At 59.4% G+C, this 55938-nt stretch carries 51 protein-coding genes, 2 tRNA genes and 2 pseudogenes (1 of these 55 only partly in view); 25 read left to right on the forward strand and 30 right to left on the reverse strand.

Annotated features, from left to right (window positions below; translation table 11 throughout):
* Nucleotides 1-226: 226 nt before the first annotated feature.
* Genes CKW21_RS04915 through CKW21_RS04925 form a run of 3 tightly spaced genes read left to right on the forward strand, consistent with a single transcriptional unit; the run spans nt 227 to nt 3792 of the window.
* Nucleotides 227-886, forward strand: coding sequence for a paraquat-inducible protein A (locus tag CKW21_RS04915; RefSeq protein ID WP_095192895.1), 660 nt, complete (start codon nt 227-229; stop codon nt 884-886).
* On the forward strand, nt 873-1496 hold the full coding sequence (locus CKW21_RS04920; RefSeq protein WP_095192896.1) for a paraquat-inducible protein A: 624 nt from the start codon (nt 873-875) through the stop codon (nt 1494-1496). Before CKW21_RS04915 ends, CKW21_RS04920 begins: the two co-directional genes overlap by 14 nt.
* A complete protein-coding gene (locus CKW21_RS04925) occupies nt 1489-3792 on the forward strand; it encodes a PqiB family protein (RefSeq protein ID WP_095192897.1) in 2304 nt (767 codons plus the stop codon). Before CKW21_RS04920 ends, CKW21_RS04925 begins: the two co-directional genes overlap by 8 nt.
* Before the next feature lie 221 nt (nt 3793-4013).
* Here CKW21_RS04925 and mksF read toward each other — a convergent pair whose 3' ends face one another.
* Genes mksF through mksB form a run of 3 tightly spaced genes read right to left on the reverse strand, consistent with a single transcriptional unit; the run spans nt 4014 to nt 8828 of the window.
* Complete coding sequence (mksF, locus tag CKW21_RS04930; protein WP_095192898.1) at nt 4014-6854, reverse strand: Mks condensin complex protein MksF; 2841 nt, start codon at nt 6852-6854, stop codon at nt 4014-4016.
* The gene (gene mksE / locus CKW21_RS04935; RefSeq protein WP_095192899.1) at nt 6851-7558 is read right to left on the reverse strand and encodes an Mks condensin complex protein MksE; all 708 of its coding nucleotides are present in this window, start codon (nt 7556-7558) and stop codon (nt 6851-6853) included. The genes mksF and mksE overlap by 4 nt, the downstream gene beginning before the upstream one ends.
* Nucleotides 7548-8828 carry an Mks condensin complex protein MksB gene (gene mksB / locus CKW21_RS04940; protein WP_170948629.1) on the reverse strand — a complete coding sequence of 427 codons (1281 nt, stop codon included), beginning with the start codon at nt 8826-8828 and terminating at the stop codon, nt 7548-7550. The genes mksE and mksB overlap by 11 nt, the downstream gene beginning before the upstream one ends.
* Nucleotides 8829-9034: 206 nt before the next feature.
* Here mksB and CKW21_RS04945 point away from each other — a divergent pair, with 206 nt between their 5' ends.
* Together CKW21_RS04945 and rimI are read left to right on the forward strand one after the other, a co-directional pair.
* Nucleotides 9035-9781, forward strand: coding sequence for an energy transducer TonB (locus CKW21_RS04945; RefSeq protein WP_095192901.1), 747 nt, complete (start codon nt 9035-9037; stop codon nt 9779-9781).
* The gene (gene rimI, locus CKW21_RS04950; protein WP_007978046.1) at nt 9774-10226 is read left to right on the forward strand and encodes a ribosomal protein S18-alanine N-acetyltransferase; all 453 of its coding nucleotides are present in this window, start codon (nt 9774-9776) and stop codon (nt 10224-10226) included. Before CKW21_RS04945 ends, rimI begins: the two co-directional genes overlap by 8 nt.
* Before the next feature lie 109 nt (nt 10227-10335).
* On the opposite strand, the gene CKW21_RS04955 is transcribed toward rimI, so the two are convergent.
* A complete protein-coding gene (locus CKW21_RS04955) occupies nt 10336-10716 on the reverse strand; it encodes a serine kinase/phosphatase (protein ID WP_095192902.1) in 381 nt (126 codons plus the stop codon).
* A gap of 140 nt (nt 10717-10856) precedes the next feature.
* Here CKW21_RS04955 and can point away from each other — a divergent pair, with 140 nt between their 5' ends.
* Nucleotides 10857-11501, forward strand: coding sequence for a carbonate dehydratase (can, locus tag CKW21_RS04960; RefSeq protein ID WP_095192903.1), 645 nt, complete (start codon nt 10857-10859; stop codon nt 11499-11501).
* 90 nt (nt 11502-11591) lie between these two features.
* Here the strand turns inward: can and CKW21_RS04965 are convergent, their stop codons facing one another.
* The 4 genes from CKW21_RS04965 to CKW21_RS04980 form a co-directional block, all read right to left on the reverse strand.
* Nucleotides 11592-12107: an SET domain-containing protein-lysine N-methyltransferase gene (locus CKW21_RS04965; RefSeq protein WP_095192904.1), complete on the reverse strand. Its 516-nt coding sequence runs from the start codon at nt 12105-12107 to the stop codon at nt 11592-11594.
* A gap of 142 nt (nt 12108-12249) precedes the next feature.
* A complete protein-coding gene (locus CKW21_RS04970) occupies nt 12250-13422 on the reverse strand; it encodes a hypothetical protein (RefSeq protein WP_095192905.1) in 1173 nt (390 codons plus the stop codon).
* Between the two features lie 148 nt (nt 13423-13570).
* Entirely contained in the window at nt 13571-13891 is a 321-nt protein-coding gene (locus tag CKW21_RS04975) for a hypothetical protein (protein WP_095192906.1), read from the reverse strand.
* A gap of 227 nt (nt 13892-14118) precedes the next feature.
* Nucleotides 14119-15537 (reverse strand): short-chain fatty acid transporter, encoded by a 1419-nt coding sequence (locus CKW21_RS04980; protein WP_095192907.1) that lies wholly within the window; start codon nt 15535-15537, stop codon nt 14119-14121.
* Nucleotides 15538-15739: 202 nt separating this feature from the next.
* On the opposite strand from CKW21_RS04980, the gene CKW21_RS04985 reads away from it, so the two are divergent.
* The 5 genes and pseudogenes from CKW21_RS04985 to ddlA all read left to right on the forward strand — a co-directional run bounded on the left by CKW21_RS04985 (nt 15740) and on the right by ddlA (nt 20431).
* The gene (locus CKW21_RS04985; RefSeq protein WP_095192908.1) at nt 15740-17053 is read left to right on the forward strand and encodes an MFS transporter; all 1314 of its coding nucleotides are present in this window, start codon (nt 15740-15742) and stop codon (nt 17051-17053) included.
* Between the two features lie 218 nt (nt 17054-17271).
* Nucleotides 17272-17958: pseudogene (locus CKW21_RS32195) on the forward strand (PAS domain-containing protein); the annotation flags it as partial.
* A 102-nt stretch (nt 17959-18060) separates the two neighbouring features.
* Nucleotides 18061-18498 (forward strand): annotated as a pseudogene (locus tag CKW21_RS32200) (methyl-accepting chemotaxis protein); the annotation flags it as partial.
* Nucleotides 18499-18689: 191 nt separating this feature from the next.
* Nucleotides 18690-19289 (forward strand): flavin reductase family protein, encoded by a 600-nt coding sequence (locus tag CKW21_RS04995; RefSeq protein WP_095192910.1) that lies wholly within the window; start codon nt 18690-18692, stop codon nt 19287-19289.
* A gap of 47 nt (nt 19290-19336) precedes the next feature.
* Nucleotides 19337-20431: a D-alanine--D-alanine ligase gene (ddlA, locus tag CKW21_RS05000; protein ID WP_095192911.1), complete on the forward strand. Its 1095-nt coding sequence runs from the start codon at nt 19337-19339 to the stop codon at nt 20429-20431.
* Between the two features lie 65 nt (nt 20432-20496).
* Here ddlA and ggt read toward each other — a convergent pair whose 3' ends face one another.
* Nucleotides 20497-22338, reverse strand: coding sequence for a gamma-glutamyltransferase (ggt, locus tag CKW21_RS05005; protein ID WP_095192912.1), 1842 nt, complete (start codon nt 22336-22338; stop codon nt 20497-20499).
* A gap of 165 nt (nt 22339-22503) precedes the next feature.
* Between ggt and CKW21_RS05010 the strand changes: the two genes are divergently transcribed.
* Nucleotides 22504-23613 carry a DUF2817 domain-containing protein gene (locus CKW21_RS05010; protein WP_095192913.1) on the forward strand — a complete coding sequence of 370 codons (1110 nt, stop codon included), beginning with the start codon at nt 22504-22506 and terminating at the stop codon, nt 23611-23613.
* Nucleotides 23614-23789: 176 nt separating this feature from the next.
* Here CKW21_RS05010 and CKW21_RS05015 read toward each other — a convergent pair.
* Together CKW21_RS05015 and CKW21_RS05020 are read right to left on the reverse strand one after the other, a co-directional pair.
* Nucleotides 23790-23866, reverse strand: a tRNA-Met gene (locus CKW21_RS05015).
* A gap of 116 nt (nt 23867-23982) precedes the next feature.
* Nucleotides 23983-26325 carry a methyl-accepting chemotaxis protein gene (locus CKW21_RS05020; RefSeq protein WP_371917505.1) on the reverse strand — a complete coding sequence of 781 codons (2343 nt, stop codon included), beginning with the start codon at nt 26323-26325 and terminating at the stop codon, nt 23983-23985.
* A 45-nt stretch (nt 26326-26370) separates the two neighbouring features.
* Between CKW21_RS05020 and CKW21_RS05025 the strand changes: the two genes are divergently transcribed.
* Nucleotides 26371-27588 carry an MFS transporter gene (locus CKW21_RS05025; RefSeq protein WP_095192915.1) on the forward strand — a complete coding sequence of 406 codons (1218 nt, stop codon included), beginning with the start codon at nt 26371-26373 and terminating at the stop codon, nt 27586-27588.
* A gap of 200 nt (nt 27589-27788) precedes the next feature.
* On the opposite strand, the gene ychF is transcribed toward CKW21_RS05025, so the two are convergent.
* From ychF to CKW21_RS05065, 8 genes are all read right to left on the reverse strand, one after another.
* Entirely contained in the window at nt 27789-28889 is a 1101-nt protein-coding gene (gene ychF / locus CKW21_RS05030) for a redox-regulated ATPase YchF (protein WP_095192916.1), read from the reverse strand.
* 22 nt (nt 28890-28911) lie between these two features.
* A complete protein-coding gene (gene pth, locus CKW21_RS05035) occupies nt 28912-29496 on the reverse strand; it encodes an aminoacyl-tRNA hydrolase (RefSeq protein ID WP_095192917.1) in 585 nt (194 codons plus the stop codon).
* A 169-nt stretch (nt 29497-29665) separates the two neighbouring features.
* Complete coding sequence (locus CKW21_RS05040) at nt 29666-30265, reverse strand: 50S ribosomal protein L25/general stress protein Ctc (RefSeq protein ID WP_095192918.1); 600 nt, start codon at nt 30263-30265, stop codon at nt 29666-29668.
* Nucleotides 30266-30406: 141 nt separating this feature from the next.
* Nucleotides 30407-31348: a ribose-phosphate pyrophosphokinase gene (locus tag CKW21_RS05045; protein ID WP_003171603.1), complete on the reverse strand. Its 942-nt coding sequence runs from the start codon at nt 31346-31348 to the stop codon at nt 30407-30409.
* A 47-nt stretch (nt 31349-31395) separates the two neighbouring features.
* Nucleotides 31396-31470: transfer RNA gene (locus tag CKW21_RS05050), tRNA-Gln, on the reverse strand.
* 36 nt (nt 31471-31506) lie between these two features.
* Complete coding sequence (gene ispE / locus CKW21_RS05055; protein ID WP_095192919.1) at nt 31507-32358, reverse strand: 4-(cytidine 5'-diphospho)-2-C-methyl-D-erythritol kinase; 852 nt, start codon at nt 32356-32358, stop codon at nt 31507-31509.
* A gap of 1 nt (nt 32359) precedes the next feature.
* Nucleotides 32360-32977: a lipoprotein insertase outer membrane protein LolB gene (lolB, locus tag CKW21_RS05060; RefSeq protein ID WP_095192920.1), complete on the reverse strand. Its 618-nt coding sequence runs from the start codon at nt 32975-32977 to the stop codon at nt 32360-32362.
* Between the two features lie 4 nt (nt 32978-32981).
* Nucleotides 32982-34706 (reverse strand): tetratricopeptide repeat protein, encoded by a 1725-nt coding sequence (locus CKW21_RS05065; RefSeq protein WP_095192921.1) that lies wholly within the window; start codon nt 34704-34706, stop codon nt 32982-32984.
* A gap of 235 nt (nt 34707-34941) precedes the next feature.
* On the opposite strand from CKW21_RS05065, the gene hemA reads away from it, so the two are divergent.
* The 6 genes from hemA to CKW21_RS05095 all read left to right on the forward strand — a co-directional run bounded on the left by hemA (nt 34942) and on the right by CKW21_RS05095 (nt 40311).
* The gene (gene hemA / locus CKW21_RS05070) at nt 34942-36231 is read left to right on the forward strand and encodes a glutamyl-tRNA reductase (RefSeq protein WP_095192922.1); all 1290 of its coding nucleotides are present in this window, start codon (nt 34942-34944) and stop codon (nt 36229-36231) included.
* Nucleotides 36228-37310, forward strand: coding sequence for a peptide chain release factor 1 (gene prfA, locus CKW21_RS05075; protein ID WP_095192923.1), 1083 nt, complete (start codon nt 36228-36230; stop codon nt 37308-37310). The genes hemA and prfA overlap by 4 nt, the downstream gene beginning before the upstream one ends.
* Nucleotides 37311-38141: a peptide chain release factor N(5)-glutamine methyltransferase gene (prmC, locus tag CKW21_RS05080; RefSeq protein WP_095192924.1), complete on the forward strand. Its 831-nt coding sequence runs from the start codon at nt 37311-37313 to the stop codon at nt 38139-38141. It begins immediately after the preceding gene.
* Nucleotides 38135-38890 (forward strand): molybdopterin-synthase adenylyltransferase MoeB, encoded by a 756-nt coding sequence (locus CKW21_RS05085; protein WP_095192925.1) that lies wholly within the window; start codon nt 38135-38137, stop codon nt 38888-38890. Before prmC ends, CKW21_RS05085 begins: the two co-directional genes overlap by 7 nt.
* A complete protein-coding gene (gene murI, locus CKW21_RS05090; RefSeq protein ID WP_095192926.1) occupies nt 38883-39674 on the forward strand; it encodes a glutamate racemase in 792 nt (263 codons plus the stop codon). Before CKW21_RS05085 ends, murI begins: the two co-directional genes overlap by 8 nt.
* Before the next feature lie 118 nt (nt 39675-39792).
* Nucleotides 39793-40311: an acyloxyacyl hydrolase gene (locus CKW21_RS05095; protein WP_095192927.1), complete on the forward strand. Its 519-nt coding sequence runs from the start codon at nt 39793-39795 to the stop codon at nt 40309-40311.
* Nucleotides 40312-40441: 130 nt separating this feature from the next.
* Here CKW21_RS05095 and CKW21_RS05100 read toward each other — a convergent pair whose 3' ends face one another.
* From CKW21_RS05100 to CKW21_RS05125, 6 genes are all read right to left on the reverse strand, one after another.
* The gene (locus CKW21_RS05100) at nt 40442-40747 is read right to left on the reverse strand and encodes a YkgJ family cysteine cluster protein (RefSeq protein ID WP_095192928.1); all 306 of its coding nucleotides are present in this window, start codon (nt 40745-40747) and stop codon (nt 40442-40444) included.
* 106 nt (nt 40748-40853) lie between these two features.
* Nucleotides 40854-41630, reverse strand: coding sequence for an SDR family oxidoreductase (locus tag CKW21_RS05105; protein ID WP_095192929.1), 777 nt, complete (start codon nt 41628-41630; stop codon nt 40854-40856).
* A 42-nt stretch (nt 41631-41672) separates the two neighbouring features.
* Complete coding sequence (gene phrB, locus CKW21_RS05110) at nt 41673-43118, reverse strand: deoxyribodipyrimidine photo-lyase (RefSeq protein WP_095192930.1); 1446 nt, start codon at nt 43116-43118, stop codon at nt 41673-41675.
* Nucleotides 43119-43129: 11 nt separating this feature from the next.
* Entirely contained in the window at nt 43130-44071 is a 942-nt protein-coding gene (locus tag CKW21_RS05115; RefSeq protein WP_095192931.1) for a MerR family transcriptional regulator, read from the reverse strand.
* On the reverse strand, nt 44071-45030 hold the full coding sequence (locus CKW21_RS05120) for a DUF523 and DUF1722 domain-containing protein (RefSeq protein WP_095192932.1): 960 nt from the start codon (nt 45028-45030) through the stop codon (nt 44071-44073). Before CKW21_RS05120 ends, CKW21_RS05115 begins: the two co-directional genes overlap by 1 nt.
* Nucleotides 45031-45228: 198 nt before the next feature.
* A complete protein-coding gene (locus CKW21_RS05125; protein ID WP_095192933.1) occupies nt 45229-46215 on the reverse strand; it encodes an NAD(P)/FAD-dependent oxidoreductase in 987 nt (328 codons plus the stop codon).
* A 197-nt stretch (nt 46216-46412) separates the two neighbouring features.
* On the opposite strand from CKW21_RS05125, the gene CKW21_RS05130 reads away from it, so the two are divergent.
* Nucleotides 46413-47315 (forward strand): TIGR01777 family oxidoreductase, encoded by a 903-nt coding sequence (locus tag CKW21_RS05130; RefSeq protein WP_095192934.1) that lies wholly within the window; start codon nt 46413-46415, stop codon nt 47313-47315.
* Nucleotides 47316-47328: 13 nt separating this feature from the next.
* Nucleotides 47329-48351: a ferrochelatase gene (hemH, locus tag CKW21_RS05135; RefSeq protein ID WP_095192935.1), complete on the forward strand. Its 1023-nt coding sequence runs from the start codon at nt 47329-47331 to the stop codon at nt 48349-48351.
* Between the two features lie 140 nt (nt 48352-48491).
* Here hemH and CKW21_RS05140 read toward each other — a convergent pair whose 3' ends face one another.
* A complete protein-coding gene (locus tag CKW21_RS05140; protein ID WP_095192936.1) occupies nt 48492-49766 on the reverse strand; it encodes a uracil-xanthine permease family protein in 1275 nt (424 codons plus the stop codon).
* 2 nt (nt 49767-49768) lie between these two features.
* Nucleotides 49769-50407 (reverse strand): uracil phosphoribosyltransferase, encoded by a 639-nt coding sequence (upp, locus tag CKW21_RS05145; RefSeq protein ID WP_008060213.1) that lies wholly within the window; start codon nt 50405-50407, stop codon nt 49769-49771.
* Between the two features lie 163 nt (nt 50408-50570).
* Here upp and CKW21_RS05150 point away from each other — a divergent pair, with 163 nt between their 5' ends.
* From CKW21_RS05150 to CKW21_RS05160, 3 genes are all read left to right on the forward strand, one after another.
* The gene (locus tag CKW21_RS05150; protein WP_095192937.1) at nt 50571-51128 is read left to right on the forward strand and encodes a hypoxanthine-guanine phosphoribosyltransferase; all 558 of its coding nucleotides are present in this window, start codon (nt 50571-50573) and stop codon (nt 51126-51128) included.
* 168 nt (nt 51129-51296) lie between these two features.
* Nucleotides 51297-51782, forward strand: a complete 486-nt coding sequence (locus tag CKW21_RS05155) for a hypothetical protein (RefSeq protein WP_095192938.1) — start codon at nt 51297-51299, stop codon at nt 51780-51782.
* Nucleotides 51783-51844: 62 nt separating this feature from the next.
* Nucleotides 51845-52132 carry a PA4642 family protein gene (locus CKW21_RS05160; protein ID WP_095192939.1) on the forward strand — a complete coding sequence of 96 codons (288 nt, stop codon included), beginning with the start codon at nt 51845-51847 and terminating at the stop codon, nt 52130-52132.
* A 208-nt stretch (nt 52133-52340) separates the two neighbouring features.
* Here CKW21_RS05160 and mqo read toward each other — a convergent pair whose 3' ends face one another.
* Together mqo and CKW21_RS05170 are read right to left on the reverse strand one after the other, a co-directional pair.
* Entirely contained in the window at nt 52341-53849 is a 1509-nt protein-coding gene (gene mqo, locus CKW21_RS05165) for a malate dehydrogenase (quinone) (RefSeq protein ID WP_095192940.1), read from the reverse strand.
* Between the two features lie 738 nt (nt 53850-54587).
* Nucleotides 54588-54821 carry a hypothetical protein gene (locus CKW21_RS05170; protein ID WP_095192941.1) on the reverse strand — a complete coding sequence of 78 codons (234 nt, stop codon included), beginning with the start codon at nt 54819-54821 and terminating at the stop codon, nt 54588-54590.
* Nucleotides 54822-55026: 205 nt separating this feature from the next.
* Between CKW21_RS05170 and CKW21_RS05175 the strand changes: the two genes are divergently transcribed.
* Nucleotides 55027-55611, forward strand: a complete 585-nt coding sequence (locus CKW21_RS05175) for a YajG family lipoprotein (RefSeq protein ID WP_095192942.1) — start codon at nt 55027-55029, stop codon at nt 55609-55611.
* Between the two features lie 186 nt (nt 55612-55797).
* Here the strand turns inward: CKW21_RS05175 and CKW21_RS05180 are convergent, their stop codons facing one another.
* Nucleotides 55798-55938 carry the 3' portion of a hypothetical protein gene (locus CKW21_RS05180; protein ID WP_095192943.1) on the reverse strand. It continues 66 nt past the right edge of the window, so 141 of the gene's 207 nt are visible here — the last part of the coding sequence; the start codon falls outside the window, past its right edge — the gene reads right to left on this strand; the stop codon is at nt 55798-55800.

Genomic DNA, 55938 nt, shown 5'->3' on the forward strand with positions numbered 1-55938 from the left:
TCCCGAACTCAGAAGTGAAACGATGCATCGCCGATGGTAGTGTGGGGTTTCCCCATGTGAGAGTAGGTCATCGTCAAGATTAAATTCCGAAACCCCTATCTGCGTATGCAGGTAGGGGTTTTGTTTTGCGTGCAAGAAAAGCACGGTTGCCCGCGCACAAATTTGCACAGTTATTTTCTATTCGGGACACTAGAATAGGTCCAACTATTTCGGAGCCAGAGCCTTTATGCCAGATCCGGTTGACGCCTCCGGGCTGTCAGAATTACCGCTGGACGATTTGGTGGCATGTCATGAGTGCGACTTGCTGATGCGCAAGCCCGAGCTCGCCCATGGCGAGAAAGCGCTGTGCCCGCGCTGCGGTTACGAGCTTTACGCCCATCGATACAACGTCGTGCAGCGCAGTCTCGCCTTGGTGATTGCGGCACTTTTGTTATTCGTCCCGGCGAACTTTTTACCCATCATGCAGCTCAATCTACTCGGGCAGTCATCGCAAGATACTGTCTGGAGCGGTGTTGTCGGCCTTTTCAACACGGACATGCAAGGCGTTTCCGTGATTGTGTTCCTGTGCAGCATGGGCATTCCGCTGCTCAAGTTGCTTTGCCAACTGGTCGTCCTGCTGAGTATCCGTTTCGATATTGGACGCAGCTACGGCTTGCTGCTCTACCGTATTTATCACCATTTACGAGACTGGGGGATGCTCGAGGTTTACCTCATGGGCGTACTGGTGGCGATCGTCAAATTGGCAGATATGGCGGCCATGACCGTAGGTCTCGGGCTGGCTTGCTTCATCGGTTTGTTATTGGTTCAGGTCTGGTTGGAGGTCGTGATGTCGCCTCACCAGATCTGGCAGGCACTGTCAGGAGAGGATGCCCATGCGGGCGATTGATGCAGGTATTCTGATTTGCGCGGAATGCCATGAATTGAACAGGCAGGAAGCTGATACCGACGAGCAGACCTGTACTCGTTGCGGTGCGCTGGTTCATGCCCGGCGCCCGAACAGTCTGGTGCGCACTTGGGCATTGCTGATTACCGCGGCAATTCTCTACATACCGGCCAATGTATTACCCATCATGACGGTGAGTTCTCTGGGCAAAGGCGATCCCAGCACCATCATGTCCGGTGTAATTCAACTGGTTCAACACGGCATGATTCCCATTGCCGCTGTGGTGTTTATTGCCAGCATCCTGGTGCCTACCTTCAAACTGGTAGGTATCGCTCTGCTGCTGTACTCCGTCCAGCGCCACCAGCCACTCTCGGCTCGGCAGCGCATCTGGATGTATCGCTTTATCGAGTTCATCGGTCGTTGGTCGATGCTCGATATCTTTGTGATCGCCATCCTGGTGGCGGTCGTGAATTTTGGACGGCTTGCCAGTGTCGAGGCGGATCTCGGCGCTATCGCGTTTGCCAGTGTGGTGATTCTGACAATGCTTGCCGCAGTAACTTTCGATCCCCGACTGATTTGGGATAACACGGAGTCGGACGACGACCATGACTGATTTGCCTGTAGCGAAAACCCGACCGGCCTCCAACTGGTCTGCGATCTGGGTATTGCCCCTGATCGCCTTGATCATCGGCGGCTGGCTTGGCTGGCGTGCCTATACTGAAACCGGCATCGAGATTCAGGTGCGCTTCGAAAGCGGTGAAGGCATCCAGGCCAACAAGACTGAAGTGGTCTACAAAGGCATGTCGGTCGGCAAGGTGAAGACACTCAAGCTCGATGATGAAGGCAGCTCCAAAGGTGTGATCGCCACTGTCGAGATGAACAAGGACGTGGAGCAATACCTGCGTACGAGCACGCGCTTCTGGCTGGTCAAGCCGAGCGTGACCCTGGCCGGGATTACGGGTTTGGAGACGCTGGTTTCGGGCAACTACGTCGCGATCAGCCCGGGTGAGGGTGAGCCTACCCGCAAGTTCAAGGCGCTGGCTGAAGAGCCGCCGCTATCCGATGCGCAGCCGGGTCTGCACCTGACAATCAAGGCCGATCGATTGGGTTCGCTGAATCGCGGCAGTCCGGTGTTCTACAAGCAAATCAAGGTCGGTCAGATTAAAAGCTTTGTGCTGTCCGAGGACCAGAGCACCGTTGAGCTCAAGGTTTTCATCGAGCCGACTTATGCCAAGCTGGTGCGTAAACACACGCGTTTCTGGAACGCCAGCGGTATCAGCATCGACGCCAATCTGTCCGGTGTGAAAGTCCGTAGCGAGTCTCTGGCGAGCATCGTTGCCGGCGGTATTGCCTTCGCCACACCGGAAAACCGCAAGGACAGTCCACCCACCGACCCGAGCCTGCCATTCCGTCTTTACGAAGACTTCGATGCGGCTGCGGCCGGGATCAAGGTGAAGGTCAAACTCAGTGACTTCGAAGGCCTGCAGGCCGGTCGGACACCGGTCATGTACAAAGGTATCCAGGTCGGCACGCTCAAGGCGCTCAAGGTCGATCCGGATCTATCCACCGCCAGTGCCGAATTGACGCTGGACCCGTTGGCCGAGGACTACCTGGTCGACGGCACTCAGTTCTGGGTAGTCAAACCTTCGATCTCCCTTGCCGGCATTACCGGCCTTGAGGCGTTGGTCAAAGGCAATTACATCGCCGTGCGTCCCGGAGACAAAGGTGCTGCGCCGCAACGTGAGTTCGTGGCACGGCCAAAAGCGCCGCCGCTGGATCTACGTTCGCCGGGCCTGCACCTGGTGCTGTTCACCGAAAACCTCGGCTCGCTGGAAGTCGGCAGTCCGGTTCTCTACAAACAGGTCAAGGTGGGGTCGGTTCAGAGCTATCAGTTTTCGCGCAAGAAAAACCAATTGGTCATCGGTGTTCACATCGAGAAGGAATACGAAAATCTGGTCAACGCGTCGACCCGGTTCTGGAACGCCAGCGGCATAACGCTGACGGGCGGGCTGACCGGCGGGATTCAAGTCAAGAGTGAGTCGTTGCAGAGCCTGATGGCCGGCGGCATTGCCTTCGAAACACCGGAGGCCAAGGCGCCGTTGCAGAGGCGCATACCACGGTTCCGGTTGTTCGCCAGCCATGAAGACGCCACGCAAAAAGGCGCGGTGATCACGCTGAAGGTTGACCGTGCCGATGGCCTGCGCGTCGGGACACCAATCCGCTACAAAGGGCTGGATGTCGGCAAGGTCGAAGACGTCGACCTCAGCGATGATCTGCAATCTGTACTGCTGACTGCACGCATCACTGAAGTGCCTGAACGTATTGCGCGGGTCGGAAGCGAATTCTGGGTGGTCAAACCGGAGCTGGGACTGATCAAAACGTCGAATCTGGAGACGTTGGTGACAGGGCAGTACATCGAAGTACAGCCTGCACTGAAGAACCTTGGCCCGCAGAAAAACTTTGTCGCACTGGCAACTCCCCCCGAGACCGCCAAGGCCGAAGCCGGGCTGAGTCTTGTCTTGAGTGCTGCCCGTCGTGGTTCTTTGAAGGCCGGAGTGCCGGTAACGTATCGTGAGATCACGGTGGGCAAGGTGACCGGGTATGAACTGGGGCAGACCGCGGATCGGGTGTTGATCCACATTCTGATCGAACCGAAATATGCGCCGTTGGTGCGTAGCGGTACCCGCTTCTGGAATACCAGTGGTTTTGATTTTGATGTCGGTCTGTTCAAAGGCGCGACGATGCGTACTGAGTCGCTGGAAACCATGATTCAGGGGGGCGTCGCGTTTGCCACTCCGGACGGCGAACGCATGGGCGGTGCAGCGCAGCCGGAGCAGACATTCCCGCTGTTCGATAAGTTTGAAGAGGAATGGCTGACCTGGGCGCCGAAGATTTCCCTCGGTAAATAGCAGGGTTTGATAGGTTGCCTGTAATGACGCCTTCGCGGACAAACCCACTCCCAAAGGGTTTTCGGTTGCTCACAGATTCTATGTAAGCTGCAATCTCCTGTGGGAGCGGGCTCGCCCGCGAAGGGGCCGTCAAACACAAAGAAAAGCTAAAAGAACCCCCACAAAAAAGGCCGCGATCCCTATCGGATCGCGGCCTTTTTGTTGCCATCAGTTAAAGCAAATCAAACCGCATCCAGCTCCGGCTCATCCGCTTCGACATTGACCGCCGCCTTCACCTGATCGTGACGGCGAATGTACTTCCAGTCCGCTTCGTCGATATAGATGCCGGCCGGGCCGCTGCCGCCTTCCAGGTCGATGGCGACACTGGCGCAGACTTGCGGCTTCACACTGGCCAGGATCGGCACGAAGCCCAGTTGCAGACTGGTTTCCAGCAGCGCTGCCTGGTTCTTCTCGTCGATGTCCGCTGCCTCGTCGAGGTAGTACGGCAAGCGCACACGCCCGGCCAGGTCACGATCCATCAAGTGCAGCAACAGATACATGTTGGTCAGCGCCTTGATGGTCATGGTGGTGCCGTTGGACGCGGCGCCGTCGATATCGGTGTGGATCACCGGCTGACCGTTGACCTTGGTGATCTCGAACGCCAGTTCGAACAAGTCCTTGAGGCCGAGCTGGTTGTGGTTGGCGGCTACCAGCCGTGCCAGGTATTCCTTGGCTTCTTCGTTCTTGTTGTCCTGTTCCGCGCTCTGGCTCAGGTCGAACACCGACAGCGTCTCGCCTTCTTCGTACTGGCCGGCGCTGTGGATGATCTGGTCGATGTGCTTGAGCGCTTCCTTGTTAGGCGCGAGCACGATGCGGAAGCTTTGCAGGTTGGAGACCTGGCGCTTGTTGATCTCGCGGTTGAACAGCGCCAGTTGATGCTCGAGGCTATCGTAGTCGCTGCGAATATTACGCAGCGTCCGCGCGATGTCGGTCACGGCTGCACGGCGGGCCTTGCCCAGGGTCAGGGCTTCATCGGTGCGGTGCGCGTAAGCGTTGATCAGCAGTTGCAGGCGACGCTCCATATCGTCTTCGCTGTCGAATTTGGCTACGCCCTTGAGGCGAACCTGTGCGTACAGCGCTTCGATCTGGCCGTCGGCACGCAGCAGGCCTTGCCAGCTGTCCTGATAGTCGTTGAGCAGCGGCAGCAGGTTGTCCATGGAATCGTCGACCGGGTCCATGAATGGCGTGCCGAATGGCAGGTCCGCCGGGAGCAATTGACGGCGGCGCAAGGCATCGTCGAGGGTGCGTTGCTTGGCTTCCATGTCGGCGATCTGCCGGCCGACCAGTTGCAGCTTGGCCGACAGTTGCTGGACGCGCTCGGTGAAGGCGTCGCTGGAGCGCTTCAATTCGTCCTGCGCGGCTTCCATTTGCGCCAGCTGTTCCAGCTTGTCGCCTTCCTCGGCGCTCAAGGTCTGAGCGCGACGGAAGTCTTCCAGCGCCTTCTGCGCATCCAGCACTTGCTGGTACAGCGCTTCAGTCTGGGTCTTGCTCGCGGCGCGGTCGGCGGCTACGGCTTGCTGGGTTTTCAGTTGCTTGAGTTCTTTGTCCAGACGCTCTTTCTGATCGCGCAGTGCCGCACGGTCGGCCAAGGCTTGCAGGGCTGGCGGCTCGATGTGCGAGAGGTCGATCGACAGGCCCGGCACTTCGAAGCGCTCGCCTTTGAAACCGTCGAGAATCAGCTCCACGGATTTGACCCAGTCGCCGTTGTCATCCAGCGCAATCCCGTGCTCACCCAGGGGCAGGCTGAACAGCGCGCTGTTGAACAGACGCATCAGACGCTCGACATCCTGCTGCGAAAACTCTTCGCGCAAACGGGCATAACTGTTGTTGTCGGCGTGATCGAGTTGCTGCTTGACCGACTTCAGGCGTTTTTCCAGATCCCGCAGGCGCTCTTCCAGGTCTTCGGCGCTGAACTGACGGGATTGCGCCAACGCACCGGCCAATTCGTCGTGAGCATCCTTGGCCGCGAGCAGTTGCTGTTCCAGCACCTTGACGTCATCGACCAGGGCAAAGCGATGCTTGAGTACCGACAATTCCCCGAGCCAGCGCTGGATGCCGCTGATTTCCCGCTCCAGACGCATCAGTTCCTGGGTGCCGCCACGCTGGTCGTTTTGCAGGTCATCCTGCTCGCGACGGTAGTGCTCGGCCTGGATAGTCAGCTCTTCCTTGCGTGCACTGGCGTAGTCCGACCAGGTGCCGAGCAGGGAGTCGAGCAGCGGAGACAGCCGATGCAGTTTGCCGCGCAGCACATCGCGTTGCTTCACGCCGTTGGCCAGGGCTTCGACCAAGGGGCCGGCGGCGACCAGCGAGTTGTAGTCCTGTTCCATGCGTCGTACATCGCGGAAGGCTTCTTCGCACGCAGCGATGTAATCCACGCTGCCGGAACGCAGGCTGTGCTCGAAGGCATCGAGGAACAGCTGCTTGAGCTTGGCCGCGGTGATTTCGCGCATGTGCAGCAGGTTGATGAACAGTGCGCGGAAGGTTTTCAGGCTCTGTTCGCTGGTGGAGCGCAGCGGGATCAGGGTCAGGTCCAGCGGGATCGAAGTGTGACCGCCGACCAGCAGGCGACGCAGTTCGTCCGGCTTGAGCTCGTAGGCTTTCAGGCCTTCGCGCTCGAGGTTGGTGAACAGTTCTTTCTGGCGCAGACAGGTATCGTTCTTCTGGTAATGGGCCAGGTCCAGCTTGCCGGCGTAGGCAAAGAACTGGTGACCGAAACCGCCGCCAGGGCCGCGGCCGACCACGCCAATCACATGCGGGCCGTGGGGTAGCGAGACTTCCACCAGGATGTAACTGGTGTCCGACGCGAAGTAGAAGCGCCGGGATTGTTCCAGGCTGTACTTGCCGAAACTCATGTCGGACATACGCGCCAGGATCGGGAACTGCAGCGCGTTGATCGATGCGGATTTACCGAGGTTGTTCGCGCCGTAAACCGACAGCGGCTCTTCCAGCGGAAACAGGCCGAGGCTGTAGCCGGCGGTGTTCAAGAGGGCAAAGCGGCGGATGCCGTAGCGTTCCTTGCTCATGCGTCGAGCTCCTGTTCTTCGGCAATGGCACGGGCCAGAGCGTCTTCTTCGCTTTCGCTTTCGCCTTCGAATTCGCTCAGATCAAGCGGATCGTCGGTCTGCAGCAGTTTTTCGTCACTGTCTTCGTCGATCAGCACCGGTGCCGGCAATGGCAGCACGCTGTGCAGGCTGGCGGCCAGGTCGCGGTCCTGCTGAACCGACAGGCAGACGTCGAGGAAACGGTGCATCGGCGGCAGAAAGCGGTAGACGCCGTTTTCTTCGCTGGCAAAACCGAGTTGGGTCATGCGGCGCATGATTTTTTCTTCCAGCTCGTCCTGGGTCTGCACTTCGGCCTGGATAAACAGGTCGCGGTACTTTTCCAGCAGCGACGGCAATTCATCGCGACCGAGGCTGCCACCGTCGAGCACGGCGATCGGGTCTCGGCCCTGGTCGGCCAGGTGTTCGACGAGAATGAAGGTGAACAGCGCCAGGCGCTGCGCAGTCTTGTTCACCGCCGCGGCGGCGAGGTCCGGCACGAAGTAGTAGAAACCACGGGTGTCGCACACCAGTTCAAATCCCAGGGCTTTGAACAGCGTGCGGTACTGGTCTTGAAAGTTCGACAGTTGTGCGTACAGCTCCGGATCGCGGCGGCTGACGTGGTAACCCTTGAACAGCTCGCGAAAGATCGGTGCCAGTTGGGACAGTTCGGATAGATCAAGATGCATGTGGAGTGCTCGCGGAATTCTCGGAGGCATCATCGCCGGCCGAGAGCAGGGCGAAGGAGCGCAGGCTGACCTGGTGCTCGTGTGTGTAGTAATCGCGGCGTTCCAGGCGTTCGCGCTTGAAGCGTTTTTCCCGGGACAGGCGCGAGAACCAGTACAGCAATTCGTCGGTGGCGCCGTCCGGCTCCTGCTCCAGCAGCCAGGTCATCAGGTCCGGCATCGGCAGGGCGTCTTCGCAACGGTCGAGCATCTCCCGGACCGTGCGTGGCGCACGGGGTACGTCGCCGCCCTTGTGCGTCTTGTGGGCCTTGGGGAACCGCGCGGGTTTCGGTTCGAAACGGGCCAAGGCGTAAACGTAGGCCTCGACCTGACTGGCGCTGCCGAGAAAGGTGCTCTGAGGGCGGGTGAACATCGGCATGGCTGCTTGTGGCACAGCGTCGATGCCTTTGCGACGAATCATCGACAGGGCCAGCGCGGCGCCACGGGTCACGGCGTTGTGTCGGCGCGCTTCTTCACGCAGCGGCAGCAGCAGTTCACGGGCGTGACGCAGGGTCAGCTGGGCGCTGGTCTGCATTTCGAGAATGCGTGCGTGGGTGCGCAGCAGCATGTCGTCGTCGACCAGATGGCCGAGGCGTTGCTGTTCGGTGAGCATCTTCAACAGGACGTTTTCGACCTTGCGCACACCTTGTTCGAAAGCGCCGTCGGCATTCACCAGCTGGATCATTGGCTCGACGTATTCGTCCCAGGTTGCCAGCACTTCTGCATAACGCTGGCGCAACGGGATCTGTCGGTCGCTGGTCTTGGCTCGCTCGGCGACGGCCACCAGGGCCTGTTCATCATTGGCGAGTTTTTTCAGTACGTCGCGCACGCGCATGTCGAGCAGGCGCAATTGGCGAGCCAGGTCGTTGCCATCGCGGATGTCGAAGGCGTCCTGGATGTAACCGGCCAGGCGTTCGAGATGGCGCAGGTAGGCTTCGATTTCCAGGCACAGACCCAGGCGGTGTTCACGGCGCAGGTAAGCAAGAAAGTCGTGAATCTGCGCGTTGAGCTCGAAACGGTTCGGGCTTTTTGCCACGGGAACCAGGATGTCGAGGCGAATCCACACGTCCAGCAGGCTGGTGATGTCCTGCGGCGTGCTGTCCAGTTGCTGGGCGGCCAACTGTGAACGCAATTCGTTGAGGCTCAGGGTGCCCTGGTCGAAGTGCTCGCACAGTGGCTCCAGAAGTGCCCAGTGTTCAGCGAGGGCGCGCAAGACGCGCTTGGGTTCGATCATCGGAATGGCCGGCTGGTTGGCGATTAAAAGCCGCGATTGTACTGCATCGCGGGCGATGCGATTCACTCTCGGGACGGGCTGTTAGTTTTCTATCGATCAACAGCGGGCGATCTTGAGCGAAGGGCGGTAGAATCTCCGCACTTTAGTTATCCACAAGTGGCTGACCTTTGCTTATCGAGTCCCGTCGCCGCGCCTATCTGAGCGCCATGCAGGTGGTCAACTGGCTGCCGCGCACCGAATTGCCCTTTGCTGCGCCGTCGCGGCCCGAATTGCTGGAGCCGCTTGAACCATTGGTCGTCGCCCCGCAAGCACCAGCCCCTGTGGCCTATGCTCCCGTGGAACCTGTGGTCAAACCGGCCGAACGGGTGAAAATCGAGGTGCCGCGGCCGTCGTTGGCGAGTACGCGCACCGGGGCAAAACCGGTGGAAGAGGTCGAAGAAGCACCGGTCGTCGCCAAGGTCGCACCCGTACCACCACCGCGTTTCGCCCTGCAATTGCTGCGTGCCGGGCGCTGCCTGCTACTGGTGGAGTTACCCACAGGCGAAGCCTTCCAGAGTCGCGATCCTGCGTATCTGCTGCTCAAGGACATGCTGCGCGCCGCCGGTCTGCCGGACAGCCCGCAGATTGTCGGCGAACCGGTGCGCTGGCCGCTGCTGGTGCGAGGCACCATGGATCAAGGTCCGGAAGCCGCTCGCGACTTCGTGCAGGGATTTCTCTCGGCCCGCCTGGAAGAGGCACCGTGCGTCTGCCTGTGGCTGATCGGCCTGCCGGCGGTGCGCTTTGCCGGTGAGGCGAACGCCGAATCCTACAACCGCGAACTTCAGGTCGAAGGCCTGGGTTCGGTCTGGGCCCTGCCGGGCCTGGAATCATTAATGGAAGAGCCACAGCGTAAGGCTGATGTCTGGCAAGCCATGCGTCGGCTGATGGCGCGCTGGAAAGAATCGAATGAGTGATGCTGTATCGTTCCGCCCGATGACCGAGGCGGACCTGGAAACCGTACTGAAAATCGAATACGCCGCTTATAGCCACCCGTGGACACGCGGGATTTTTCTCGATGGCTTGGGCAAGTACCAGATCTGGCTGATGTTTGAAGGTCAGCAGCAGGTCGGTCACGGCGTGGTGCAGATCATTCTCGACGAAGCCCATTTGCTGAACATCACCGTCAAACCGGAAAACCAGGGACGTGGCCTGGGTTTGACGCTGCTGGAGCATTTGATGTCGATTGCCTACAAGGCTGACGCCCGGGAGTGTTTTCTGGAGGTGCGCGACAGCAACACAGCGGCGTTCAAGTTGTATGAGCGCTATGGCTTCAATGAGATCGGTCGGCGGCGAGATTACTACCCGGCGGTGGGTGGGCGTGAAGATGCGGTGGTCATGGCCTGCACCTTGGTCGATTAAGCTCTAAAAGCTTCGCGGGCAAGCCTCGCTCCTACAGGACTTATTCGGACACGACGAAACCTCGTAGGAACGAGGCTTGCCCGCGAAGGCGTCTTCACTGGTGACACTCTCAACGCTTTCTGTCGAGCGGATCACGCCGCGCCAGCTCGGCTTCGTCCAATCCCTTGCCACCTCCGATGTCCTCTTCATCGACAATGCTCAAATCCCAATCAGCCTGATTGTCTGAACCGGGTTCATGAGCATCCCGGGCGCCGTCTTCCCGAATCAGGGTTTCCGGGCTCATATCGTCATCAGTGGGTTCATGGTCGTCTACACGTACGCGTCGGCGCCGCATCTGTTGCTCGCGCTCCCTGTCCGTCAGTTCGTCACCGATTTTGGCGCCGGGTTCTTCCTCATCGAAATCCAGCTCGTGCACCGAACCCATGCGGTCTTCGTTATCATCAATGGGCTCCGGTTGCACCGCATCGTACGGACGTCGTGAATCAGTCATGGCCAATCCTCATACTGTGGGCCTTACTACAGTTGACTCACTGGACACATGAGAATTCCAGGGAAAACACCTGCGATCTTTCCGTGACCCCGACGGGCGGTTGTCTGTCAAAGCAGCAAATCATTCTTGAGGCTCCCAGCATGCACGACTTACAAGACCTGATTGATAACAACGAGCGTTGGGCTGACGCGATCACCAAGGAAGATCCGGACTTTTTTGCCAAGCTGGCCCGCCAACAGACGCCGGAGTACCTGTGGATCGGCTGTTCCGATGCGCGAGTGCCGGCCAACGAAATCGTCGGCATGCTGCCGGGCGACCTGTTCGTACACCGCAATGTGGCCAACGTGGTGCTGCACACTGACCTTAACTGCCTGTCAGTGATCCAGTACGCGGTCGACGTGCTCAAGGTCAAACACATCCTCGTCACTGGCCACTATGGCTGTGGCGGCGTGCGCGCCTCGATGCAGGATCGCCAGTTCGGGCTGATTGACGGCTGGCTGCGTTCGATTCGAGACCTTTACTACGAGAAGCGCGAAGAGCTCGCGCAATTGGCCACCGAAGAGGAGCAGGTCGATCGCCTCTGTGAGCTCAACGTGATCCAGCAAGTGGCTAACGTCGGCCACACCAGCATTGTGCAAAACGCCTGGCATCGCGGGCAGAGCTTGTCGATCCACGGCTGCATTTACGGAATCAAGGATGGCCGCTGGAAGAGCTTGAACACCACGATCAGCGGCTTCGAACAATTACCGCCGCAGTATCGCCTGCGTCCGTTCGAGCCACTGTAAAACCCGTAGGCGCCTGGCTTGCTCGCGATAGGGGCCGGACGTTCACTGCAAGGGTGATTGTAAGTCTGCCATCACGAGCAAGCGTTGCTCCTACGGCCGGCGCCAGTGTTGTAAAAAACGCTGGCCGTCGGCATTCGGCATTTCACCATAGCCTGTTATCCAGCCCCGGCAGTTGTGCGAGCCACAGCGACAGGCGAACTGACGAAGCAGATTTTCTTCGCTGACGGTGTAGTCCATTGTCAGCCGGTCGCCTTTCTGGATGTCCTGCAACGCCCATACCCACAGATCGGTCAGTTCAAGATAGACATTGGGATTGCAGGAGTGTCGCAGCAGTCCGCAGAAACGTGGGTCGTAGACGTGCACGCCGGGAGACAGTTGTCGGGTATGTTGGCAGGGATAGGGCAGCAAATGTCCCGACACCCGACAGATTCGGCTCATGCGGGGAAACTCGCGTAACGCCACAATGGCCACTGACTTGCCTGTGTTGTTTTTGAGAATTTCGAAGTCGGCGAGTGAGGGGAATCCGAGCTCGGGGGGAATCTCGGGAAAGGGGTAGACACCCGCAGGTGGTGGTGCAAGAGGCTTGCGCCATGCATTGGCTTTCATAACGATCCTTGTCGGTTGAGTGCCGTGACGTCCATCCGCTGACGATCCTGTCAGCGCTGCAACATGGATACAGTGCAAGCCTCTCGCAGATAACGCGGGCGGTCTACTGTCATTACTGACAGGTCGACCACCGCTCATCGGTTTACAGCGGCGGAGCGGGCTTCGCAGTGGCAGGCGCTGGCGCCTTGAGTTGTTTGAGCTGGGGCGCGATTGTCGCTGAGGCACACTTGGCCACGGCCTGTGCGGTCGTCAGGCTGCGGATCGAGGTGTAGAACAGTTCGCAGGTTTTTTCTTTCTGGGCCACTTGCCAGGTCTGGGTGCAACTTCTGAGTTCAATGTCGGGATTGCTGTCCGGCTGGCTACCCATCGCGGCCTGCCAGCACGCGGCACTCAAATCCTGGCCCATGACTTTCAGGCCCGCCACATCAGCCTTGGCCTTGGCGTCGGTGCCGGTGTAGTTGTCGGGGTCTGCGGCATACCAGATATAACTCGGGTGATTGGCACCCAGCACTGGCACCTTCACCCCATCGACGGGGCTGATGGTGGCCAGGCTCAGCACGTTCACGGTCGGCCCGTATTGCTGCTTGATCCAGTTACGCACCGGTGTCCCGAATGCGACCATCGGCAATGCCTCGCCACTGGCGGTCTTGCTGACATTCTTGACCATGGTGGTCTGGTAATCCTTGAAGTAGTCGTAGACCCCTTCCAGGTCCTTGCCGGCGTTGGACGGCGCAGCAATGGGAGCGATGTCGATGATGGTCTGGAACCCCGGCGTCTGCTCGGCGGGGATGCCGTTCAGGGTCAGCAGCGAGGCCCAACGATCGGTCGTGGCAGACCTCAGGTAGTCCTGGGCCTGAGTCAACGAATAGTCTGGCGGGAAGTGCAGCAATTCGACGCTTCTGCGGTTTTCCAGCGCCATGCCCAACGGCAGGAAAAAGTACCAGCTATAGGCCCATTTTCCGTCGGCATTCAGTTTGCTGGCGCCGTTATAGGCCAGATCGCCAGCATCGAGCAGTGCGGTCAACGGTTTTTCATAGCTTCTGGGTACCCCGATGATTTCAGCGAAAAGCTGGCCGTTATCGGTTTTGACCTGGACCTTCGCCTCGCTGTAGCCATCGCGCTGAACGCTTTGAGTCAGGTAATGCTCGACGGTTTGCTCCAGCGTCCAGTTGCGAAAGCAAATCACGTTGCAGTTGTTGGGGTAGGCAAACAGGCGGGTGACGCGTTCGGTGCTGCCCAGTTTCAGGCCGATGTCGGCATGGGCGGCGGCACTCAGGGTAAGTGCCGCGAGGGTGAGTCCTGCGAGTTTGAACATGCTCAGATCCTTTTCAGCGCGATTCCAAAATGGGGGCACTTCATACTGGATTAGCACAATCGCGTAGAAAAGCAGTGATCGAGGATTTTTCGAGGGAAAGAAATCCAGCTCGCGAAAAGTATTCGCGAGCTGGCACTCGGTCAGTTGATCACAGAAGGCGCAGCGCCAATTGGCTGCCGGCGCGCAAGTATTCCACTTGAGCCGCCACAGCATCCTTGACGATGGCCTCACCCGTATCGGTCAGTTTGGCTTTTTTGGCATCGATAATGGCGGTCTGCATTAATTGAATGGCGACATCCATTGCTTTTTGGAAGGCGGTTACATTGTTGTGCAGGCCGAACGCCTGGATAACGGCGTCCATGCGGCGATCGGCATCGTCTCGCAACGTTCTGTATTCAACCACTGAGACGTTGCCGTCCTGATAAATGTCATTGATCAGCTCTTCCAGTGTTTTGGATATCGGTGTCATCGGATGTTCCTCGGGGTTATGTGATCGGTCATCCGGGACAGGTTACTTCGGGACACGGGCAGGAGAAGTCGGGGCTTGCCTATCAATCGAGTGGGACAACACCACAGGTAACGTAAGAAGGGTGAATGCAGCTTGTCGGTTTTGCTTGTGCTCGGGGCCAGGAATGAGCGCTGCCGGATCCCCGATGGGCTTGATCGAGGATCCGGCAAGTCAACGAAACCTGGTTTCTACGGCATCACCGGCGCCGTATACACCAGCGTCGTACCCAATGCCCACAGCAACACCAGCACCAACGGCGTGTGCACCAGCAACTGCACGAACGAGAATCCGATCAGGTCCCGCGCCTTCAACCCCAGCACGCCCAGCAGCGGCAGCATGTAGAACGGGTTGATCAGGTTGGGCAGGGCTTCGGCGGCGTTGTAGATCTGCACGGCCCAGCCGAGGTGGTAGTTCAGGTCATTGGCCACCTGCATCACGTACGGCGCTTCGATGATCCACTTGCCGCCGCCGGAGGGGATGAAGAAGCCAAGAATTGCCGAATACACACCCATCAGCACCGCATAGGTGTCGTGGGAGGCGATGCTGACGAAAAAGGTCGAGATGTGGTGGGCCAGGGTCTGCGCGTCGGTACCTTTGACCGTGGTCATCAACGCAGCGATCGAGCCGTACAACGGGAACTGGATCAGCACGCCCGTGGTGGTCGGCACCGCACGCGCCACAGCATCGAGGAAGCTGCGCGGGCGCCAGTGCAGCAGGGCACCGAGCATGATGAACAGGAAGTTGTAAGTGTTCAGGCCGGAAATCGCGCTGATCGCCGGTTTGGTCGAGAACTCGTGGAACAGCCATCCGGCGGCCAGCAGCACCAGGAGGATCGTCAGCAATGGACTGTGCTCCAGCCATTCGCCCGGACGGGTGCGCGGTTGCAGGGGGGGCAGGTTGAAACTCGGGTCGACACCGCATGCCTTGGCGTCACGTGCCGAGTGCGCGCCTGGGGCGGTGGCGTAGGCAATGATCAGCGAAATGACCATCAGTGCCAGCAACATCACACCGGACTGCCAGAGAAAGATCGTCTGGGTGAATGGAATCACCCCGGTGATCGACAGAATCGACGGTGGCAGGCTCGCCGGGTTGGCCTGCAATTGTGCCGCAGACGACGACAGGCCCAGAGCCCATACCGCGCCGAGCCCGAGGTAAGCTGCGGCACCGGCGGCGCGGTAGTCCATTTTCAGATCGGTACGGCGGGCGAGGGCACGCACCAGCAGGCCGCCGAAAACCAGTGACAGCCCCCAGTTAAGCAGCGATGCGACCATGGAAATCAAGGCGACCCAGGCCACGGCGGAGCGGCCGTTTTTCGGCAGCTTCGCCAGCCGGTCAATCAGCTTCACCGCCGGTGGTGAACTGGCGACCACGTACCCGCCAATCACCACGAAAGCCATCTGCATGGTGAAGGGGATCAGGCTCCAGAAACCGTCGCCAAACGCCATGGCGGCGTCGGTGGGTTTGGCGCCCATGACCATGGTGGCCACGGCGACGATAATCACCGCCAGGGCGGCAAACACCCAAGAGTCGGGGAACCAGCGTTCGGCAAAGCTTGAGCAGCGCAGGGCAAAGCGGGCGGAGCGGCTATCTTCGATATCAGCGGCCACGGGAGTACCTCGGATTTTTATGTTTGTTGTGGTCTTCGGGGCGGCAGGACGGCCCGTCTGGACAGGCGCTAACAGTAAAACAAGCGGAGGTTTTTTGCGGGGCTGTTTTGCGGCAATGGGACTTTGGTCTAACGGGTTGTCCACAGGCGCATTTGCGTAGACCATGGGCGCCTTGGTTTTTGCCTGTGCCAGAGTTCTTTCCATGACTGTCATTATCGATTCGCGCCCGGTGCCGTTCAGCCGCTCGGACTACAAGACCCTCGGCCTTGCGGCGCTCGGCGGGGCGCTGGAAATCTACGATTTCATCATTTTCGTATTTTTCGCGCTGACCTTGAGCCAACTGTTCTTTCCGCCGGAAATGCCCGAGTGGCTGAGGTTGCTGCAAAGCTTCGGGATCTTTGTCACCGGTTACCTGGCGCGCCCTCTGGGCGGAATCCTGATGGCGCATTTCGCTGACCGGCTGGGACGCAAGAAGGTGTTCAGCCTGAGCATTCTGATGATGGCGCTGCCGTGTCTGCTGATCGGGATCATGCCGACTTACGCGCAGATCGGCTATTTCGCACCGTTGTTGCTGTTGCTGCTGCGAGTCTTGCAGGGGGCGGCGGTGGGCGGTGAAGTGCCGAGCGCCTGGGTATTCGTTGCCGAGCATGCGCCGGTTGGCCATCGCGGTTACGCCTTGGGCTTCCTGCAGGCGGGATTGACCTTTGGCTATTTGCTCGGCGCCTTGACGGCGACGTTCCTGGCCCAGGCCTTCACCCCGACGGAAATCCTCGATTACGCCTGGCGCCTCCCGTTCCTGCTGGGCGGCGTGTTCGGCGTGATCGGCGTCTGGCTGCGCCGCTGGCTCAGCGAAACCCCGGTGTTCATGGCCATGCAGTCCCGGCGCGAAGAGAAGGTCGAGCTGCCGCTGCGCGCGGTTCTGCGCGAGCATCGGCTGGCCATGTTGCCGGCGATGATACTGACCTGCGTGCTGACCTCGGCGGTGGTGGTGTTCGTGGTCATCACCCCGACCATGATGCAGAAAACCTTCGGCATGACCGCCAGCCACACGTTCGCCTTGAGCGCCTTGGGCATCGTATTCCTGAACATCGGTTGCGTGCTTGCCGGGTTACTGGTCGACCGCATCGGCGCCTGGCGCACCGTCATGCTCTATAGCCTGCTGCTGCCGCTGGGCATTGGCGTGCTCTACACCTGTTTGATCAGCGGTGGTAACTGGATCGGTCTGGCCTACGCGGTCGCCGGCCTCTGTTGCGGAGTGGTCGGTGCGGTGCCGTCAGTGATGGTCAGCCTGTTCCCGGCGCGGATTCGTGTTTCAGGCATTTCCTTTACCTACAACATTGCTTACGCCGCTTGGGCGAGCATCACGCCGTTGCTGTTGATCGGTCTGATGCCGTGGAGCCCATGGATCTGTGTGATTTTCTGCGCGGTGATGGGCGCGGTCGGCGTGAGCAGTGCAGTGTATTTCGGCGCGCGGATGCCCAGGGTGTCCAGTTGTTCGACTGCTGGCGCCATGTGAGCAACAGTGGCGGCTGGTACGCCGTAACTATTTTTGTAGGACAAAGCTGAAGCGCTCTTCAGAAACGACTCACAGTGCCGATGGCTAGGCTGCATATCGCTTTCTTTCCCAGTCCATCGGTGCGTCCCATGTTCAATAAACGCTTGAAGCAGGAGCTGTCGGCTCTCCGTGAAGAACTCTCCAGCCTTCAGCAAGTGAAGGAAAGCCTGGAAAGCGAGATGCTCGTGCTGACTCTCGATCCTGATGGGCGGGTGCAGTCGGTCAACCAGAACTTTCTCAGTGAGATGCACTACAAGAGCAACGAGCTGATCGGACGACACATCGAAGACATCGTTCCGGATCATGTGAAAACCGACGAATTCCAGCAGCGCTTCAAAACTGCAATGAACCGTGGCGAACACTTCGCCGGTGCCGTGCGCCTGTTGCGCGGGACGGGTCAGGAAGCGTGGTTGCGTTCGATCCTGCAGCCCGTGCGCTCGGCAGATGGCCGGATCAAGCATTTCTCGATTTTCTCCAGCGACCTGACCCGCACCATCGAAGCCTCCCGTGAACATGAAAACCTGATCGGTGCGTTGGTGCGTTCGACCGCAGTGATCGAGTTCGACCTCAATGGCAACGTGTTGACAGCCAACGACCGGTTTCTCTCCGGCATGGGTTACGGCCTGGCGCAGATCAAAGGCAAGCATCACCGTACCTTCTGCCTGCCGGAGGAGTACAACAGTTCGGAATACCAGAATTTCTGGCGTCGCCTGAATGCGGGTGAGTACGTGGCAGGCCGGTTCAAGCGTATCGACAGCCATGGTCGTACGGTTTGGCTGGAGGCGTCCTACAACCCAGTGGTCGATGCCAACAACAAACTCTACAAAGTAGTGAAGTTCGCCACAGTGATTACCGATCAGGTCAATCAGGAACAAGCCGTCGCCGACGCCGCGAACATTGCCTACAGCACGTCGCAGCAAACTGACCAGAGCGCCCAGCGTGGCAACGCCGTGGTGACGCAGGCGGTGGACGTGATGCGTGATCTGGCCAAGCATATGCAAACCGCTGGCGACGGTATCGAAGCCCTGAACGAACAGTCGCTGGTGATCGGCACCATCGTCAAAACCATCAGCGGCATCGCCGAACAAACCAACCTGCTGGCGCTCAATGCCGCTATCGAAGCCGCGCGCGCCGGTGAGCAAGGGCGAGGTTTTGCGGTGGTGGCGGACGAGGTTCGGCAACTGGCCTCGCGCACCAGCCAGGCCACCGATGAGATTGTGCTGGTGGTGCGTCAAAACCAGGACATGGCCCGCAACGCCGTGGCCCTGATGACCGACGGCAAGCTTCAGGCGGAACAGGGGCTGGCGCTGGCAGCAGAAGCGGGCACGGTGATTGTCGAGATCCAGGACGGCGCCCAGAAAGTCGTGAATGCGGTAGGACAGTTCGCCAATCAGTTGTCGACTTGAGTCAGCGCTGCATTTCCCTGTAGGAGCGATGCTTGCTCGCGAAGATCGTCTGGTCAGCGCGAGCATTCAAGCAGCACGCGTTGTCGTTGACGTCCATCGTCGGAACGCCGCCCGGAGCAAGCATCGCTCCTACAGGTTTTTTGGGTTTTTATGCCGCTACAATCGGCTTTTTTCCCAAGGAGCAGACATCCATGAGCGTTTCCCACCGCCGCCCGGTCCCTTTGCCCAAGGCTTATCGTTTGCTCAACCACGGGCCAACCGTGCTGGTCAGCGCAGCTCATGGAGGGGAGCGCAATATCATGGCGGCGGCCTGGGCCATGCCGCTGGATTTCGAACCACCGAAAATCGCCGTGGTGCTGGACAAGTCCACCTGGACCCGCCGATTGCTGGAGGCCTCGGGCACCTTCGTGCTGAACGTTCCCTGCGCCGCACAGGCCGATATCGTGCAAACAGTCGGTTCGACGTCCGGTCTGGAGCTGACTCGGGATCAGGGACGTGACAAGTTCCAGACCTATGCCTTGCAGACCTTCAATGCCGACTTGATCGACGCGCCGATGCTCGATGGCTGCGTCGCCTGGCTGGAATGCCGACTGCTGCCGGAGCCGGATAACCATCAACAATATGATCTGTTCCTGGCCGAAGTGATTGCCGCTCAGGCCGACGAGCGCGTGTTCAGTGACGGGCGGTGGCACTTCGAAGGGCAAGACGCGTTGCGCACCTTGCACCATGTGGCGGGTGGGCACTTTTTGACCATTGGCGAGCCGGTGGACGGCAAGACGATGCAACCGTAAGGTGGCGAAGACGAGAGCCGTTTGCACAATCACATCGAGGTTTGGCAATGAGTAAATTGCGTGTAGGCATTATCTTTGGCGGCCGCTCGGCAGAGCATGAAGTGTCGCTGCAGTCGGCGAAAAATATCGTCGATGCCCTGGATCGTTCGCGTTTCGAACCGGTGTTGATCGGCATCGACAAACAGGGGCATTGGCACCTCAACGACCCTTCGAACTTCCTTCTGAACCAGGAAAATCCGGCCTTGATTGCCCTCAATCAATCGAACCGCGAATTGGCGGTCGTACCGGGCAAGGCAAGTCAGCAGCTGGTGGAAACTTCCAGTCAGGAGCTGTTGGGACACGTCGATGTGATTTTCCCGATTGTCCACGGCACCCTGGGTGAGGACGGTTGCCTGCAAGGTCTGCTGCGTATGGCTGATCTACCATTTGTCGGTTCCGATGTGCTGGGTTCGGCAGTGTGCATGGACAAGGACATCAGCAAGCGCCTGCTAAGGGACGCCGGACTGGCCGTCACGCCGTTCGTTACCCTGACCCGCACCACCGCAGCGCGCAGCCGATTCGATGAGGTAGTGGGCAAATTAGGCCTGCCACTGTTCGTCAAACCGGCAAACCAGGGCTCATCCGTTGGCGTGAGCAAGGTCACCGACGAAGCCGAATACACGGCGGCGGTCGCACTGGCACTGGGCTTTGATGAAAAAGTGCTGGTCGAGTCAGCCGTCAGTGGCCGCGAGATCGAATGTGCTGTGCTCGGCAATGACGACGCCATCGCCAGCGGTTGCGGCGAGATCGTGGTGCATGGCGGGTTCTATTCCTACGACAGCAAGTACATCGACGACAAGGCCGCTGAGGTGGTGGTCCCGGCCAATATCAGCGCAGAGGCCAGCGAGCGCATCCGTGCCATGGCCGTCGAGGCGTTTCAGGTGCTGGGATGCTCCGGGCTGGCGCGGGTCGATGTGTTTCTGACCGACAACGGCGAAGTGCTGATCAACGAAATCAATTCGCTGCCGGGCTTCACCCGCATCAGCATGTACCCGAAACTGTGGCAAGCCACTGGAATGACCTACAGTGAATTGGTCACACGGTTGATCGAACTGGCCTTGGAAAAACATCAGGCTCGACGGACGCTGAAAATCAGTCGTTAAAGGCTGTGTGATTTCGGGTTATTGATAAGAGGGCTTGCCACGCTGCAAGCCCTTACATTGACCGCTCAATCCCCCAACGCTTCACCCTCGCGCCGAGGGTCGGCGCCTCCTGCCAGTGATGCTTTGCCCTGCGCATCCTTGACTCGAACGATCGCCTGGGTGCCGCTGGTCATGTCGATCTCGCTCACGCTGTGGCCTTTGTCTTTCAACTCCCGGATCAGTGCCGGGCTGAACTGCCCGCGTTCCAGTTCGGTGGGGCCGTTGCGGCTGCCGAAGTTGGGCAGGTTGATGGCCGCTTGTGCATCAAGGTTCCAGTCGAGCAGGCCGACGGTGGTTTTGGTGACGTATTCGATGATTTGCGAGCCGCCGGGTGAGCCGACGCTGGCGACGAATTCACCGCTCTGGCGGTCGAAAATTAACGTGGGGGCCATGGACGAACGAGGGCGCTTGCCCGGTTCGACGCGGTTGGCCACTTTTTGCCCATTCTCTTCGGGGATGAACGAAAAGTCGGTCATCTCGTTATTGAGCAGGAAGCCTTGAACCATCAGGTGGGAGCCGAAGGCGGATTCGATGGTGGTGGTCATGGAGACGGCGCCACCCTGGTCATCGACGGCCACCACTTGCGAGGTGGAGATTCGCAGCGGCGACCGATCCGGCGCGTAAGCCACCTGAATGCCCGGTGGCGTACCCGGTTGAGCCGTGCCCATGCTGCGTTCACCGATCAGAGCGGCGCGACTCGCCAGATACGTCGGGTCGACCAGACCCTTGACGGGCACCGGCACAAAGTCTGTATCGGCCACGTATTGGGCGCGATCGGCATAGGCCAGCCGCTCGGCTTCCGATATCAGGTGCACTGCTTGGGCGGCAGGTTCGATGCCGGCGGGAGCATTGGACTTGACCGGTTTCATGGGCGCCAGGGCAAAGCGTTTGTCGCGTGTCTCCAGGGCTTGCAGCGTGCCGAGTATCTGCGCCACGGCAATCCCCCCCGATGACGGCGGCGGCATGCCGCAAACCTGCCAGCGTTTGTAGTCGGTGCACAGAGGGGCGCGCTCCTTGGCGCGGTAGTGTTGAAGGTCGTTCAGCGACAGACTGCCCGGGTTGGCATGGCCCTGAACCTTGGCCACGATCTCTTGGGCGATAGCGCCTTTGTACAAGGCATCCGCGCCTTCTTTGGCAATGCGCTGGAACACGACGGCCAAAGCCGGGTTTTTCAGACGTGTGCCTATGGCTTTCGGGCTGCCATCGGTATTCAGGAAGTACGCCGCCATCTCGGGTGAATTGCGCAACTTCGAGTCTGAGGCGATCAGTAAGTGAAGGCGCGGCGAGATGGCGAAACCTTGCTCGGCGAGTTCGATGGCCGGTTCAAACAGCTGCGCCCATGGCAAGCGTCCGTGTTTTTGATGGGCCAGTTCGAGTGCGCGCAATACCCCTGGTGTACCCACCGAACGCCCGCCAATCTGAGCCTGGGTGAACGGCATCGGTTGCCCGTCGGCTTGCAGGAACAGCTTCTCGGTAGCGCCCGCCGGTGCCGTTTCGCGACCATCGTAAGTGCGTACGGTCTTGCCATCCCAGAGCACGATCAATGCGCCACCGCCGATACCTGACGATTGCGGCTCGACCAGCGTAAGAACCGCCTGCATCGCAATCGCCGCATCGATGGCCGAACCACCGCGACGCAGCATCTCCCGTCCGGCTTCGGCCGCGAGCGGGTTGGCCGCTGCCGCCATGTGATGCGTGGCGTGTCGGGTCTGCAGATCGGTGCGATAGCCAGAAGCGCTTTCCGGTGCGAGCGGCAGCGTCGACGATGGCGAGGAGGGCGGGGCGCTGCAGGCAGCCAAGGTTAAAGCAGTGGCGATCAGCGACAGTGCTGTCAGGCGAAAGCGGCTCAAGTGGAAGGCTGAAAGCACGTTGGGCACTCCGTCCGTTGGATAAAGGGTCAGCGGACTTTATCGACCCCTACGGGGTGACGCAAACCGGGTCCCGTTAAAAGACGCTTTTGTCCTTCATGAATGGGTGGAATTTCTGTAGGGTCGTTGCCAATAGTCAGGTCAGAAAACCAACAAGAGGCAACCATGCAGACCGAGTTTCCGACTCAGCCAAGCTACCGTTCCCAGCGCGAACAATTCCTTGCGGCGGCGACTGCGGCCGGGGCGACGCTGACCGAGTATCCGCACCCGCTCAGGGGGCCATTCGGCGAGCACTTGAGCACTGATGTGGCGGTGCTTGGCGATCCTGCCGCCAAACGCTTGCTGGTTGCGTTGAGCGGCACCCATGGTGTCGAGGGCTTCTATGGCTCGGGTTGCCAGATCAAGTGGCTGCAGGAATTGGGCAAGCGCTCGCTGCCGGCCGATGTCGCCGTGGTGATAATCCATTCGATCAATCCCTGGGGCATGGCCTGGTTGCGCCGGGTCAACGAAGACAACATCGACCTGAACCGCAATCATCTGAACTTCGACGGTCCATTGCCGGACAATCAGGCCTATGACGCGCTGCACGAAATCTATGCGTGCGCACAATTGCACGGTCCTGAGCGTGATCGCGCCGATGCCTTGCTTGATGCGCAGATCCGCGAGCATGGGTGGCCGGCGGTGATGTCGATTGTCGAGGGCGGGCAGCATGCACATCCCGATGGATTGTTTTACGGCGGGCTGGCGCCGAGTTGGTCGAATCGCACCTTGCACCGGATCATTCAAACGCATGTAGCGCATGCCGATGTCGCCATGTGCTTTGACCTGCACACCGGTGCCGGCGAGTATGGTCATCCCATGTTGCTGACGATCACCGAAGCGGCGTATCCGGCGCTGGCCGATGCCCAGGCCATTTATGGCCCGTGGCTCTACACCTTACACACCGGTGCCGACACCCTGAGCGAGACCGGCGTTGCAGCGACTGCCACCGGTTATACCTCGCAGGCGTTGATCAATGCGTTGCCGCAAGTGCGGTTGATACCGTTCGTCATTGAGTGCGGGACCTATCCGGGGGCGGATGTGCATCGTCATTTGCGTGACGACCACTGGCTGCATTTGCATGGCAACCCAAATGATGCCGCAGGGCGTGAAATCAAACTGAATCTGCTTGAGCAGTTCAACCCGGCCGATAGCGATTGGCAGGCCATGGTCTGGCTGCGGACCTGGCAGATCTGGGAGCGGGCATTGTCGGCGCTGCCGACGGTTCGTATCTGAGGCCGTTTCGTGTAGGAGCGAGCTTGCTCGCGATGGTCGTCAACGAATACGCGTGTTCACTGGCTAAAAGCGGTGCTCATGAGTCCATCGCGAGCAAGCTCGCTCCTACAGTTCAGCGACCATTTTCTCGAGACATAAAAAAACGGCCTACCTTTCGGTAAGCCGTTTTTAGTACTTGGTGGCTACACAGGGACTTGAACCCCGGACCCCAGCATTATGAATGCTATGCTCTAACCAACTGAGCTATGTAGCCAAGTGGCGCGCATTATTCACCGGTAATGCAGATGCGTCAAGCGTAAATCTAAAATATTTCTCTACACTTTCAACCGCTTATCCTCCTGAGCCGAAAAAACGGCTCAGGGGAGGGCGTCAATTGAGCTGAAACCTGCCGGTATTGGCACTCAAGGCCTTGCTGCCCTGGCTCAAGGTGTCGGCTGCAAGGTTCACTGCCCGTGCGCCTTCGAGCAAGCGGAGCGCCGCCTGATCGACTTGCTGGATGTTGCCGCTGACTTCGTCGGCGGTGCTCGCCTGTTCGTCGACCGCCGTGGCGATCTGCGCCAGGGTGTCGGTGACGCCCTGAACGGCGCTGGCAATTTCACCCAGGCGTTCACCGAGGCCGGTGACAGCTTGTGCATCGGATTGTGCCTGGCCGCAAGCTGCTTGCATCAAGCTCACCGCTTCGTTCACGGTGCTGCGCAGGCTATCGACCGTGCCAGCGATCTGCGCGGTCGAGGACTGGGTGCGTTGCGACAGGCTGCGCACCTCGTCGGCGACCACCGCAAAACCGCGACCCTGTTCCCCCGCGCGAGCGGCCTCGATGGCGGCATTGAGTGCCAACAGATTGGTCTGCTCCGCGACGCCGCGAATGGTGTCGACTACCAGTTGAATCTGTTGCCCTTGTTCACTGACCCGGCCCAGGGCCGCAGCAGTGTCGTTCAAGCGCTGATTGAGCTGCTGAATGCTCGCTGTCGTACGTTGGCTGTCACGGCTGCTGTCGGCGGCAATGCGCTGGGTGTGCTGAGCGCTGCCAGAGGCCCGTTCACAGCTCGCGGCTACCCCTTGGGAGGTGGCGGCCAATTGCGTTGCCGCCGCGGCGATCTGACTGATCTGCAGTTGCTGCGCTTCAACTTCGCCAAGGGCGTCGCTGGAGTGGTGATTGAGGGTTTGCACCGCATTGCTCAGTTGCAAGGTTTCGTGATCGACACCCAGCAGGCTGGTGCGCAGTTGCAGGACGGCGACATTGAGGGCGGTGCTGATGGCCGCCAGTTCGTCCCGCCCTTGCACCGGCACTTGAAGGCCGAGATTGCCGTCGCGCAGGGCTTCTGCGAGCAAGGTGATACCGCTGGCACTGCGGCGGATCGACGCCTGCAAACAGATGAACAGATACAGCGCGGCCAGCAGCAGGACACTGAAAATACTCGCCACGATGATGAACTGGCGAATCGCCGAGTCATGGTAGTAATCCAGGCGCTGATCCAGCGACACCAGTGATTGCTGGCGCAGTGCGGCGAGGTCGGCGAGCAGGGCGTCCAGGCTACGCTCGAAGTCTTCCGGCTTGAGGTTGATGCTGCCGCCGAACACGCCGTCATCGAGGACTTTCAAACCGGCATCAAGGTGCTTGAGGCTGTCATGGTACTGCCCGGCCCAGGCTTGCAAAGCGCTGGGCAATCGCGCTTCGAGCAGCCCCGCGGTTTTCACCAACTGCTCCCGCGCGTCGCCGATCCGGCTGCGCAAGTCACGCAATTGCAGACGGCTTTGCAGCGTGAATTGCCCGGATACCACCGAGGCTTGGCCGACACTCGCCAGGCGGCCGACCCGTTCAATCAAATCGGGCGCGTGCTGGGTGGAGATTTGCGTCAGCAAATAAGTCTCCAGCCACGGTGCCAGCGTCAGGCGGTTGTCCATGGCGATCTGTTCGCGCAAGGCTTGTACGGCGCTCAAGGCGCTTGTGAAGCGGTCATAGCCGTCCGGCCACCAGCCGACGCTGCTCAGACTCTTTGAGTCCAGACCGTTGAGGGCATTTTGTAGCGCTTGATAGCGGGCCAGGGTTTCGCCCTCGGCGCCTTCCTTTTGCAGTGCGTTGTTCAGATCCGAAGTGGCCTGGGCGACAGCAGGCTGGACCGCATCGAACGCGGCCATGGCGGCAAGGGTTGCCGGGGTTGGCTGGCGATTGGTTTCGGTCGCGCGCCAACGCGCTGCACGATCACGCTGTGCCGCCAACAGGTTGTCGAGCGCATCGAGGGCGAGCAGTTGACGAACCCCTGCACGTTCGCCGGAGATCAGGTTCAATTTGTCGCGATAGTCCTGACTAATCATCCACAGGCTGCCGGCCAGCGGCAGGATAAACAGCAGAAACAACAGCTGGAATTTACGCGCAAAGCCAAAACGCCCCAGCAGTCCGATCCCCGGTGATAAAAAAGCCTGCATGCCCCTTGACTCCTTTGGACACCACGCACCATCGGCGTGCGTCGAGGTGCTGCGACCCGACTTGTGCCCTTTAAAAGGCCTCGAAAGTTCACCTTTGCCAGCTCTGTAGGCCGACTCTGTAGCGAAACTTCCCATTCTCGGTCCCCTTTGTAAGGCGGCCGCGTTGAAGCGGATAAGCAAGGCAAGATTCAGACCATGGCTATGCGCTATCACCTGTTCGGCGATGAAAATCGAGGTCGTTAGCAGGCTAAGGGGATAGCGCTGCCGCACCGAAAAATGGCACATTGGCGCACCTGCCCGTGTGCACCTCTCTGTTGTCCGGAATTCCTCATGGCTCTCAGCAACGTTCAGTCTGCCGCTACGTCGGCGTCCGCTCCTTCGCAAAGCAGTCCGCTGGTCATGCGCATCATCGGCGCGGTGGCGCTGGCGCACTTGATCAACGACCTGATTCAATCAGTGCTGCCGTCGATCTATCCGATGCTCAAGGCCAGCTATGGCCTGACGTTCACCCAGGTCGGCCTGATCACCCTGACCTTTCAACTGACGGCCTCGTTGCTGCAACCCTGGGTCGGTTATCACACGGATCGCCATCCCAAGCCTTGGTTGTTACCCGCAGGCACGGTCTGCACCTTGATCGGGATTCTGATGATGTCGGTGGTGGGGAGCTTTCCGCTGATTCTGTTGGCGGCGGGGCTGATCGGTATCGGTTCGTCGACATTTCACCCGGAAGCCTCTCGCGTGGCGCGACTGGCCTCGGGCGGGCGTTTCGGGCTGGCACAATCGACCTTTCAGGTCGGCGGCAACGCGGGTTCGGCCTTTGGTCCGTTGCTGGCGGCGGCGATCGTCATTCCCTACGGCCAGGGGCACGTGGCCTGGTTCGGATTGTTTGCGGTGTTCGCGCTGTTCGTGCTGTACCGGATCAGTCGCTGGTACGCCAATCACTTGAACCTGTTCAAGCTCAAACAAGGCCAGGCGGCGACTCACGGCTTGTCCAAGGGGCGGGTGATCAGCGCACTGGTGGTTCTCGGGCTATTGGTGTTTTCCAAGTACTTTTACATGTCCAGTATCACCAGTTACTTCACCTTTTACCTGATCGAGAAATTCGATCTCTCGGTGGCCAGTTCGCAGTTGCACCTGTTCCTGTTTCTCGGCGCGGTAGCGGCGGGGACCTTCTTTGGCGGGCCGATCGGCGACAAAATCGGACGTAAGGCGGTGATCTGGTTCTCGATCCTCGGCGTTGCGCCATTCACCCTGATCCTGCCACACGTTGACCTGTTCTGGACAAGCATTCTCAGCGTGGTCATCGGTTTCATCCTGGCGTCGGCGTTCTCGGCCATCGTGGTGTACGCCCAGGAACTGGTGCCGGGTAATGTCGGGATGATCGCTGGAGTGTTCTTCGGCCTGATGTTCGGCTTCGGCGGGATCGGCGCGGCGCTGCTGGGACATCTGGCGGATATTCACGGCATCGAGTACGTGTATTTTCTGTGCTCGTTCTTGCCGTTGCTGGGCGTGCTGGCGATCTTTTTGCCTCGCACCAGAAAGGCCTGAGTCTCACGCATCTCCCTTGTGGGAGCGAGCCTGCTCGCGAAGGCGGACTGTCAGTTGGACATGTGTCGACTGACACGCCCTCTTCGCGAGCAGGCTCGCTCCCACAGTTGTTTGGCGGTATGGCGGGTGGAATTGCAGGCACAAAAAAGCCGCGTATCAAACGCGGCTTTTTCTTGGACGGGTGCTTCGCTTTACAAAACTTAGACGTTGAAGCGGAAGTGCATCACGTCGCCGTCTTTAACGATGTAGTCCTTGCCTTCCAGGCGCCATTTGCCGGCTTCCTTGGTACCGGCTTCACCCTTGTACTGGATGAAGTCGTTGTAGGCGATGACTTCGGCGCGGATGAAGCCTTTTTCGAAGTCGGTATGGATCACGCCGGCAGCTTGTGGTGCGGTGGCACCGACGCGAACGGTCCAGGCGCGGACTTCTTCGACACCGGCGGTGAAGTAGGTCTGCAGGTGCAGCATCTCGTAGCCGGCACGGATCACGCGGTTCAGGCCAGGTTCTTCAAGGCCCAGGGCCTCCAGGAACATGTCCTTTTCTTCGCCATCGTCGAGTTCGGCGATTTCAGCTTCGATCTTGTTGCACACCGGTACAACCACTGCGCCTTCTTCTTCGGCGATGGCCTTGACCACGTCCAGGTGCGGGTTGTTCTCGAAGCCGTCTTCCGCCACGTTGGCGATATACATGACCGGCTTGGTGGTCAGCAGGTGGAAGCCCTTGATCACCTGCTTCTCGTCAGTGCTCATGTTCTTCATCAGGCTGCGCGCAGGCTTGCCTTCGGTGAAGTGAGCGATCAGTTGCTCCAGCAGGCCTTTCTGAACCACGGCGTCCTTGTCACCGCCCTTGGCGTTGCGCGCGACTTTCTGCAGTTGCTTCTCGCAGCTGTCGAGGTCGGCGAAGATCAGTTCCAGGTCGATGATTTCGATGTCGCGTTTCGGGTCGACGCTGTTGGAGACGTGAATCACGTTTTCGTCTTCGAAGCAGCGGACCACGTGGGCGATGGCATCGGTTTCGCGGATGTTGGCCAGGAACTTGTTGCCCAGGCCTTCACCTTTCGAAGCACCGGCTACCAGCCCGGCGATGTCGACGAATTCCATGGTGGTCGGCAGGATGCGCTTTGGATTGACGATGGCTGCCAGGGCATCCAGACGCGGATCCGGCATCGGCACGATACCGCTGTTGGGCTCGATGGTGCAGAAGGGGAAGTTTTCGGCCGCGATACCGGATTTGGTCAGGGCGTTGAACAGGGTGGACTTGCCGACGTTAGGCAAGCCGACGATGCCGCAATTGAATCCCATGGTGTTTCCCCTCGGGTAAAAGTCAGGCCTTCTGGCTGTGCAGGTTTTTCATCGCGCGGTTCCATTCCCCGGCGAGGATATCCGGCAGCACGCCGAGGGCAAAGTCGATGCTGGCATCGAGTTTTTCCTGTTCGGCGCGTGGCGCACGACCCAGGACGAAATTTGAAACCATACTGGCAACGCCTGGGTGGCCAATGCCAAGCCGCAGGCGGTGAAAGGTATTCTGATTGCCCAGCTGCGCAATGATGTCGCGCAACCCGTTATGACCGCCATGGCCGCCGCCCTGCTTGAGTTTGGCAACGCCCGGAGGCAGGTCGAGTTCGTCGTGCGCCACCAGGATTTCTTCAGGCTTGATGCGGAAGAAACCGGCGAGTGCCGCTACGGCCTGGCCGCTACGGTTCATGTAGGTGGTGGGAATCAGCAGACGAACATCCTGACCCTGGTGCGAATAGCGCCCGGTCAGGCCGAAATACTTGCGATCGGCCACAAGGTTTACGCCTTGTGCGTGCGCGACGCGCTCAACAAAAAGGGCCCCTGCGTTATGCCGGGTCTGTTCGTATTCAGCGCCTGGATTTCCCAGGCCAACGATCAGTTTGATGGCAGTCACGATAGGGGCCCTTCCTAGGAGTGGTGGATAACATCGCCGCAACCAGGGGAAGCGGCGAAAGTGGACGAAAATTGCTCATTTACCATGATGTAAACTTCGCGTTCTCGCCCGCTTTCTCGCTACGCTCTAGTCCGCGATGTTTCCGGTCACTCCGGCGTACAGAGTGAAATTACTCTGCAGCGCCTTCGGTAGCTTCTGGAGCAACACGTGGAGCGTGGACGTTGGCAACAGCCTTGTCATCACCGTGTGCCAGAGCAACGAACTCAACGCCTTTAGGGGCTTTGAGGTCGGACAGGTGAATGATCGAACCGATCTCGGCGTTAGCCAGGTCGACTTCGATGAATTCAGGCAGGTCTTTCGGCAGGCAGGACACTTCGATTTCCGAAGTTACGTGCGAGATTTCGCCGCCTTTCTTGATCGGTGCTTCTTCGTTGATGAAGTGCACTGGAACGATAGCGGTCAGTTTCTGGCCGGCTACTACGCGTACGAAGTCAGCGTGCATCACGTGGCCTTTGGCCGGGTGACGTTGCAGAGCTTTGATAACGACGTTTTGCTTGGTGCCACCAACGTTCAGCTCGATGATGTGGCTGTAAGCCGCTTCGTTTTCGAGCAGTTTGGCAACTTCTTTGGCCAGCATGCTGATGGATTCAGGGGCTTTGTCGCCACCGTAAACTACAGCTGGAACCAGGCTTGCGAGACGACGCAGGCGGCGGCTCGCACCTTTCCCCAGGTCGGAACGCACTTCAGCATTCAGAGTAAAATCGTTCATGTTGTATCTCCAAAATAACCACATTCGCCCCAGCGTTTGCGACCAGCGCTAAAGGCGATATGGGCAAAAAAGCCCCGCCCCGACAGGAATGCCGGGGCGGGGCGCTTTTCGTCAACGAAATGTTCGAAAAGGGCAGGGCCCTTAGCGGAACATCGCGCTGATCGATTCTTCATTGCTGATGCGGCGAACCGCCTCGGCAACTACCGGTGCGATATCCAGTTGACGGATACGCGCACAGGCTTGTGCTGCAGCGGACAGCGGGATGGTGTTGGTCACCACCAGCTCGTCCAGCACGGAATTTTCGATGTTTTCGATCGCCCGACCCGACAGCACAGGGTGCGTGCAGTAGGCGAAAACCTTGGCAGCGCCATGCTCTTTCAAGGCCTTGGCCGCGTGGCACAGGGTGCCGGCGGTATCGACCATGTCATCGACCAGGATACAGGTACGCCCTTCGACATCACCGATGATATGCATCACTTCAGAGTGATTGGCTTTCTCACGGCGTTTGTCGATGATCCCGAGATCCACGCCCAGGGATTTGGCAACGGCACGTGCACGCACGACGCCGCCAATGTCCGGGGACACGATCATCAGGTTTTCGAAGCGCTGATCTTCAATGTCATCCACCAGAACCGGGGAGCCGTAGATGTTATCTACCGGAATATCGAAGAAACCCTGAATCTGGTCAGCATGCAGATCAACCGTGAGAACACGGTCGATGCCGACTACGGTAAGCATGTCAGCAACGACTTTCGCGCTGATAGCCACACGTGCGGAACGCGGACGGCGATCCTGACGGGCATAACCAAAGTAAGGAATAACAGCAGTGATACGAGTAGCCGAGGAGCGGCGGAAGGCATCAGCCATCACTACCAGTTCCATCAGGTTATCGTTGGTCGGAGCGCAAGTCGGCTGAATAATGAAGACATCTTTACCGCGGACGTTTTCATTGATCTCGGCAGTGATTTCGCCGTCGGAAAACTTACCGACAGAAATGTCACCGAGAGGGATATGCAGCTGACGTACGACACGCCGAGCCAGATCGGGGTTAGCGTTCCCCGTAAAGACCATCATCTTGGACACGCGCAGTACCTGAAGGCTGAGGGTATACCTGGATGAGTATAGGAAAATGGCAGGGGCGGCTGGATTCGAACCAACGCATGGCAGGATCAAAACCTGCTGCCTTACCGCTTGGCGACGCCCCTGTATCTGTTGCAACGAGTACCCTGTACTCGGTTCCTTTAGAGCAGACTTTGCAGCTTGCGATGCAACATCGAAACGTTGCTTCCTTTTGCTACAAAACCTGTAAGGGTCTCTGTCAGAAGGGCCGAGACTTTATCAGCTTCAGCTTTGCTTGGGAAGCCCCCAAACACACAACTTCCAGTTCCGGTGAGTTTTGCTTCGGTAAATTTACCTAGCAAATTCAAGGCGTTACGTACCTCTGGATAACGTCTTGCTACCACCGGCAAGCAGTCATTTCGACTGTTTCCCTTGGGAACGGGGCGCACTTTAATGGGCGGCGAGTTACGTGTCAACAACGGATCTGAAAAAATTTCTGCTGTGCTAACAGAGACTTGCGGTACCAGTACGAGGTACCACGGTTCTTCAGGCTCAACGGGCGTAAGTTTCTCTCCCACACCCTCCGCAAAAGCGGCATGGCCGCGTACGAAAACCGGGACATCGGCGCCCAGCGTCAACCCCAGTTTGGCCAGCCGATCCTCGTCCCATCCCAGTTGCCACAGGTGATTCAGGCCGAGCAGGGTCGTGGCGGCATTGGAGCTTCCGCCACCGATCCCGCCACCCATGGGCAGGATCTTTTCGATCCAGATATCGATGCCGAGCGAGCAGCCGGACTGCGCCTGGAGTTGTCTGGCGGCTTTGACGATCAGATTGCTGTCGTGTGGGACGCCTTCGAATTCGGTGTGCAGACGAATGACGCCGTCATCGCGCACGGCGAAAGTGATTTCGTCGCCGTAATCGAGAAACTGAAACAGCGTCTGCAGTTCGTGGTAGCCGTCTTCCCGGCGACCGAGAATGTGCAGCATCAGGTTGAGCTTGGCCGGGGAGGGCAGCGTCAGGCGATTGGCCGGCATGTCATATCCCCAGCTTGCGTGGTTGCCAGGCCTTGATCACCAGCGTGACATCAAGGTCGGTGCCATGCAGTTTGATCCGCTCGGGTAGCCAGTAACCGTTTTGTTCGGTATAGGCGGTGTATTCCACCTGCCAGCCGTCCTGTTCGAGACTGGCCAGACGACTGTCGCCGTCGAGGGTCAGGCGGCTTTTGCTGTCCGGAGCCGGGAGTCCGCGGACCCACCAGGCCAGATTGGAGACAGGCAGTTTCCAGCCCATTTGCTCTTCAAGCAATGCATCCGGGCTCGGCGCTTCGTAGCGTCCCTGGTTGGCGACTTCCAGGGAAACCTTCCCGGGGCGTCCGGTCAGGCGTGCCGCACCGCGACCCAAGGGGCCCGAAAGGCGGATGTCGTAGTAATCCTGGCGCTGCAACCAGAACAGCGTGCCGCTGCCCGAGTCCTTTGGTGCGCGAATGCCGATCTTGCCGTCGATCTGCCAGCCATCAAGCCCCGTCAGTTGCTGTTTGTGTTCGCGCCATTGGGCGGGGTTGCCGTGACCCTCGAGCGATTCGCGGGCACCGAAACCCGCGCAACCGGCGAGCAGGGCGATGAAGCTGAAAACGATGATGTGGCGCAAAAACATAATCTTAAAGAGTCTCTGATCCGGTCAGGCGCTTGATGGTGCTGCGCAGGATAGGGCTGTCGGGTTGTTCCTTGAGGAACTTGCCCCAGATTTGCTTGGCTTCACGCTGCTTGCCATTGGCCCACAGGACTTCACCCAGATGCGCGGCGACTTCCTGGTCGGGAAAGCGCTCCAGCGCTTGCCGCAGCAGGCGTTCCGCTTCGTCGAGATTACCCAGGCGGAAATTCACCCAGCCGAGGCTGTCGAGGACCGCCGGGTCTTCCGGATTGATCTTGTGTGCCTGTTCGATCAGGGCCTTGGCCTCGACGTAGCGCGTGGTGCGGTCGGACAAGGTGTAGCCGAGGGCGTTCAGCGCCATCGCATTGTCCGGGTCACGCTTGATGATTAGGCGCAGGTCTTTTTCCATCTGCGCCAGGTCATTGCGTTTTTCCGCTTGCATGGCGCGGGTGTAAAGCAGGTTCAGATCGTCCGGGTACTGCTGCAGGGCTTTTTGCAGGACATTCCAGGCTTTGTCGCCCTGTTTGTTGGCAGACAGGGTTTCGGCTTCGATCAGGTACAGCTGAATTGCGTAGTCCGGTTGCTCGTCGCGCTCGGCGGCGAGTTTGCTCTGGGCTTCGGCGGTCTTGCCGTTGTTCATCAGGATATCGGCCTGACGCAATTGAGCCGGCAGGTAGTCGTTGCCCGGGCCGACCTGACCGTACTCGATCAGCGCACCTTGTGGATCGTTGCGCTCTTCGGCGATGCGCCCGAGGTTCAGGTGCGCCGAATCGACGTGGCTTTCGCGGGCGATCAGGTCCTCAAGATAGCCTTTGGCCTCGTCCCAGGCCTTGGCTTCCAGGCACACCAGCGCCAGGGAATAACGCAGTTCGTCATCTTCCGGGTATTGCTGGACCAGGCTCGAGAATTCGGCCTTGGCGTCATCCATGCGGTCCTGTTCGACCAGCATGCGCGCGTAGGTCAGGCGCAGGCGCTTGTCGTCCGGGTATTTCTTGATGCTTTTTTGCAGCAGCGGCAAGGCCTCATCGCCGCGATCAAGGGATTGCAGCAGGCGCGCGCGCAGCAGGATCGGGGCGATTTCGCCATCGTCCGGCGGGTTGTCTTCCAGCAGGGTCAATGCGCCTCGGGAGTCGCCGTCCTGTTGCAGCAGCAGGGCCTTGCCGAAAATCAGCTGGCTGTTGTTCGGGTGGCGCTGCAGCAAACGGTCGAAACTCTTCATCAAGCCGTTGCGCGTGTCCTGGTCGGTATCGGCCGCGGACAGGGCGAGGAAGTCGAAATGGGTGTCGCCTTTGCCTTGCAGGACTTTTTCCATATAGGCCATGGAGTCGTCGTAGCGCCCGGCCCGTGCCAGTTGCACGGCGGCGGCCCGTTGCGCCTCGAGGTCGTCCGGGGCGTTTTTCGCCCAGATCAGCGCGGTATCCAGAGCCGCCTGATCGGCGCCCAGGTATTCGGCGATGCGGAATGCCCGTTCGGAGATGCCCGGATCCTGAGTGTTGATCGCCTGGGTGACGTAGTTGTCCAGGGCAATGTCGAAACGATTGCGCTGGCCAGCCAGTTCGGCGCTCAACAGGCTGAAGATCGTGTCTTCACTGAACGAGCTGTAAACCTTGGGCTTTTCAGGTGCCGGGGTGCTGTCTTCGGCCGGCGGCGTACCGTCCGACGACACCGGTGCCAAGGCCTGGCAGCCGCTGAGGAAGACTAAAGCGAGAAGCAACGCGGAAGATCTATTCATATAGGAAGAGGACGACTAACCTGCGGTCGGATCATCATGACACAAGCCTTGGGGCAAACATAACCGGGCCGCCAATTTACCCGCTGCTCCTGTACAGGCAGAGGTCGAGTCCGTGTAAATGAGAGCCGCTCTCAAACACAGGTGCCGCCTACTGGCTCAATAGATATCGAGTAGTTGTTCTGAATCTGACGAAGTAGGACAATTGCCGGCTTCACGTCACCATCAGCGACTTTGAATGGCCTTCCTCGCACTCGGTATTAACCACAAGACTGCTTCAGTAGACGTCCGCGAGCGCGTGGCCTTTACCCCTGAGCAGCTGGTTGAGGCCTTGCAGCAGCTCTGCCGACTGACCGACAGCCGCGAAGCTGCGATCCTCTCCACCTGCAATCGCAGTGAACTCTATATAGAACAGGATCACCTGTCGGCGGATATCGTGCTGCGCTGGCTGGCCGAATATCATCATTTGAGTCTCGATGAGCTGCGCGAGAGCGCCTATGTGCACGAAGATGATGCGGCAGTTCGTCACATGATGCGGGTGGCTTCCGGGCTCGATTCGCTGGTGTTGGGCGAGCCGCAGATTCTCGGTCAGATGAAATCGGCCTACGCCGTGGCCCGGGAGGCCGGCACCATCGGTCCGTTGCTCGGGCGGCTGTTCCAGGCCACGTTCAATGCGGCCAAGCAAGTGCGCACCGACACCGCCATCGGCGAGAACCCGGTGTCCGTGGCATTTGCCGCGGTCAGCCTGGCGAAACAGATTTTCAGCGACCTGCAACGCAGCCAGGCCTTGCTGATCGGCGCCGGCGAGACCATTACCCTGGTCGCCCGTCATCTGCATGATCTGGGGGTCAAGCGCATCGTGGTGGCCAACCGCACGCTGGAGCGTGCAAGCACCTTGGCCGAGCAGTTCGGTGCCCATGCGGTGTTGTTGTCGGACATTCCGGCCGAGCTGGTGCGCAGTGACATCGTGATCAGTTCGACCGCCAGCCAATTGCCGATCCTCGGCAAGGGGGCGGTGGAAAGCGCCCTGAAGCTGCGCAAGCACAAGCCTATTTTCATGGTGGATATCGCCGTTCCGCGCGATATCGAACCTGAAGTTGGCGAGTTGGACGACGTTTACCTGTATAGCGTCGACGATCTCCACGAAGTGGTCGCCGAGAACCTCAAGAGTCGACAGGGCGCTGCCCAGGCAGCGGAAGAGATGGTGTCGGTCGGTGCCGAGGACTTCATGGTCCGCCTGCGGGAGTTGGCGGCAGTCGATGTACTCAAGGCCTATCGTCAACAAAGCGAACGCTTGCGCGACGAAGAACTGCAAAAGGCCCAACGCCTGCTGGCCAATGGTGGCAGCGCTGAAGAAGTGTTGGTGCAGTTGGCCCGTGGCCTGACCAATAAACTGTTGCACGCACCGAGTGTGCAGTTGAAAAAGCTCTCTGCCGAAGGTCGCCTCGATGCGCTGGCGATGGCCCAGGAACTCTTTGCCCTCAATGAGGGCTCATCGGAAAGCTTTTCGGATAAGAAACCGCAATGAAAGCGTCACTGCTCAATAAGCTGGACATCCTCCAGGACCGTTTCGAAGAACTGACCGCCTTGCTCGGCGATGGCGAGGTCATTTCCGATCAGAACAAATTCCGCACCTATTCCAAGGAGTACGCGGAAGTCGAGCCGATTGTCGACACCTATAAACAGTTGCTCAAAGTGCAGGGTGACCTCGAAGGCGCCCAGGCGTTGCTCAAGGACAGCGACCCGGACATGCGTGAAATGGCCGTGGAAGAAGTCCGCGAAGCCAAGGAACGCCTGGTCGAACTGGAAGCCAGTCTGCAACGCATGCTTTTGCCCAAGGACCCGAACGACGGGCGCAACGTGTTCCTCGAGATCCGGGCCGGCACCGGTGGTGACGAGGCGGCGATCTTCTCCGGCGACCTGTTCCGCATGTATTCGCGTTATGCAGAACGTCGCGGTTGGCGGGTAGAGATCCTCTCGGAAAACGAGGGTGAGCACGGCGGCTACAAAGAAGTGATCGCCCGGGTCGAAGGCGATAACGTCTACGGCAAGCTGAAATTCGAGTCCGGTGCCCACCGTGTGCAACGGGTTCCGGCGACAGAATCCCAAGGGCGCATCCACACCTCGGCCTGCACCGTGGCGGTATTGCCCGAGCCGGACGAACAGGAAGCGATTGAAATCAACCCGGCGGACCTGCGGATCGACACCTACCGCTCCTCCGGTGCCGGCGGTCAGCACGTCAACAAGACCGACTCGGCGATCCGCATCACTCACTTGCCATCCGGCATTGTCGTTGAGTGCCAGGAAGAGCGTTCGCAACACAAGAACCGCGCGCGGGCGATGGCCTGGCTGTCGGCCAAGCTCAATGATCAGCAGACCAGCGCCGCCGCCAATGCCATCGCCAGCGAGCGTAAATTGCTGGTGGGTTCCGGCGACCGTTCCGAGCGCATCCGCACGTACAACTTTGCCCAGGGCCGGGTGACCGATCACCGGGTCAACCTGACGCTGTACTCCCTCGACGAAATCCTTGCCGGTGGCGTCGATGCAGTGATCGAGCCGCTGCTGGCCGAGTACCAGGCCGATCAACTGGCAGCGATAGGTGAGTAAATGACGATCATTGCCAGTTTGTTGCGTGCCGCCGATTTGCCCGACTCGCCTACGGCACGTCTGGATGCCGAATTGTTGCTGGCGGCGGCGTTGGGCAAGTCCCGCAGCTTTTTGCACACCTGGCCGGAGCGCATCGTCCCGAGCGAAGCGGCGTTGACGTTCGCCGACTATTTGCAGCGTCGTCGCAGTGGTGAGCCGGTGGCTTACATTCTCGGTCAACAAGGTTTCTGGAAGCTCGACCTGGAAGTGGCGCCGCACACGCTGATCCCGCGCCCGGACACCGAGTTGCTGGTGGAAACCGCACTCGAATTGTTGCCGGCTACTGCGGCGAAAGTACTCGACCTTGGTACCGGCAGCGGCGCCATTGCACTGGCCCTGGCCAGCGAGCGTCCGGCATGGCAGGTCACCGCCGTGGATCGCGTGCTCGAAGCCGTGGCCCTGGCCGAGCGCAATCGCCAGCGCTTGCATCTGAATAACGCCAGGGTGCTCAGCAGTCATTGGTTCAGCGCCCTGGAAGGCCAGCGCTTTGAGCTGATCATCAGCAACCCGCCTTATATTGCCGCGACCGACCCGCACCTGGTGGAAGGTGATGTGCGCTTCGAGCCGGCCAGCGCCTTGGTGGCCGGAGCCGACGGGCTCGACGATCTGCGCCTGATCGTCGCCCAGGCACCGGATCATCTGGAGGCCGGGGGCTGGTTGATGCTCGAACACGGTTACGATCAAGCCGAAGCGGTGCGCGATCTGCTGCTGACCCGTGGCTTTGAAGACGTCCACAGCCGCACTGACCTGGGCGGTCACCAACGCATCAGTCTGGGGCGCTTGCCATGCTGAATGATCAGGAATTGCTGCGTTACAGTCGGCAAATACTGCTGGCTCACATCGACATCGAGGGTCAATTGCGGCTCAAAGACAGCCGTGTGCTGATCGTCGGTCTGGGCGGTCTCGGTGCGCCAGTGGCGCTGTACCTCGCGGCTGCGGGCGTCGGTGAGTTGCATCTGGCGGATTTTGACACGGTCGATCTGACCAATCTGCAACGCCAGATCATCCACGACACCGACAGCGTCGGCATGAGCAAAGTCGACTCGGCGATCAAGCGCCTGGCGGCCATCAATCCTGAGATTCAACTGGTCGCCCATCGTACGGCACTGGATGAAGACTCTTTGGCAGCTGCCGTGGCCGGGGTGGATCTGGTCCTTGACTGTTCCGACAATTTTTCCACCCGCGAAGCGGTCAATGCCGCGTGCGTGTTGGCGGGCAAACCGCTGGTCAGTGGCGCGGCGATTCGTCTCGAAGGGCAATTGTCGGTGTTCGACCCACGTCGGCCGGAAAGTCCGTGCTACCACTGTTTATACGGGCACGGCAGCGAGGCCGAATTGACCTGTAGTGAAGCCGGGGTGGTCGGTCCGTTGGTGGGACTGGTCGGTAGCTTGCAGGCGCTCGAAGCGCTGAAGTTGCTGGCGGGCTTCGGCGAACCGCTGGTAGGACGCCTGTTGTTGATCGATGCGTTGGGCTCGCGTTTCCGTGAGTTGCGGGTCAAACGTGATCCGGGCTGCAGCGTCTGTGGGCCGAAGCATGCGTGACGCGCCGATTGGCGTGTTCGACTCGGGTGTCGGTGGGCTTTCGGTGCTGGCCGAGATCCAGCGGCTACTGCCCAATGAGTCTCTTTTGTACGTCGCCGATTGCGGGAACATTCCCTACGGCGAGAAAACCCCTGAGTTTATCCAACAGCGTTGCAGCGTCATGGCCGGCTTTTTCCAGCAGCAGGGCGCCAAGGCCCTGGTGCTGGCCTGTAATACCGCTACCGTCGCCGGCGTTGCAGACCTGCGCCGCGATTACCCCGAATGGCCCATCGTCGGCATGGAGCCCGCGGTCAAACCGGCAGCGGCCGCTACCCGCAGTGGAGTGGTCGGGGTGCTGGCCACGACCGGCACGCTGCAGAGCGCCAAATTTGCAGCGTTGCTCGACCGTTTCGCCACCGATGTGCGGGTGATCACCCAACCTTGTCCCGGGTTGGTGGAGCTGATCGAGAAGGGCGATCTGCACAGTCCAGCCCTTCGCCAGCTGCTTGAAAGTTATGTTGGACCGCTGCTTGGCGCGGGCGCGGACACCATCATCCTGGGTTGTACCCATTACCCCTTTCTCAAGCCACTGCTCAAGCCGATGATTCCTGACGACATCAGCCTGATCGATACTGGCGCCGCTGTTGCACGGCAACTTCAACGCTTGTTGGGCGAACGCGAGTTGCTCGCCGATGGGCCAGCACGAACTGCGCAGTTCTGGACCAGTGCCGATCCGCAGCATTTCACAAATATATTGCCGATCTTGTGGAATAACGCTGGCGTTGTGCGAAGCTTTGAGGAGTAAGAAAGCTTTGGGGCGTCGTAAACATTGGGGTGAACTTCTGATAAATCGCCGACTTCTATAGCTGTGTGCGTCGAGCAACAAAAAAACCAAACGAAATCGTTCGGAAAAGGAAGTTTCTATGAAGCGACTATTCTGCTTGGCCGCGATTGCGGCCGCACTGATGGGGCACAGTTTTACCGCACAAGCGGCAGGCGTGGAGTTCGGGATTGGCCAGACCGGCGAATCGACCATGACTTATCGTCTGGGCATGCAATTCGATTGGGACAAGAGCTGGTGGCAGAGCGACGTGGGTCGACTGACCGGTTACTGGAGCGGTGCCTACACCTACTGGGAAGGTGACAAAACCTCCGGCAACAACAGCCTGTCGTTCTCTCCCGTGTTTGTCTATGAGTTTGCCGGCCAGAACGTCAAGCCATACGTCGAACTGGGGGTTGGTGTGGCGTTTTTCTCCGACACTGAAATCGAAAACAACAATCTCGGCAGTTCCTTTCAGTTCGAAGACCGCTTCGGAGTGGGGCTGCGTTTTACCGGTGGTCATGAAGTCGGCATTCGTGCGACGCATTACTCCAATGCCGGTATCAGCAGCCCGAACAATGGTATAGAAAGCTACGCGTTGCATTACACGATGCCGTTGTAGCCAGTGAAACAGTCAAATGTGGGAGCGAGCCTGCTCGCGAAAACGGTTTAACATTCAACATGTGAGTTGACTGACACTCCGCTTTCGCGAGCAGGCTCGCTCCCACATGTGGCTTCGGTGAAGTTTGAAATTAGCGGTAAGCCGTCGAAATACCCTGTCGCTCATCAATGCATTCCGGTGCGCCCATCTCGAATTCCCGGCAAATCAGCGGGCGTTTTTCGTAGATGGTGCACATCATCGTGTCGCGATCGAGCGCGGCGCACCAGCCATCATCCAGGCGCAACATGACTTCCCCGCCCCAGTCATCGGTATCGATATAACGCTCGGGCACGCCTGTGTCGGTGATCAACATGACTTCAAGCTGGCAGCAGCAAGCTGCACAACTCGAACACGTCACGGCCGGCTCGGCAATTTGAAGGTGGGGAATGGTATTCATGGCGCGCAGTGTAAGGCAGTCGGCCGGTACTGTGTGAAAGCTCGGACGGACGCTCGGCCGCAGACGACAGGGTTTGTCGTGCGGCCTGGAATGGCAACCTGCGCGTCTAGTCCTTGATCGGCGGACTGCTGCGCACCATGCGCTTGCCGATGGCCAACTTCACCTGCTCGGGCATCGGCGAGAGAGGCCAGAGGGCTGCCATGAACAATCCCGGGAAGGCGATTTCCAGCGGGCGATCCTTGAGTTTGGCGAAAATGTGCTTTGCGGCCTTATCCGCCGGCCAACTCAATGGCATGGGGAGATCGTGTCTGACTTTCAGCGGAGTATCCACAAACCCGGGGCCGATCACGGTAACTTCGATGCCCTCAGGTGCCAGCGCAATGCGCTGGGACTCAAACAGCGTTCGCATCCCCGCCTTCGAAGCGCCGTAGGATTCAGCCCTGGGCAGCGGCAGATAGGTTACCGAACTGGCCATGCCGACCAAGTGCGGGGCGATGCCGGCCCGCAATAACGGCGAGGCAGCTTCGATGCAATAGCTGCTGGCGAGCAGATTGGTCCGCACCACGTGCTCGACGATCGAGGCATCGAACTGCTTGGCATCCACATATTCACAGGTGCCAGCATTGAGGATCACCGTGTCCAGCGAGCCCCACTGTTCAGCGATCTGCTCGCCGATTTCACGCACGGTCTGACTGTTGGTCAGGTCGCCGGCCAGCACCAGTACCTGGCCCGGATATCGCTGGGACAAGACTTTCAACGGCGCTACCGAACGTGAGCTGACTGCCAGGTGAGCACCGGATTTCAGTATTTCTTCGGCCAACGCCGCGCCAATGCCGCTGCTGGCGCCGGTCAGCCAATATCGTCGTGGCGGCGTAAGACTCATCCCCATCTCCTTTTTGGCCAGAAAATCGTCCGGCCCAGCCAACTACTCATGGTAGCCTCCTGTGCCTTGTCGTTGTGGCAGATTTTTGAACGCAGCGAGGGCCCGTGTGCGGGACGCGTGCAAGTCGACAATCGGGGGTGGATAATCCGCGACCCCGAACAGTCCGACGAGGCTCGCCGGGTTGTGCACTTCCTTTTTGTTCAAGCCTGCCAATTCCGGCAACCAGTGCTTGATGAATACACCTTCGGCGTCGAATTTTTCCGACTGGCTCAACGGATTGAAAATCCGGAAGTAGGGCGCCGAGTCGGTGCCGGTCGACGAGCTCCATTGCCAGCCGCCATTATTCGCAGCCAGATCACCATCGATCAGGTGACGCATGAAAAAGCGTTCGCCTTCGCGCCAATCGATCAACAGGTTTTTGGTCAGGAACATCGCTACCACCATGCGCAGGCGGTTGTGCATCCAGCCGGTCTCCAACAGCTGTCGCATGGCCGCGTCGATGATCGGCAAGCCTGTGCGGGCCTGTTGCCAGGCCACGAGTTCTTCCGGTGCATCGCGCCAGGCCAGGGCCTCGGTTTCCGGACGGAAAGCACGGTGGCGCGAAACCCTCGGGTAACCCACCAATATGTGTTTATAGAACTCGCGCCACAGCAGTTCATTGATCCAGGTCACGGCACCGACCTTGCCGCTTTCGAATTCGCCTTGATTGCTTTGCAGCGCAGCGTGCAGGCATTGACGCGGGGATATCACCCCGGCGGCGAGATAGGCTGACAGTTGGCTGGTACCGGGTTTCGCCGGGAAGTCCCGTTCGCTTTGGTAGTAGTCGATCTGGGCATCGGTGAAGCTGTCGAGGCGGCGTCGGGCCTCGGCTTCGCCGGCTGGCCACAATGCACGCAAGCGCTCGGTGGGTGGGGTGAACCCTGGGATGCGGGTTGGAATCTCATCGCTGGCAATGTTCAGCGGCGTTTGCGCCATGGGAGCGCTGACCAGGCGGGGCAGCGACCGGTGCAGGCGTTCGTAGCAGACCTTGCGGAACTGACTGAAGACCTGGAAGTAGGTCCCGGTTTTGGTCAATACGCTGCCAGGCTTGAACAGCAACTGATCGAGATAGCTGTGAACATCGATGCCTTGGGATTTCAGCGTCTCGGCTACCGCCGCATCCCGGCGGGTTTCATGAATGCCGTATTCCTCATTGAGGTGCACGGCACCGATGTTCAGCCGTTGGCAAATATCCAGCAACACCTGCGGCGCGTCATTCCAGCGCGGAGCGTTGCGGATCAGCAGGGGGATGTTCAGTTCGCCCAGTGCCTGTTTCATTTCACCCAGGTTGCGCAGCCAGAAGTCCACTTTGCACGGTGCATCGTCGTGTGCCAGCCATTGTTCCGGACTCAGCAGATATACCGCCACACTCGGCCCCACCGCCGCAGCGGTGGCGAGGGCGGTGTTGTCGTGTATGCGCAAATCGCTGCGCAGCCAGATCAATTGCATGGAGGTGTCCATTAAATCAGCCCACGCTGAACGAGTGCCTGGTGTGCCAACAACGGATCTTCGGCCAGGTACAGATCAGCGATTACGAAAGTTCTGACGGACAACTCGGTATGGTGAATGCACACCGTTGGTCCGGCGATCATTTTTGGGCAACTGACGCCATTCAAAAGTTTCGTCAGCCGCGAAAGGTTTATGGCTTTGCTGGAATACAGCAGTACGCCTCGGGCTTGCAGACGGTCGACCGCCAGCGAAAGTTCGCCGACAGGCAGCGGCCAGTCGAACACCTCCACCGGGCAATCGGTGCTACTGATCAACCATGCGGTGAGCCACAGATGAGGTTCCAGTGGCAAATCCGAGTGATTGATCAGCAGCAGTGGGGCGGCGTTTAGCTGACGGTTGTTATGGTAGATGCGCGCGCCGAATTTGCTGCGTAACCAGGAATAAAAAAACACGCGCTCCATCTGGGCGCCGAACTGGCCCTGCCAGCGCTGCTCCAGTTCCGCCAGTAAAGGCATCAGCAGTTGCTCGCACAAGGTGCGCGGCGGGTACAACGCCATGGCCTGATTGACGGTGTCGTCCAGCGTACGCTCTTTCAATTGCGTAACCGCGTTCAGCAAGGTCTGGCGCAGCAGGTGCCAATCGTTTTCCACGGGTTCGCTGAAGGCTTGTGGGGTTTCGAGCAATTGCTTGACCTGGCTGACAGCGACACCGCGGTTGAGCCAGGTGAGGATCATCAGGATGCGCTGCACATGCTCGGTGGAGAACAGTCGATGCCCTTTGGGCGTGCGTTGCGGCACGATCAGGCCATACCGCCGCTCCCAGGCACGTAAGGTGATGGCGTTGACCCCGGTCTGCCGGGCCACTTCACGAATCGGCAGCCAGCCTTCGTCGAGGGCTTTCTTGAAGTCCATGCCGTGGTCTTCGCTGGCGCTGCTGTCGAGGGGGGCTTTCATCAGATGGTGTTTCGCAAACTGAGGTTTTCCGGGTGCGGTTGCAGGTAAACCTGTTGCGCAATGTAAGGATCGGGGTGTTGACGAAAGTGATGCTTGAGCAGCGTCAATGGCACCACCAAAGGCACGATGCCGTGGCGATACTGGCCGATGACGTGCTGCACTTCCTGCTTGTCCTCGGCGCTGATCGCCTGTTTGAGATAGCCGCTCAGATGCTGCAAGACATTAGTGTGGGTGCGGCGCGTGGCGCATTTTTTCAGCGCGGCCATCAGCTCACTGAAGTAGCGTGGGCCAAGCTCTCGCGGATCGGTGTGTCCCATATTGCCCAACAGATTGCCCAGGATTTTGTATTGCACCGGGTTGTGGGCCATCAGCAAATATTTGTAGCGCGAATGAAAGTCCGTCAGGCCGCGACGGCTCAGGCCTTCTTTCAGCAGGTGCTGCCAGGCGCTGTAGGCGAATACGCGGGTAAGGAAGTTTTCTCGCAGTACCGGATCGTTGAGCCGACCGTCTTCTTCCACCGGCAGGTCAGGATGCAAGGCGCAGAACGCCCGCGCATAGATACCCTGGCCGCCGCTATCCTGCGGTGCGCCGTTGGCATGATAGACCTTGACCCGTTCCATGCCACAGGAGGGGGACCTCTGCATGAAGATATAGCCGCAGATATCGCCCAGTTCCGCCGCCATCTGTTGACCGTACTCGGCCAGTAGTCGGGTAACGTTCAGTTGGCGATCGACCGTGCCGACGGCTTCGGGCTGATTCGGATCACCCACCAACCGGATCGGCTCGCGAGGAATGCCCAGGCCAATGGCGACTTCCGGGCAGACCGGCACGAAATCAAAGTAATCGGTGAGGATGCGGCTGCACAGTCGCGATGCCTTGTGCCCGCCGTTGTAGCGCACCTCGGCGCCCATCAGGCAGGCGCTGACGGCGATTTTCGGTTTCGCGGCGGGAACGAGCATTGAAGCACCTCGGAATCAGAACCTGTACCGAAACAAAATCTGTACGGCATGAGTTCATCTTAGATTCAAAGGTGTACAAGTCAATTTTTTTGTATAGGTTTTTTCGGGGTGTAGTGAACGCAATCACCCGGCATCACTGTATTCGTTGTTTAAGGGGCGGGCTGCTGTCCATGTCGACAGCAGCAAATGACGCGGGATTCACTGCAGATGCGCGTGCAGACGGCGAGCGGCTTCCTGGCCACTGAGCCAAGCCCCTTCGACACGTCCTGACAGGCACCAGTCGCCACAGGCGTACAGGCCCAGGTCGGCATCGGCCAGGGTGCCCCATTCATGGCTGCTGGCCGGGCGGGCGTAGAGCCAGCGGTGGGCAAGGCTGAAGGATGGCGCCGGCATGGCGTCGTGCAGCAATTCGGCAAACGCACCGTGCAACTGCTCGATCACCGCTTCTTTTGGCAGATCGATGTGCTGGCGGCTCCAGGCGCTGGTGGCATGCAGCACCCAGGTGTCGAGGGTGTTGTCGCGCCCCGGTTTGCTGCGGTTGCGCGCCAGCCAGTCCAGTGGGCTGTCTTGCACGAAGCAGCCTTCCATGGGCGTATCCAGCGGAGTTTCGAACGCCAGTGCGACGGCCCAGGTAGGGTCCATTTTTACCCCCGCGGCAGCGCCGGCCAGCTTCGGCGCGGAAGCCAGCAACGCCGTTGCCTGCGGCGCCGGCGTGGCGATCACCACGTGGCTGAACGGGCCGTGGGTAAAGCCTTCGGCATCCTGCAGATGCCAGTGTTCTTCACCACGATAGACCTCGGTGATCCGGCAGGCGAAATGCACTTCAAGATCGCCGATCAAGGCGCGGGTGATGGCGCTCATGTGTGGGGTACCCACCCAGCGCGTCTGTTCGTCCGGCGACAGGTTCAGTTGGCCGCCATGGTAGGTGTACAGCTGCGGTGTCCACTCAGCGACCCAGCCGTTGGCTTGCCAGCGCTGGACTTCGGTGACGAAGCGGCGATCCCGGGCAGTGAAATATTGCGCGCCCATATCCAGAGCACCCGCATCGCTGCGCTTGCTCGACATGCGTCCGCCACTGCCGCGGCTTTTATCGAAAAGTTGCACGACATGCCCTGCGTCTGTCAGGGCTTGTGCGGCTGAGAGTCCGGCAATGCCGGTGCCGATGATTGCGATAGGTACAGTCATAAGGGCCTCGTTTACCTTTCTGTACAGACTACGCCGGGGTTTAAACCTGTACAATGATGTTTTTCGGTATAACTTTTAGCGTTCTCGTTCCGACAGCTTGGCCTATTGTTAAACACAGAGTCTGCCCGATATCAAAGATCCCTTGCTTATAAAAATAGACTAGTGATCAGGGTAAAACGCCACGCGAGGAAGAAGTCATGCACATATTGCTGACCGGCGGTACTGGTTTGATAGGACGTCAGCTCTGCCGTCACTGGTTGAGCCAAGGCCATCGTCTGACGGTCTGGAGCCGGACGCCTGCAAAGGTAGCTAAAGTCTGTGGTGCTCAAGTGCGTGGTGTCGCTCGACTCGAGGACGTGGGGCAGGAGCCTGTCGACGCCATTATCAATCTCGCCGGTGCGCCGATCGCCGACCGCCCCTGGACGACCAAACGCAAGGCGCTGCTCTGGAGCAGCCGCATCACCCTGACGGAAAAATTGCTGGCCTGGCTCGAAACTCGTGAGCAGAAACCGCAGGTATTGATTTCCGGTTCCGCTGTCGGCTGGTACGGCGACGGCGGTGAGCGTGAGTTGACCGAGGACTCGCCACCGGTTATCGACGATTTTGCCAGCCAGCTGTGCATCGCTTGGGAGGAGACAGCCCAGCGCGCCGAAGCCTTGGGTATCCGCGTGGTGCTCATCCGCACCGGGTTGGTGTTGTCCGCCGACGGCGGCTTTTTGTCGCGGCTGTTACTGCCGTTCAAACTGGGGTTGGGCGGGCCGATCGGCAATGGTCGGCAATGGATGCCGTGGATCCATATCAACGATCAAATCGCCCTGATTGATTTTCTTCTGCATCGCAATGAAGCCAGCGGTCCATATAATGCCTGCGCACCGAAGCCGGTGCGCAATCGCGAGTTCGCCAAAACCCTGGGCAGCGTGTTGCACCGCCCCTCGTTCATGCCGATGCCGGCCCTTGTGTTGAAGGTCGGGCTGGGCGAATTGTCGTTATTGTTGCTGGGTGGCCAGCGGGCCACGCCGGCGCGCTTGCTCAAAGCGGGTTTCACTTTCCAGTTCACTGATTTGCGCGCGGCCCTGGACGATCTGTCCAGCCGCCTCTGAAATAGGACGTTGCATGACCGATCACGCGTTGCTTCTGGTCAACCTGGGCTCACCTGCCTCCACCTCGGTGGCGGATGTGCGCAGCTACCTCAATCAGTTTCTGATGGACCCGTACGTGATTGACCTGCCATGGCCGGTACGACGTCTGTTGGTGTCGTTGATTCTGATCAAGCGTCCCGAGCAGTCGGCCCATGCCTACGCCTCGATCTGGTGGGAGGAGGGCTCGCCACTGGTGGTGCTCAGTCGCCGTCTGCAACAGGCCATGACTGCCCAATGGCATCACGGTCCGGTGGAACTGGCGATGCGTTACGGCGAACCGTCCATTGAATCGACGCTGCAGCGCCTGTCAGCCCAGGGCCACAAAAAGATCACCCTGGCGCCGCTTTATCCACAATTCGCCGACAGCACCACCACGACGGTGATCGAGGAGGCCAAGCGGGTAGTGCGCGAAAAGAAACTCGATGTGCAGCTGTCGGTGCTCCAGCCGTTCTACGATCAACCGGAATATCTCGATGCGCTGGTGGCCACGGCCAAACCGCATCTGCAACAGGATTACGATCATTTGTTGCTGAGCTTCCACGGTCTGCCGGAGCGACACCTGAAAAAACTCAACCCGGGCCACAGCTTCGAAGGCGGCGGTGATTGCTGCGCCGGTGCGCCGCCGGAGGTGGTCGCCACCTGTTATCGCGGCCAGTGCCTGCGCACCGCCAAGGAGTTTGCCAAGCGCATGGGCTTGCCGGACGGCAAGTGGTCGGTGTCGTTCCAGTCGCGTCTGGGCCGCGCCAAGTGGATCGAACCCTACACCGAAGCACGCCTCGATGAATTGGCCAAAAGTGGCGTGAAGAAGGTGCTGGTGATGTGCCCGGCATTCGTTGCCGATTGCATCGAGACGCTGGAAGAGATCGGTGATCGCGGGCTGGAACAGTTCCGCGAAGCGGGAGGGGAGGAGTTGGTGCTGGTGCCGTGCCTCAACGATGATCCGCAGTGGGCGAAGGCCTTGAATACGCTGTGTGAGCGAGCGCCGTTGGCATTGTAGAAACACAAATTGTGGCGAGGGAGCTTGCTCCCGTTGGGTTGCGAAGCAGCCCCAAAATCCTCACGGTCGATGCAGATTTTGTGAGTGCTGCGCACTCAAGCGGGAGCAAGCTCCCTCGCCACAGGGTATCGGGCCGACTGTTAGATCAGCGGCTCATCCGCCTTCTTGTGTTTCCAGCTGTCATTGCCCGGCAGGATCAGGTTCAGCGCAATGGCCACCACCGCGCACAGCGCGATGCCTTTAAGGCCGAAGTCGTCGGGACCGGTGCCGGTGCCGACCAGTACGCCGCCAATCCCGAACACCAGGGTCACCGACACAATCACCAGATTGCGCGCTTCGCCCAGATCGATCTTGTGGCGAATCAGCGTATTCATCCCCACCGCAGCAATCGAACCGAACAATAGGCAGAGAATCCCGCCCATCACCGGTACCGGAATGCTTTGCAGCAGCGCACCGAATTTGCCGATGAACGCCAGGCAGATGGCGAAAATCGCCGCCCAAGTCATGATTTTCGGGTTGTAGTTCTTGGTCAGCATCACCGCGCCGGTAACTTCGGCATAGGTGGTGTTGGGCGGACCGCCGAACAGGCCGGCTGCGGTGGTGGCAATGCCGTCGCCCAGCAAGGTGCGGTGCAGACCCGGTTTTTTCAGGTAATCGCGTCCGGTCACGCTACCCACGGCAATCACGCCGCCGATATGCTCGATGGCCGGAGCCAGGGCTACCGGAACGATGAACAGGATCGCTTGCCAGTTGAATTCCGGTGCTGTGAAGTTCGGCAGGGCGAACCACGGTGCAGCGGCAATCTTGGCGGTGTCGACCACGCCGAAGTAGAACGACATGCCAAAACCCACCAGCACGCCGGAGATGATCGGCACCAGGCGGAAAATGCCTTTGCCGAACACTGCGACGATCAGGGTGGTCAGCAAGGCCGGCATCGAGATCAGCATCGCCGTCTGGTAATGAATCAGCTCGGAACCGTCACCCGCCTTGCCCATTGCCATGTTGGCGGCAATCGGCGCCATCGCCAGGCCAATGGAGATGATCACCGGACCGATCACCACCGGTGGCAGCAGGCGGTCGATGAAGCCGGTGCCTTTGATCTTCACGGCAAGGCCGAGGAAGGTGTAGACGAAACCGGCCGCCATCACGCCGCCCATGGTCGCGGCCAGGCCGAACTGGCCCTTGGCGAGAATGATCGGGGTGATGAACGCGAAGCTCGACGCCAGGAACACCGGCACCTGACGCCCGGTGACGACCTGGAACAGGATTGTCCCCAAGCCCGCGGTGAATAATGCCACGTTCGGGTCGAGCCCCGTGATCAGCGGCATCAACACCAGGGCGCCGAAGGCCACGAACAGCATCTGGGCGCCAGACAACACCGTGCGCCAGAGCGGATCGTTGAACTCTTGCTGCATGCTCACGCGTCCTTCTGCTTGGTGCCGAAGATCTTGTCGCCAGCATCGCCCAGGCCCGGGATGATGTAACCGTGTTCGTTGAGCTTCTGGTCGATGGAAGCGGTGTAGATGATTACGTCCGGGTGGGCCTTCTCGACCACGGCAATACCTTCCGGCGCGGCGACCAGCACCATGGCGCGGATGTCCTTGCAGCCGGCTTTCTTCAACAGGTCAATGGTGGCGACCATCGAACCGCCGGTGGCGAGCATCGGGTCGATGATCATTGCCAGGCGCTCGTCGATTTCCGGTACCAGTTTCTCAAGATAGGTGTGGGCTTCGAGGGTTTCCTCGTTGCGGGCCACGCCCACGGCGCTGACTTTGGCGCCGGGGATCAGGCTGAGCACGCCTTCGAGCATGCCGATACCGGCACGCAGGATCGGCACCACGGTAATCTTCTTGCCGGCGATTTTTTCGACCGACACCGTGCCGCACCAACCCTCGATATCGTAGGTTTCCAGTGGCAGGTCTTTGGTGGCTTCATAGGTCAGCAGGGCGCCGACTTCCTGAGCGAGCTCACGGAAATTCTTGGTGCTGATGTCTGCGCGGCGCATTAGGCCAAGTTTGTGACGGATCAGCGGATGGCGGATCTCGAGGATGGGCATGGGGAAAGGCTCCGGCGGCGGGCAAAAAAACCGGCCTAGATTAATCTATCCGAGGGTGATGTCCTATAGACATAGAGTACGTTAGTCCACAATCGCTTGATCTGGCCTCGCTTGATGCGTACCTTTGCCGGCTTTTCCGAAACCGCCATCCCTGGAGAGCGCCATGTCCGCTGATCTCGAGCATATCCGTCAAATCATGCGAGAGGCTGACTGCCTGTACACCGAAGCTGAAGTCGAGGCAGCCATCGCCCGCGTCGGTGCACAAATCAACGATCAACTGGCGGACAGCAACCCGGTGGTGTTCTGTGTGATGAACGGCGGGCTGATTTTCTCCGGCAAACTGCTGACCCATCTGCACTTCCCGCTGGAAGCGTCCTACCTGCACGCCACCCGCTATCGCAACGAAACCAGCGGCGGCGAGCTGTTCTGGAAAGCCAAGCCGGAAGTGTCGTTCATTGACCGTGACGTGCTGATCATCGACGACATCCTCGACGAAGGTCACACCCTGGGCGCGATCATCGACTTCTGCAAACACGCCGGCGCGCGCAAAGTGCATACCGCCGTGCTGATCGATAAAGATCATGACCGCAAGGCTCGTCCTGACCTGAAGGCCGATTTCGTCGGTCTGCCGTGCATCGACCGTTACATCTTCGGTTACGGCATGGATTACAAAGGCTACTGGCGCAACGCCAACGGGATTTTTGCCGTTAAAGGCATGTAACCCCCCGCCGCAAGTCCCTGTGGGAGCGAGCCTGCTCGCGAAGGCGTCGTGTCAGTCAGATTAATGGGGCTGGCACACCGCATTCGCGAGCAGGCTCGCTCCCACAATGGTTTCATGTGCTTTCGGATAGCCATGCTAGAGTGCTCGGCCCCGTTTCCGGAGTCTGTCATGAGCCTGTTGATCCGCTGCTGCGCCGCCCTGTTGCTGACCCTCAGCCTGCCCCTGGCCGCCGCTCCGGCGCCGATGCACGCCCAGTTCCTGCCGCCGGATGACTTGACCCTGCGTGACGCGCAACCCGAGCAGCAACAACTGTTGCAGGTCACCGAGTATTCGGTGGTGGTCGGCAGTCAGCGTCAATCCAATCAGCAGCCGATCCCGGTCACTTCGCCGCTGTTGATCCGCCTCAAGGGTAAATCCTTGAACAAGGGCGCAACCATCACTCAGGTGCTGGTCAACTTCGATGGCGAAAGCAAAAGCCTGAAAAAGCCGGTCTACGACGAGCAGAGCAAAACCCTGACGCTTTTTTACCCATTGGCGCAGTACCGGGTGGTCATCGACTTGTTGCGCAATGACACGGTGTATTGCCAGTTCCTCAGTTACGCCAACGGCCATGTCTGGGCCGATCTGCACACCGGCAGCATTCGTCCGCGTTGAGTGCCGGGCCTGCGCAGGGGTAAACTGCCCGCCCGTGAAATGTCTGCGAGCTGGAGTCGGCAATGCGTAAAGATAAGAAACAAGTGATTGGTGACGAGATCGGTGATGAGCAGATCAAGTTGTTCCTCGATTTCGAACCGGTCGACGCCACTTCGCCTTCGTTGCACAAACTGATCAAGGCCTACCGTGGTCTGCGTATCGATGATTTCGAGCGTTTCCTGACGTTCTTCGTCGAGGCGGGCTACGATCTGGACGGCAAGGATGAGCACGGCAATGACTTCGTTGCCCTGATCAAGGATCAGCGCAATGCACCGGATTACATCGAGCTGATCGAAAAGGCTCGCGGCTGATCCATTCTTGAGAGCATAACCATACCTGTGGCGAGGGAGCTTGCTCCCGCTTGAGTGCGCAGCGCTCACAAGATTTTTGGGACCGCTTCGCAGTCCAACGGGAGCAAGCTCCCTCGCCACAGAGGTCGGTGTTCAAGCAATGCTAATCTCCGGCCAATAAAAAACGCCCCGCTCTCATTGAGAGCGGGGCGTTTTTATTGGGGCTGGATCAAGCGTAGCTTTCGGTTTCGCTGCTGGCTTCAACCAGTTCCAGGGCGACGTTATTCTGCGTGTTGATCTTGCGATACAGCGCAGCGTCGGTTTCCAGGACTTTCTCGCGGGCGGGGAAGATTTCCGCCAGTTTGGCAGCCCATTCGCCTTTGGCTTTGCCCGGGAAGCATTTTTCGATCAGTTCCAGCATGATCGAAACGGTCACCGAGGCACCTGGCGAAGCACCGAGCAGGGCAGCCAGTGAGCCGTCCTTGGCCGCGACCAGTTCGGTACCGAACTGCAGGACGCCGCCTTTTTTCGGGTCTTTCTTGATGATCTGCACCCGCTGGCCGGCCACTTCCAGGCGCCAGTCTTCGGCTTTCGCTTCCGGGTAGAAACGACGCAGGGATTCCAGGCGCTGTTCCATCGATTGCATCACTTCGCTGACCAGGTATTTGGTCAGGTCCATGTTGTTTTTCGCCACGGCCAGCATCGGGCCGATGTTGCCGGCGCGAACCGACATCGGCAGGTCCATGAAGGAGCCGTGCTTGAGGAACTTGGTGGTGAAACCGGCGTAAGGTCCGAACAGCAGGGATTTCTTGCCGTCGACGACGCGGGTGTCCAGGTGCGGCACGGACATCGGTGGCGAACCCACTGCAGCCTGGCTGTACACCTTGGCCTGGTGGTGCTTGACCACTTCCGGGTTGTCGCAACGCAGCCATTGGCCGCTGATCGGGAAACCGCCGAAGCCTTTGCTCTCTTCGATGCCCGAAGCCTGCAGCAGCGGCAATGCCGCGCCGCCAGCGCCGAGGAAGACGAACTTGGCGTCGACGTCACGGGTGTTGCCGCTGTTCACGTCCTTGATGCTGACGGTCCAGCCGCCCTTGTTGCGCTTCAGGCCGGTGACGCGCTTGCAGTACTTGACCTGGGCATCGGGAGCGCTGGTCAGGTGCTTGAGCAACTGGTTGGTCAGGGCGCCGAAGTTGACGTCGGTGCCATTGATCACGCGGGTGGCGGCGAGGGTTTCGCCAGCGTCACGCCCCGGCATCATCAATGGCATCCACTCGGCCATCTTTGCCTTGTCTTCGGTGTATTCCATGTCCGCGAAGGCGTGGTGCTTGCTTAGCACCTTGAAGCGTTCCTTGAGGAAGGACACACCGCTGTCGCCTTGGACGAAGCTCAGGTGCGGCACCGGGCTGATGAAGGACTTGCACGAACCGAAGGTGCCTTTTTTGGTCAGGTACGACCAGAACTGCTTCGACACCTCGAACTGGGTGTTGATGTGCACGGCTTTCTTGATGTCGACGGTGCCATCGGCAGCCTGCGGCGTGTAGTTCAGCTCGCACAGGCCGGCGTGACCGGTACCGGCGTTGTTCCATGGGTTGGAACTCTCGGCGGCACCGGAATCCATCAGCTCGACGACTTCCAGCTTGATCGCAGGGTCGAGCTCTTTGAGCAGTACCGCGAGGGTGGCACTCATGATGCCGGCCCCAACCAGTACTACGTCGACTGCTTCGTTATGCGCCATTTAACGCGTCTCCAAAATCTGCAGCACCAAATTGACGGCATGGCTGCCAGGCGTTCCGGGGCGAGTCAGTGATGCCCCTCGAACTCATGGCAGGATCGCCATGTCCGAATCTTCGCAATTTTTCGCAACTTCGACGGACGCTGCCTGCCGGGTCTAATCAGAGTCCCATGAACTCATTTCAACGAGCAGCTGGCAATTCGACTTATGGTCGATACATCCGTTTGTGCAACCAAATCCGTAGCGGACAGGCTTCAGGCTCCGGTATTCGAGGTGTACTCGGTCCTGTGTCGTCGGGCTGTTGTAGACGCTAATGGTGCATGTTCAGACGCAAAACTATTCATTTGCTCGCCACACTCTTGTGAAGTTGTGAAAACCCGTTTTTTTCACGCTCTTTTGAAGACGTGAACCTCAAAAAGGGCTGTCACAGCTTGGCACCGTGCCCGGATGGTATGCCGCCAGGAGATACAAGGCGGCAAATCGGGCAAACAGCTCAGTGACCGAGCGTAATGACAGCTCTGCAGATTCGCGAGAAGTGGAGGTTTTGCTTGAGAAACAGCAAGCGCGCCAGCTTCACTCGATCTGTGTGGGCGGCTCTCTGTGGGCGGTGCGGGGTGTCAATACCAGGGCATTGACGATGCTGCGAGGCCCGATCAGGAGACGTCCTTATAATCGGGGGGAGATTGTAGCGAAGAAACGTGGGGAATTGGTCGTGTTTAATGACTTTTATTAGGCGTCTGGTCAGGTGCTCAACAGTTGCTGCGCCCGTGAGCGGGGTTGATGTTGGGTGACGCGGGCGCTGGCGGGCAGGGGCTGGTGCAGCCAGTTCAGGCGAATTTCCTCGATTTCGACCCAGCCATCGCCCATGGGCTGGAGGCTGCATTGCTTGAAGGCCTGGCAATGGCCGTTGCGGTCGAGCAGGGCGAAGCAACGATGCAGCGGGCGTGGCGCGAACAATGAGATGAGATGGCGCATGGCGAATGACCTTGTGGGTAATTGCCGCTTACGTTGTCAGCAAGTCGTGACGTGCAGGTGAAAGGAGGGTGAACGATCTGTGACATCGAACCCCGATCTACAGGATTTGTCAGATATTTCAGTCATCGTTGCGAGACGCTAGTTCGCCGCAGTGGCGCACCGCTATACTGCCGGCCTGTTTGTGCCTGATTCTGGAGAGAAGAGCATGTTGCAACGCCTGTTGTTCGGTTTGATCACTGTGACCAGCTTGACGCTGGTCGGCTGCGCCCACAGCCCGCAACAACTGAACCCGGAACCCAAGCTGACGGCGCAACTGGCACCGGTAGGACGCGGTCAGCCGGTTGTGGTGCGTGTGGTGGACGGTCGTCCGTCGCCAACCCTGGGCACCCGTGGTGGTCTGTACCCGGAAACCAGCGCGATTACCGTACAGGGCGCGCAGATTCTGCCGAAGCTGCAGGCCCAGGCCGAAGCCGCCGTGCGCCTGTTGGGTTTCACCCCGACGGCCAATGCGATGAACGCTCCACAACTGACCGTGACCCTGGCCGAGCTGAAGTATCAGTCGCCTAAAGAGGGCATGTATGTGACCGAAGCCACCATCGGCGCGACATTCCGCTCCGATGTGCAGAATGCCAACCGTCGTTACAGCGGTCGTTACGGCGCATCTCTGGACCAGCGCTTCGGCATGGCACCGAACCAGGAAACCAACACCAAGCTGGTCAGCGACGTGTTGAGCGACGCATTGACCCGCCTGTTCAAGGATCCGACCGTAGGTCAGATTCTCGGCGAGTAACCTTTCGCAAGATAAAAAAAAGCCCGGTGCCAGCGATGGTCCCGGGCTTTTTCATATCTGCTGGCACTCGACTGTAGGAGCGAGCTTGCTCGCGATGGTCGTTAACGATTGCGCGGGGCATCTGATGCCACGCGGTGTTCTCAAGTCCATCGCGAGCAAGCTCGCTCCTACAAAGGGGCGCATGGGTCAGGCGGCCTGCGAGTAAAAGTCCAGCACACTCACACCCGTCAGCAGATCCGCTTCCGGCAAATCCGCATGCTGATGGCCGCCCAGTGCGCAATACACCAGCCAATGACGGTCTTGAACGTTGAAGGCGAGACTGCCGAC

This window comes from Pseudomonas sp. Irchel 3A7 (assembly GCF_900187565.1).
In the GTDB taxonomy this organism is placed as follows: Bacteria; Pseudomonadota; Gammaproteobacteria; order Pseudomonadales; family Pseudomonadaceae; genus Aquipseudomonas.

Bases quoted from the DNA above. Each gene is read 5' to 3' on its own strand.
- CKW21_RS04915 (WP_095192895.1), top strand. From the start codon at position 227: ATGCCAGATCCGGTTGACGCCTCCGGGCTGTCAGAATTACCGCTGGAC.
- CKW21_RS04920 (WP_095192896.1), top strand. From the start codon at position 873: ATGCGGGCGATTGATGCAGGTATTCTGATTTGCGCGGAATGCCATGAA.
- CKW21_RS04925 (WP_095192897.1), top strand. From the start codon at position 1,489: ATGACTGATTTGCCTGTAGCGAAAACCCGACCGGCCTCCAACTGGTCT.
- mksF (WP_095192898.1), bottom strand. From the start codon at position 6,854: ATGAGCAAGGAACGCTACGGCATCCGCCGCTTTGCCCTCTTGAACACC.
- mksE (WP_095192899.1), bottom strand. From the start codon at position 7,558: ATGCATCTTGATCTATCCGAACTGTCCCAACTGGCACCGATCTTTCGC.
- mksB (WP_170948629.1), bottom strand. From the start codon at position 8,828: ATGATCGAACCCAAGCGCGTCTTGCGCGCCCTCGCTGAACACTGGGCA.
- CKW21_RS04945 (WP_095192901.1), top strand. From the start codon at position 9,035: ATGCAGGTGGTCAACTGGCTGCCGCGCACCGAATTGCCCTTTGCTGCG.
- rimI (WP_007978046.1), top strand. From the start codon at position 9,774: ATGAGTGATGCTGTATCGTTCCGCCCGATGACCGAGGCGGACCTGGAA.
- CKW21_RS04955 (WP_095192902.1), bottom strand. From the start codon at position 10,716: ATGACTGATTCACGACGTCCGTACGATGCGGTGCAACCGGAGCCCATT.
- can (WP_095192903.1), top strand. From the start codon at position 10,857: ATGCACGACTTACAAGACCTGATTGATAACAACGAGCGTTGGGCTGAC.
- CKW21_RS04965 (WP_095192904.1), bottom strand. From the start codon at position 12,107: ATGAAAGCCAATGCATGGCGCAAGCCTCTTGCACCACCACCTGCGGGT.
- CKW21_RS04970 (WP_095192905.1), bottom strand. From the start codon at position 13,422: ATGTTCAAACTCGCAGGACTCACCCTCGCGGCACTTACCCTGAGTGCC.
- CKW21_RS04975 (WP_095192906.1), bottom strand. From the start codon at position 13,891: ATGACACCGATATCCAAAACACTGGAAGAGCTGATCAATGACATTTAT.
- CKW21_RS04985 (WP_095192908.1), top strand. From the start codon at position 15,740: ATGACTGTCATTATCGATTCGCGCCCGGTGCCGTTCAGCCGCTCGGAC.
- CKW21_RS04995 (WP_095192910.1), top strand. From the start codon at position 18,690: ATGAGCGTTTCCCACCGCCGCCCGGTCCCTTTGCCCAAGGCTTATCGT.
- ddlA (WP_095192911.1), top strand. From the start codon at position 19,337: ATGAGTAAATTGCGTGTAGGCATTATCTTTGGCGGCCGCTCGGCAGAG.
- CKW21_RS05010 (WP_095192913.1), top strand. From the start codon at position 22,504: ATGCAGACCGAGTTTCCGACTCAGCCAAGCTACCGTTCCCAGCGCGAA.
- CKW21_RS05020 (WP_371917505.1), bottom strand. From the start codon at position 26,325: ATGTGCCATTTTTCGGTGCGGCAGCGCTATCCCCTTAGCCTGCTAACG.
- CKW21_RS05025 (WP_095192915.1), top strand. From the start codon at position 26,371: ATGGCTCTCAGCAACGTTCAGTCTGCCGCTACGTCGGCGTCCGCTCCT.
- ychF (WP_095192916.1), bottom strand. From the start codon at position 28,889: ATGGGATTCAATTGCGGCATCGTCGGCTTGCCTAACGTCGGCAAGTCC.
- CKW21_RS05040 (WP_095192918.1), bottom strand. From the start codon at position 30,265: ATGAACGATTTTACTCTGAATGCTGAAGTGCGTTCCGACCTGGGGAAA.
- ispE (WP_095192919.1), bottom strand. From the start codon at position 32,358: ATGCCGGCCAATCGCCTGACGCTGCCCTCCCCGGCCAAGCTCAACCTG.
- lolB (WP_095192920.1), bottom strand. From the start codon at position 32,977: ATGTTTTTGCGCCACATCATCGTTTTCAGCTTCATCGCCCTGCTCGCC.
- CKW21_RS05065 (WP_095192921.1), bottom strand. From the start codon at position 34,706: ATGAATAGATCTTCCGCGTTGCTTCTCGCTTTAGTCTTCCTCAGCGGC.
- hemA (WP_095192922.1), top strand. From the start codon at position 34,942: ATGGCCTTCCTCGCACTCGGTATTAACCACAAGACTGCTTCAGTAGAC.
- prfA (WP_095192923.1), top strand. From the start codon at position 36,228: ATGAAAGCGTCACTGCTCAATAAGCTGGACATCCTCCAGGACCGTTTC.
- prmC (WP_095192924.1), top strand. From the start codon at position 37,311: ATGACGATCATTGCCAGTTTGTTGCGTGCCGCCGATTTGCCCGACTCG.
- CKW21_RS05085 (WP_095192925.1), top strand. From the start codon at position 38,135: ATGCTGAATGATCAGGAATTGCTGCGTTACAGTCGGCAAATACTGCTG.
- murI (WP_095192926.1), top strand. From the start codon at position 38,883: ATGCGTGACGCGCCGATTGGCGTGTTCGACTCGGGTGTCGGTGGGCTT.
- CKW21_RS05095 (WP_095192927.1), top strand. From the start codon at position 39,793: ATGAAGCGACTATTCTGCTTGGCCGCGATTGCGGCCGCACTGATGGGG.
- CKW21_RS05100 (WP_095192928.1), bottom strand. From the start codon at position 40,747: ATGAATACCATTCCCCACCTTCAAATTGCCGAGCCGGCCGTGACGTGT.
- CKW21_RS05105 (WP_095192929.1), bottom strand. From the start codon at position 41,630: ATGAGTCTTACGCCGCCACGACGATATTGGCTGACCGGCGCCAGCAGC.
- phrB (WP_095192930.1), bottom strand. From the start codon at position 43,118: ATGCAATTGATCTGGCTGCGCAGCGATTTGCGCATACACGACAACACC.
- CKW21_RS05115 (WP_095192931.1), bottom strand. From the start codon at position 44,071: ATGAAAGCCCCCCTCGACAGCAGCGCCAGCGAAGACCACGGCATGGAC.
- CKW21_RS05120 (WP_095192932.1), bottom strand. From the start codon at position 45,030: ATGCTCGTTCCCGCCGCGAAACCGAAAATCGCCGTCAGCGCCTGCCTG.
- CKW21_RS05125 (WP_095192933.1), bottom strand. From the start codon at position 46,215: ATGACTGTACCTATCGCAATCATCGGCACCGGCATTGCCGGACTCTCA.
- CKW21_RS05130 (WP_095192934.1), top strand. From the start codon at position 46,413: ATGCACATATTGCTGACCGGCGGTACTGGTTTGATAGGACGTCAGCTC.
- hemH (WP_095192935.1), top strand. From the start codon at position 47,329: ATGACCGATCACGCGTTGCTTCTGGTCAACCTGGGCTCACCTGCCTCC.
- CKW21_RS05140 (WP_095192936.1), bottom strand. From the start codon at position 49,766: ATGCAGCAAGAGTTCAACGATCCGCTCTGGCGCACGGTGTTGTCTGGC.
- upp (WP_008060213.1), bottom strand. From the start codon at position 50,407: ATGCCCATCCTCGAGATCCGCCATCCGCTGATCCGTCACAAACTTGGC.
- CKW21_RS05150 (WP_095192937.1), top strand. From the start codon at position 50,571: ATGTCCGCTGATCTCGAGCATATCCGTCAAATCATGCGAGAGGCTGAC.
- CKW21_RS05155 (WP_095192938.1), top strand. From the start codon at position 51,297: ATGAGCCTGTTGATCCGCTGCTGCGCCGCCCTGTTGCTGACCCTCAGC.
- CKW21_RS05160 (WP_095192939.1), top strand. From the start codon at position 51,845: ATGCGTAAAGATAAGAAACAAGTGATTGGTGACGAGATCGGTGATGAG.
- mqo (WP_095192940.1), bottom strand. From the start codon at position 53,849: ATGGCGCATAACGAAGCAGTCGACGTAGTACTGGTTGGGGCCGGCATC.
- CKW21_RS05170 (WP_095192941.1), bottom strand. From the start codon at position 54,821: ATGCGCCATCTCATCTCATTGTTCGCGCCACGCCCGCTGCATCGTTGC.
- CKW21_RS05175 (WP_095192942.1), top strand. From the start codon at position 55,027: ATGTTGCAACGCCTGTTGTTCGGTTTGATCACTGTGACCAGCTTGACG.